The sequence below is a fragment of the Amycolatopsis sp. NPDC059027 genome, assembly GCF_042739735.1.
In the GTDB taxonomy this organism is placed as follows: domain Bacteria; phylum Actinomycetota; class Actinomycetes; order Mycobacteriales; family Pseudonocardiaceae; genus Amycolatopsis.
In genome coordinates this window covers 80,648-133,961 of sequence record NZ_JBHYIK010000017.1, presented here as the reverse complement: position 1 = coordinate 133,961, position 53,314 = coordinate 80,648, and the positions used below count along the sequence as shown (strand labels likewise).

Annotated in this window: 55 protein-coding genes and 1 pseudogene (1 of these 56 only partly in view); 33 read left to right on the top strand and 23 right to left on the bottom strand. The window is 70.3% G+C overall.

Features of this window, described 5'->3' with window-relative positions; all coding sequences use genetic code 11:
• Positions 1 to 54: 54 nt before the first annotated feature.
• The 6 genes from ACFWY9_RS14610 (at position 55) to tatC (ending at position 5,043) form a co-directional block, all read left to right on the top strand.
• On the top strand, positions 55 to 1,098 hold the full coding sequence (locus ACFWY9_RS14610; RefSeq protein ID WP_378323186.1) for a WD40/YVTN/BNR-like repeat-containing protein: 1,044 nt from the start codon (positions 55 to 57) through the stop codon (positions 1,096 to 1,098).
• 320 nt (positions 1,099 to 1,418) lie between these two features.
• Positions 1,419 to 2,408, top strand: coding sequence for a helix-turn-helix transcriptional regulator (locus ACFWY9_RS14605; protein WP_378323187.1), 990 nt, complete (start codon positions 1,419 to 1,421; stop codon positions 2,406 to 2,408).
• Entirely contained in the window at positions 2,405 to 3,385 is a 981-nt protein-coding gene (locus ACFWY9_RS14600; protein ID WP_378323188.1) for a helix-turn-helix transcriptional regulator, read from the top strand. Before ACFWY9_RS14605 ends, ACFWY9_RS14600 begins: the two co-directional genes overlap by 4 nt.
• Before the next feature lie 10 nt (positions 3,386 to 3,395).
• Positions 3,396 to 3,608 carry a bacteriophage holin gene (locus tag ACFWY9_RS14595; RefSeq protein ID WP_378323189.1) on the top strand — a complete coding sequence of 71 codons (213 nt, stop codon included), beginning with the start codon at positions 3,396 to 3,398 and terminating at the stop codon, positions 3,606 to 3,608.
• 31 nt (positions 3,609 to 3,639) lie between these two features.
• Entirely contained in the window at positions 3,640 to 3,972 is a 333-nt protein-coding gene (tatA, locus tag ACFWY9_RS14590; protein WP_378323191.1) for a Sec-independent protein translocase subunit TatA, read from the top strand.
• Positions 3,973 to 4,059: 87 nt separating this feature from the next.
• A complete protein-coding gene (tatC, locus tag ACFWY9_RS14585) occupies positions 4,060 to 5,043 on the top strand; it encodes a twin-arginine translocase subunit TatC (RefSeq protein ID WP_378323192.1) in 984 nt (327 codons plus the stop codon).
• A gap of 9 nt (positions 5,044 to 5,052) precedes the next feature.
• Here the strand turns inward: tatC and ACFWY9_RS14580 are convergent, their stop codons facing one another.
• Entirely contained in the window at positions 5,053 to 5,649 is a 597-nt protein-coding gene (locus tag ACFWY9_RS14580; protein WP_378323194.1) for a hypothetical protein, read from the bottom strand.
• Between the two features lie 121 nt (positions 5,650 to 5,770).
• On the opposite strand from ACFWY9_RS14580, the gene ACFWY9_RS14575 reads away from it, so the two are divergent.
• The 5 genes from ACFWY9_RS14575 (at position 5,771) to ACFWY9_RS14555 (ending at position 12,401) form a co-directional block, all read left to right on the top strand.
• Entirely contained in the window at positions 5,771 to 8,536 is a 2,766-nt protein-coding gene (locus tag ACFWY9_RS14575) for a DEAD/DEAH box helicase (RefSeq protein WP_378323195.1), read from the top strand.
• 160 nt (positions 8,537 to 8,696) lie between these two features.
• Positions 8,697 to 9,479 (top strand): DUF4333 domain-containing protein, encoded by a 783-nt coding sequence (locus ACFWY9_RS14570; RefSeq protein WP_378339052.1) that lies wholly within the window; start codon positions 8,697 to 8,699, stop codon positions 9,477 to 9,479.
• 34 nt (positions 9,480 to 9,513) lie between these two features.
• On the top strand, positions 9,514 to 10,716 hold the full coding sequence (locus tag ACFWY9_RS14565) for a GNAT family N-acetyltransferase (protein ID WP_378339051.1): 1,203 nt from the start codon (positions 9,514 to 9,516) through the stop codon (positions 10,714 to 10,716).
• A 36-nt stretch (positions 10,717 to 10,752) separates the two neighbouring features.
• Positions 10,753 to 11,142, top strand: a complete 390-nt coding sequence (locus tag ACFWY9_RS14560; protein WP_378323198.1) for a DUF4333 domain-containing protein — start codon at positions 10,753 to 10,755, stop codon at positions 11,140 to 11,142.
• Positions 11,143 to 11,183: 41 nt separating this feature from the next.
• Positions 11,184 to 12,401, top strand: coding sequence for a GNAT family N-acetyltransferase (locus ACFWY9_RS14555; protein ID WP_378323199.1), 1,218 nt, complete (start codon positions 11,184 to 11,186; stop codon positions 12,399 to 12,401).
• A 14-nt stretch (positions 12,402 to 12,415) separates the two neighbouring features.
• Here the strand turns inward: ACFWY9_RS14555 and ACFWY9_RS14550 are convergent, their stop codons facing one another.
• The gene (locus ACFWY9_RS14550) at positions 12,416 to 13,360 is read right to left on the bottom strand and encodes a 5'-3' exonuclease H3TH domain-containing protein (RefSeq protein WP_378323200.1); all 945 of its coding nucleotides are present in this window, start codon (positions 13,358 to 13,360) and stop codon (positions 12,416 to 12,418) included.
• A gap of 82 nt (positions 13,361 to 13,442) precedes the next feature.
• On the opposite strand from ACFWY9_RS14550, the gene ACFWY9_RS14545 reads away from it, so the two are divergent.
• From ACFWY9_RS14545 to ACFWY9_RS14525, 5 genes are all read left to right on the top strand, one after another.
• On the top strand, positions 13,443 to 14,357 hold the full coding sequence (locus tag ACFWY9_RS14545) for an aminoglycoside phosphotransferase family protein (RefSeq protein WP_378323201.1): 915 nt from the start codon (positions 13,443 to 13,445) through the stop codon (positions 14,355 to 14,357).
• Between the two features lie 74 nt (positions 14,358 to 14,431).
• Positions 14,432 to 15,574 carry a M24 family metallopeptidase gene (locus tag ACFWY9_RS14540; protein WP_378323202.1) on the top strand — a complete coding sequence of 381 codons (1,143 nt, stop codon included), beginning with the start codon at positions 14,432 to 14,434 and terminating at the stop codon, positions 15,572 to 15,574.
• A 43-nt stretch (positions 15,575 to 15,617) separates the two neighbouring features.
• Entirely contained in the window at positions 15,618 to 16,076 is a 459-nt protein-coding gene (locus ACFWY9_RS14535; RefSeq protein ID WP_345392447.1) for an Lrp/AsnC family transcriptional regulator, read from the top strand.
• Between the two features lie 54 nt (positions 16,077 to 16,130).
• A complete protein-coding gene (locus tag ACFWY9_RS14530; RefSeq protein WP_378323203.1) occupies positions 16,131 to 16,358 on the top strand; it encodes a hypothetical protein in 228 nt (75 codons plus the stop codon).
• The gene (locus ACFWY9_RS14525; protein WP_378323204.1) at positions 16,345 to 16,644 is read left to right on the top strand and encodes a hypothetical protein; all 300 of its coding nucleotides are present in this window, start codon (positions 16,345 to 16,347) and stop codon (positions 16,642 to 16,644) included. Before ACFWY9_RS14530 ends, ACFWY9_RS14525 begins: the two co-directional genes overlap by 14 nt.
• A 9-nt stretch (positions 16,645 to 16,653) precedes the next feature.
• On the opposite strand, the gene ACFWY9_RS14520 is transcribed toward ACFWY9_RS14525, so the two are convergent.
• Together ACFWY9_RS14520 and ACFWY9_RS14515 are read right to left on the bottom strand one after the other, a co-directional pair.
• Entirely contained in the window at positions 16,654 to 17,733 is a 1,080-nt protein-coding gene (locus ACFWY9_RS14520; RefSeq protein ID WP_378323205.1) for a GDSL-type esterase/lipase family protein, read from the bottom strand.
• A 60-nt stretch (positions 17,734 to 17,793) separates the two neighbouring features.
• Entirely contained in the window at positions 17,794 to 18,753 is a 960-nt protein-coding gene (locus tag ACFWY9_RS14515; RefSeq protein ID WP_378323206.1) for a pyridoxal-phosphate dependent enzyme, read from the bottom strand.
• Between the two features lie 72 nt (positions 18,754 to 18,825).
• Between ACFWY9_RS14515 and ACFWY9_RS14510 the strand changes: the two genes are divergently transcribed.
• Both ACFWY9_RS14510 and sigJ read left to right on the top strand, forming a co-directional pair.
• Positions 18,826 to 19,665 carry an oxidoreductase gene (locus tag ACFWY9_RS14510; RefSeq protein ID WP_378323207.1) on the top strand — a complete coding sequence of 280 codons (840 nt, stop codon included), beginning with the start codon at positions 18,826 to 18,828 and terminating at the stop codon, positions 19,663 to 19,665.
• Positions 19,666 to 19,791: 126 nt separating this feature from the next.
• Positions 19,792 to 20,676, top strand: a complete 885-nt coding sequence (gene sigJ, locus ACFWY9_RS14505) for an RNA polymerase sigma factor SigJ (protein ID WP_378323209.1) — start codon at positions 19,792 to 19,794, stop codon at positions 20,674 to 20,676.
• A gap of 4 nt (positions 20,677 to 20,680) precedes the next feature.
• Here the strand turns inward: sigJ and ACFWY9_RS14500 are convergent, their stop codons facing one another.
• From ACFWY9_RS14500 to ACFWY9_RS14490, 3 genes are read right to left on the bottom strand one after another with little or no spacing between them, the layout of a single operon-like run.
• On the bottom strand, positions 20,681 to 21,370 hold the full coding sequence (locus ACFWY9_RS14500; RefSeq protein WP_378323210.1) for an ABC transporter ATP-binding protein: 690 nt from the start codon (positions 21,368 to 21,370) through the stop codon (positions 20,681 to 20,683).
• Positions 21,367 to 22,080, bottom strand: a complete 714-nt coding sequence (locus ACFWY9_RS14495; RefSeq protein WP_378323211.1) for an ABC transporter ATP-binding protein — start codon at positions 22,078 to 22,080, stop codon at positions 21,367 to 21,369. The genes ACFWY9_RS14500 and ACFWY9_RS14495 overlap by 4 nt, the downstream gene beginning before the upstream one ends.
• Complete coding sequence (locus tag ACFWY9_RS14490) at positions 22,070 to 24,685, bottom strand: ABC transporter permease (protein ID WP_378323212.1); 2,616 nt, start codon at positions 24,683 to 24,685, stop codon at positions 22,070 to 22,072. Before ACFWY9_RS14490 ends, ACFWY9_RS14495 begins: the two co-directional genes overlap by 11 nt.
• Before the next feature lie 263 nt (positions 24,686 to 24,948).
• On the opposite strand from ACFWY9_RS14490, the gene ACFWY9_RS14485 reads away from it, so the two are divergent.
• From ACFWY9_RS14485 to ACFWY9_RS14475, 3 genes are all read left to right on the top strand, one after another.
• Positions 24,949 to 26,694, top strand: coding sequence for a glycosyl hydrolase family 18 protein (locus ACFWY9_RS14485; protein WP_378323213.1), 1,746 nt, complete (start codon positions 24,949 to 24,951; stop codon positions 26,692 to 26,694).
• An 84-nt stretch (positions 26,695 to 26,778) separates the two neighbouring features.
• Positions 26,779 to 27,327, top strand: coding sequence for a carboxymuconolactone decarboxylase family protein (locus ACFWY9_RS14480; protein WP_378323215.1), 549 nt, complete (start codon positions 26,779 to 26,781; stop codon positions 27,325 to 27,327).
• 56 nt (positions 27,328 to 27,383) lie between these two features.
• Positions 27,384 to 28,220 (top strand): dienelactone hydrolase family protein, encoded by an 837-nt coding sequence (locus ACFWY9_RS14475; RefSeq protein WP_378323216.1) that lies wholly within the window; start codon positions 27,384 to 27,386, stop codon positions 28,218 to 28,220.
• 55 nt (positions 28,221 to 28,275) lie between these two features.
• Here the strand turns inward: ACFWY9_RS14475 and ACFWY9_RS14470 are convergent, their stop codons facing one another.
• The 4 genes from ACFWY9_RS14470 to ACFWY9_RS14455 all read right to left on the bottom strand — a co-directional run bounded on the left by ACFWY9_RS14470 (position 28,276) and on the right by ACFWY9_RS14455 (position 31,457).
• The gene (locus ACFWY9_RS14470) at positions 28,276 to 29,907 is read right to left on the bottom strand and encodes a tannase/feruloyl esterase family alpha/beta hydrolase (RefSeq protein WP_378323217.1); all 1,632 of its coding nucleotides are present in this window, start codon (positions 29,905 to 29,907) and stop codon (positions 28,276 to 28,278) included.
• Positions 29,908 to 30,091: 184 nt separating this feature from the next.
• Positions 30,092 to 30,529 carry a cupin gene (locus tag ACFWY9_RS14465; RefSeq protein ID WP_378323218.1) on the bottom strand — a complete coding sequence of 146 codons (438 nt, stop codon included), beginning with the start codon at positions 30,527 to 30,529 and terminating at the stop codon, positions 30,092 to 30,094.
• Positions 30,530 to 30,573: 44 nt separating this feature from the next.
• The gene (locus ACFWY9_RS14460) at positions 30,574 to 31,026 is read right to left on the bottom strand and encodes a nuclear transport factor 2 family protein (RefSeq protein WP_378323219.1); all 453 of its coding nucleotides are present in this window, start codon (positions 31,024 to 31,026) and stop codon (positions 30,574 to 30,576) included.
• Positions 31,026 to 31,457, bottom strand: a complete 432-nt coding sequence (locus ACFWY9_RS14455; protein WP_378323220.1) for an organic hydroperoxide resistance protein — start codon at positions 31,455 to 31,457, stop codon at positions 31,026 to 31,028. Before ACFWY9_RS14455 ends, ACFWY9_RS14460 begins: the two co-directional genes overlap by 1 nt.
• Before the next feature lie 26 nt (positions 31,458 to 31,483).
• On the opposite strand from ACFWY9_RS14455, the gene ACFWY9_RS14450 reads away from it, so the two are divergent.
• Entirely contained in the window at positions 31,484 to 31,921 is a 438-nt protein-coding gene (locus ACFWY9_RS14450) for a LysE family translocator (RefSeq protein WP_378339053.1), read from the top strand.
• Between the two features lie 75 nt (positions 31,922 to 31,996).
• On the opposite strand, the gene ACFWY9_RS14445 is transcribed toward ACFWY9_RS14450, so the two are convergent.
• The 4 genes from ACFWY9_RS14445 to ACFWY9_RS14430 form a co-directional block, all read right to left on the bottom strand.
• Positions 31,997 to 32,578 (bottom strand): dihydrofolate reductase family protein, encoded by a 582-nt coding sequence (locus tag ACFWY9_RS14445; RefSeq protein ID WP_378323221.1) that lies wholly within the window; start codon positions 32,576 to 32,578, stop codon positions 31,997 to 31,999.
• 65 nt (positions 32,579 to 32,643) lie between these two features.
• Complete coding sequence (locus tag ACFWY9_RS14440) at positions 32,644 to 33,465, bottom strand: AraC family transcriptional regulator (protein ID WP_378323432.1); 822 nt, start codon at positions 33,463 to 33,465, stop codon at positions 32,644 to 32,646.
• Positions 33,466 to 33,577: 112 nt separating this feature from the next.
• Entirely contained in the window at positions 33,578 to 34,153 is a 576-nt protein-coding gene (locus ACFWY9_RS14435; protein ID WP_378323223.1) for a hypothetical protein, read from the bottom strand.
• Between the two features lie 263 nt (positions 34,154 to 34,416).
• Positions 34,417 to 35,799, bottom strand: coding sequence for a KamA family radical SAM protein (locus ACFWY9_RS14430; protein ID WP_378323224.1), 1,383 nt, complete (start codon positions 35,797 to 35,799; stop codon positions 34,417 to 34,419).
• Between the two features lie 141 nt (positions 35,800 to 35,940).
• Here ACFWY9_RS14430 and ACFWY9_RS14425 point away from each other — a divergent pair, with 141 nt between their 5' ends.
• The 4 genes from ACFWY9_RS14425 to ACFWY9_RS14410 are packed head-to-tail and all read left to right on the top strand — an operon-like array spanning position 35,941 to position 40,776.
• Complete coding sequence (locus ACFWY9_RS14425) at positions 35,941 to 37,545, top strand: amidohydrolase (RefSeq protein ID WP_378323225.1); 1,605 nt, start codon at positions 35,941 to 35,943, stop codon at positions 37,543 to 37,545.
• Between the two features lie 11 nt (positions 37,546 to 37,556).
• Positions 37,557 to 39,221 carry an apolipoprotein N-acyltransferase gene (lnt, locus tag ACFWY9_RS14420; RefSeq protein WP_378323226.1) on the top strand — a complete coding sequence of 555 codons (1,665 nt, stop codon included), beginning with the start codon at positions 37,557 to 37,559 and terminating at the stop codon, positions 39,219 to 39,221.
• 24 nt (positions 39,222 to 39,245) lie between these two features.
• Positions 39,246 to 40,013 (top strand): polyprenol monophosphomannose synthase, encoded by a 768-nt coding sequence (locus ACFWY9_RS14415; RefSeq protein WP_378323227.1) that lies wholly within the window; start codon positions 39,246 to 39,248, stop codon positions 40,011 to 40,013.
• A 16-nt stretch (positions 40,014 to 40,029) separates the two neighbouring features.
• The gene (locus ACFWY9_RS14410) at positions 40,030 to 40,776 is read left to right on the top strand and encodes a class I SAM-dependent methyltransferase (protein WP_378323228.1); all 747 of its coding nucleotides are present in this window, start codon (positions 40,030 to 40,032) and stop codon (positions 40,774 to 40,776) included.
• Between the two features lie 34 nt (positions 40,777 to 40,810).
• Here ACFWY9_RS14410 and ACFWY9_RS14405 read toward each other — a convergent pair whose 3' ends face one another.
• Together ACFWY9_RS14405 and ACFWY9_RS14400 are read right to left on the bottom strand one after the other, a co-directional pair.
• Positions 40,811 to 41,704 (bottom strand): NADP-dependent oxidoreductase, encoded by an 894-nt coding sequence (locus ACFWY9_RS14405; RefSeq protein WP_378323229.1) that lies wholly within the window; start codon positions 41,702 to 41,704, stop codon positions 40,811 to 40,813.
• A gap of 66 nt (positions 41,705 to 41,770) precedes the next feature.
• Positions 41,771 to 42,868 carry an FAD-dependent monooxygenase gene (locus ACFWY9_RS14400; RefSeq protein WP_378323230.1) on the bottom strand — a complete coding sequence of 366 codons (1,098 nt, stop codon included), beginning with the start codon at positions 42,866 to 42,868 and terminating at the stop codon, positions 41,771 to 41,773.
• A gap of 80 nt (positions 42,869 to 42,948) precedes the next feature.
• Between ACFWY9_RS14400 and ACFWY9_RS14395 the strand changes: the two are divergent.
• From ACFWY9_RS14395 to ACFWY9_RS14385, 3 genes and pseudogenes are all read left to right on the top strand, one after another.
• Positions 42,949 to 43,173 (top strand): annotated as a pseudogene (locus ACFWY9_RS14395) (TetR/AcrR family transcriptional regulator); the annotation flags it as partial.
• Positions 43,174 to 43,249: 76 nt separating this feature from the next.
• Positions 43,250 to 43,600 (top strand): VOC family protein, encoded by a 351-nt coding sequence (locus ACFWY9_RS14390; RefSeq protein ID WP_378323231.1) that lies wholly within the window; start codon positions 43,250 to 43,252, stop codon positions 43,598 to 43,600.
• Positions 43,601 to 43,799: 199 nt separating this feature from the next.
• Positions 43,800 to 44,069, top strand: a complete 270-nt coding sequence (locus tag ACFWY9_RS14385) for a hypothetical protein (protein ID WP_378323232.1) — start codon at positions 43,800 to 43,802, stop codon at positions 44,067 to 44,069.
• Positions 44,070 to 44,082: 13 nt separating this feature from the next.
• Here ACFWY9_RS14385 and ACFWY9_RS14380 read toward each other — a convergent pair whose 3' ends face one another.
• The 4 genes from ACFWY9_RS14380 to ACFWY9_RS14365 all read right to left on the bottom strand — a co-directional run bounded on the left by ACFWY9_RS14380 (position 44,083) and on the right by ACFWY9_RS14365 (position 48,576).
• Positions 44,083 to 45,402, bottom strand: a complete 1,320-nt coding sequence (locus ACFWY9_RS14380) for a helix-turn-helix domain-containing protein (protein WP_378323233.1) — start codon at positions 45,400 to 45,402, stop codon at positions 44,083 to 44,085.
• A 385-nt stretch (positions 45,403 to 45,787) separates the two neighbouring features.
• On the bottom strand, positions 45,788 to 46,132 hold the full coding sequence (locus tag ACFWY9_RS14375; RefSeq protein WP_345392636.1) for an RNA polymerase-binding protein RbpA: 345 nt from the start codon (positions 46,130 to 46,132) through the stop codon (positions 45,788 to 45,790).
• Positions 46,133 to 46,358: 226 nt separating this feature from the next.
• A complete protein-coding gene (locus ACFWY9_RS14370; protein ID WP_378323433.1) occupies positions 46,359 to 47,030 on the bottom strand; it encodes a thymidine kinase in 672 nt (223 codons plus the stop codon).
• 145 nt (positions 47,031 to 47,175) lie between these two features.
• Positions 47,176 to 48,576, bottom strand: a complete 1,401-nt coding sequence (locus ACFWY9_RS14365; protein ID WP_378323234.1) for an MFS transporter — start codon at positions 48,574 to 48,576, stop codon at positions 47,176 to 47,178.
• Positions 48,577 to 48,821: 245 nt separating this feature from the next.
• Between ACFWY9_RS14365 and ACFWY9_RS14360 the strand changes: the two genes are divergently transcribed.
• Positions 48,822 to 49,535, top strand: coding sequence for a transglycosylase family protein (locus ACFWY9_RS14360; protein WP_378323235.1), 714 nt, complete (start codon positions 48,822 to 48,824; stop codon positions 49,533 to 49,535).
• 15 nt (positions 49,536 to 49,550) lie between these two features.
• On the opposite strand, the gene ACFWY9_RS14355 is transcribed toward ACFWY9_RS14360, so the two are convergent.
• Positions 49,551 to 50,336: a glycerophosphodiester phosphodiesterase gene (locus tag ACFWY9_RS14355; RefSeq protein WP_378323236.1), complete on the bottom strand. Its 786-nt coding sequence runs from the start codon at positions 50,334 to 50,336 to the stop codon at positions 49,551 to 49,553.
• 66 nt (positions 50,337 to 50,402) lie between these two features.
• Between ACFWY9_RS14355 and ACFWY9_RS14350 the strand changes: the two genes are divergently transcribed.
• Complete coding sequence (locus ACFWY9_RS14350; RefSeq protein WP_378323237.1) at positions 50,403 to 50,783, top strand: hypothetical protein; 381 nt, start codon at positions 50,403 to 50,405, stop codon at positions 50,781 to 50,783.
• Here the strand turns inward: ACFWY9_RS14350 and ACFWY9_RS14345 are convergent.
• A complete protein-coding gene (locus ACFWY9_RS14345; protein WP_378323238.1) occupies positions 50,780 to 51,775 on the bottom strand; it encodes a tyrosine-type recombinase/integrase in 996 nt (331 codons plus the stop codon). The genes ACFWY9_RS14350 and ACFWY9_RS14345 overlap by 4 nt on opposite strands.
• A 46-nt stretch (positions 51,776 to 51,821) precedes the next feature.
• Here ACFWY9_RS14345 and ACFWY9_RS14340 point away from each other — a divergent pair, with 46 nt between their 5' ends.
• Both ACFWY9_RS14340 and rox read left to right on the top strand, forming a co-directional pair.
• Complete coding sequence (locus ACFWY9_RS14340; RefSeq protein ID WP_378339050.1) at positions 51,822 to 52,178, top strand: EF-Tu/IF-2/RF-3 family GTPase; 357 nt, start codon at positions 51,822 to 51,824, stop codon at positions 52,176 to 52,178.
• A 760-nt stretch (positions 52,179 to 52,938) separates the two neighbouring features.
• A protein-coding gene (rox, locus tag ACFWY9_RS14335) for a rifampin monooxygenase (RefSeq protein WP_378323240.1) crosses the window boundary here: on the top strand, positions 52,939 to 53,314 show its beginning. The gene runs 1,115 nt beyond the window's last position; the window shows 376 of its 1,491 coding nt (coding positions 1-376); its start codon is at positions 52,939 to 52,941; its stop codon lies off the right edge, out of view.

The following is a 53,314-nucleotide window of genomic DNA, read 5'->3' as shown; positions in this document are numbered from 1 at the left end:
CCTTACGGGCGTCTCGTGCCCGTAAGGTGGCCTTAACGGCTTTCTGGAGGGCGTATGCGGGTCGTTCGGGCGTGGGCGGTCTTGCTGGGCGCGGTGCTGCCGTTGGTGGCTCCAGCGGCGGCTGAGGCGGCGCCGTCGCTGCCGTCCTGGACGGTGACGCCGACGGGCGTGACGGCCCAGCTGCGCGGGCTGGCCGCGGTGAGCGGCGAGGTGGCCTGGGCGAGCGGCAGCAAGGGCACGGTCCTGCGGACGACCGACGCGGGCCGGACCTGGCAGCAGGTCGCGCCGCCGGATACCGCGGCGCTGGACTTCCGCGACATCGAGGCGTTCGACGCCGGCCACGCGGTGACGTTGTCGATCGGTCCCGGTGAGTCGTCGAGGATCTACCGCACCGAAGACGGCGGTGCGCACTGGCGCCTCACGTTCCGCAATCCCGATCCGAAGGCGTTCTACGACTGTCTGGCGTTCTTCGACCATCGGCGTGGCCTGGCGATGAGCGATCCGGTCGACGGTGCCTTCCGGCTGCAGGCCACCGACGACGGCGGCCGCAGCTGGCACCAGGTGCCCGCCGAAGGCCTGCCGCCCGCGTTGCCCGGAGAAGCGGGTTTCGCCGCGAGTGGGCAGTGCGTCAGCACCGCAGGCCCGCGGGACGCGTGGCTCGCGACCGGCGGGGGAGCGCGGGCCAGGGTCCTGCACTCCCGGGACGGCGGTCTCCATTGGCAGGCCGCGGAGACGCCGTTGCCGAGCAGCCGGTCCGCGGGTGTGTTCGCGGTGGCCTTCCGGGATCGGCGTCACGGCGTCGCGATCGGTGGTGACTACGCGCAGCCGGACGCCCCTGGACCCGCTGTGGCGCTGAGCCGGGACGGCGGACGTGGCTGGCGGACACCGCCGGAGGCACCGAAGGGCTACCGCTCGGGGCTGGCCTGGCGCGGCGGTGCGGTGCTCGCGGTGGGCCCCGGCGGGAGTGACCTCAGCGTCGACGGCGGGCGGCATTGGCGGTCGTTCGACACCGGCAGTTTCGACTCGGTCGGCTGCACACCCCGCGGGGACTGCTGGGCCAGCGGGGTGAACGGCCGCGTGGCCCGGCTGACCCGCTAGTGCGTGCCGGCGCGTCGCGTGCCGATACCACTGCCAGGAATTGAGGCGAGTGGCCGCAGGGTCGGGGCTTGTGTCCACAGAGGACTCTGCGCACTCCAGGTTCGGGGCGGAATCATCGGGCGTGGGCGAATGTTCCGCCGGATGTTCGTCGCGCTCGGTGACGGACCACTGCGTCGCAGCGACCGTTCGCGGCGAGTAGCCGGAGCGAGCACCGGCGAGGGGGCGCGGTGCGACCTGGGGAAAGGCAGCACGCGGCCGTCACGACGCGCGTTTGCCGGACCTCCCGATCGGGGCGAACGGCGCGAGCTAGAGTCTGTCGGGTGTCCACCGCACGCGCCGAACGGCTGGTCAACCTGGTACTGGCCCTCCTGTCCACCCGGCAGTACCTCACTGCCGAGCGGATTCGCGGGATCGTGCCCGGATACGCCGACGCGTCCAGCGACGAGGCGTTCTTCCGGATGTTCGAGCGGGACAAGACCGAGCTGCGCGAGCTCGGCATCCCGCTGGAGACCGGGCGGAACTCGGCGTTCGACGCGATCGAGGGCTACCGGATCGCGCGCCGCGACTACGAACTCGGCGAGATCGACCTCGCCCCGGACGAGGCGGCGGCGGTCGGCCTCGCGGTGCGGCTGTGGGATTCGCCGGAACTGACCGGGCAGGCACAGGGCGCGCTGGTCAAGCTGCGCGCGGCCGGTGTCGAGGTCGACGACTCCGCGCCGACGGTCGTCGAGCCGAGGGTGCGTGCCGAGGCGGCGTTCGGGCCGTTGCTCGCGGCGGTGCAGAACGGGCAGGTGGTCCGGTTCGAGTACCGCCGTTCGGGTTCGGCCGACCGCATGATGCGCACGCTGGAGCCGTGGGGCGTGGTGTCCTGGCGGGCCCGCTGGTACGTCGTCGGGTACGACCGCGACCGCGCTGCCACCCGCTGCTTCCGGCTTTCGCGGGTCACCGGGCAGGTGAAGCCCGTCGGCGCGCCCGGGGTCGTGCAGCGGCCGGAGGGCGTCAACCTGCTGAAGCTGGTGTCGGTGACCGGGGACTCCGAACCGTCGCCGGTGACGAACGCCCGCGTGTGGGTCGCGGACGGACGGGCGGCCGGGGTGCGCAGGCGCGGCCGCGTCGTCGGCCGTGAGGTGGTCGCGGGCGAGGAAGGGGACGTGGTCGAGATCGGCCTGTACTTCCCCGAATCGGCCGCGGAGTGGCTCACCGCGCACGGGCCCGACGTGCTCGTGCTCGAACCGGACGTGCTCGCCAAGACCGTCCAGGACCGGCTCGAGGCCGTCGTGCACCGCGCGGAGCAGGAGATTGTTCGATGAGCGGGTCCACCGAGCGGATGCCGCGGTTGCTGGCACTGGTCCCGTACCTGCTGGCCAGGCCGGGGATCCGGATCGACGAGGCGGCGCAGGACTTCGACGTCTCGCCGAGGCAGCTGCGGAAGGATCTCGAGCTGCTCTGGATGTGCGGGCTGCCCGGCTACGGTCCCGGCGATCTGATCGACCTGTCCTTCGAGGGTGACACGATCGTCGTGACCCACGACGCCGGGATGAACCGTCCGCTGCGGCTGACCGGCGGCGAGGCGACCGCGATGCTCGTCGCGTTGCGAGCGCTGGCCGACACGCCCGGGGTGGTCGACGCGGACGCGGTCCGCCGGGCCATCGCGAAGATCGAGGCGGCCGCCGGACAGGCCCAGCCCGCGGGCGTCGTGGTCGGCGGTGGCGTACGCGAGGGCAGGAAGACCGCCCGCACCCGCGAGCAGGTCGCCGGCGCGCTGCGGGACGGGCGGGCGCTGCGGATCCGCTACTACACCGCGTCGAAGGACCAGATCACCGAGCGCACGGTCGACCCGATGCGGCTGCTCATCGTGCAGGCCGTCGGCTACCTCGAGGCGTGGTGCCGCCGCGCCGAGGACGTCCGGCTGTTCCGGCTCGACCGGATCGACGAGCTGACCGTGCTCGACGAGCCCGCCACCCCGCCCGCGCACGCCCGGCCGACGGATCTTTCCGACGGCGTGTTCACGCCACGTCCCGATCAGCGGGAGGCGGAGCTGGTGCTCGCTCCGGATGCACGCTGGGTAGCCGAGTACTACCCGTGCGAGGAACTGGACGAGCTCGACGGCGGCCGGTTGCGGGTCCGGATGCGTTACGCCGACGAGTCGTGGATGGTGCGTCTCGTCCTGGGACTCGGCGGAGACGCCCAGGTGGAGAGCCCGCGCGCACTCGCGGAGGCGGTTCGACAGCGAGCCGCCGACGCGGTAGCGCGCACCCGTCACCTTCCGTCAACCTACGCCCACTAAGCTGATCCACGTGGCCTTCGTCCTCATCGCCGTGCTCGTCGTGGCCGGTTTTCTGCTGCTCGCGCTGGTGCTCGTCCGGGTCAGGCGAGCCTTGCGCACCTACCGGCGGACGGTGAGCATGGTGAGTACGAACACGCAGGACCGGGCCGGTCTGCTCCGGGCCAGGACCGCGGCCGTGCGGGTGGCGATCAACCAGCGCCGCCCCGCGCCGAAAACGCAGTAACATTCGACCCAGACGCAGATAGGAGGCCATCTTGTTCGCCAACGGTTTTCAAGGCTGGCATTTGCTCATTCTGGTGCTGATCGTCGTGATCCTGTTCGGGGCCAAGCGGCTTCCCGACGCGGCTCGCTCCATCGGCAAGTCCATGAAGATCTTCAAGGCCGAGACGAAGGACATGTCGGGCGGCGACAAGGCTGCCGAGGCCGAGGACGTCGAGACCAAGCAGATCCCGCCTGCCACCACCGCGACGACGACGGCCTCGTCGGCCCAGGACCAGCAGGTCGCCGATCTGCAGCGCCAGCTCGACGAGCTGAAGAAGCAGCAGGCGGCCAAGCCCGCCGAGCAGGCGCAGAAGAACGCCAGCTGAGCGGTCGGCAACACCTGGTCCCCGGTTCACGGAGCGCGCTGAGCAGCAGCGCGCTCGGCGTGGACTCCGACGAGAACGGAACGTCCAGTGGCGGATCCCGCGTCCGGTAACGGCGACAGCCGGAGCGCCAAACGGCGCAAGCGGTCCCGGCGGGCCAACCCCGACGGGACGATGACGCTCATCGAGCACATCTACGAGTTCCGGCGTCGTCTCGGCTTCGCCCTGCTCGCGCTCGTGGCCGGTGGCCTCCTCGGCTTCTTCTGGTTCCAGACCAAGGTCGGGCCGATCCCGTCGCTCGGCGAGATCATGAACGCGCCGTACTGCGCGATCCCGGCGGACCGGCGCTTCGGCGGCGACCACGGCGGCTGCAAGCTGCTGCAGACGGTGCCGTTCGAAGCCTTCATGATCCAGCTGAAGGTCGGGCTCGCCGCCGGTGCCGTGCTGACGTCCCCGGCGTGGCTCTACCAGATCTGGGCGTTCATCGCGCCGGGCCTCTACTCGAAGGAGCGCAAGTACGCGCTCACCTTCGTCGCGTTCGCCTCGGCGCTGTTCGTCGCCGGTGCGGTCCTGGCCTATCTGCTCATCCCGCACGCGCTCGAACTGCTGATGAACTTCGGTGGCGACCAGTTCATCACCGCCCTCACCGGTGACAAGTACATCTCGTTCATGCTGTCCCTGCTGGTGATCTTCGGGGTCAGCTTCGAGCTCCCGCTGCTCGTGGTGATGCTCAACCGCGTCGGCGTCGTCAAGTATCAGCAGCTCAGGAAGTGGCGCCGCGGGATCATCTTCATCCTGTTCGTGTTCGCCGCCTTCGCCACCCCTGGCTCGGACCCGTTCTCGATGATCGGCCTCGCCGGCGCGCTGACGATCCTGTTCGAGATCTCCATCCAGATCGCCCGCGTCCACGACCGCAAGCTGGACAAGGTCCGCGAGGACGAGGGCTGGGACAAGCTCGCCGACGACGAGGCCGCGCCCTTCGACTACACGCCGAGCACCATCGACGACGCACCGGCCACCCCGCCGAGCGCATCGTCCCCTGGCGGCCGTCCCAACACCGACGACGTCACCTGATCCGGCGACTCAGCCGTAGTACCGCCCGGAACGCGCGATGATCCCGCGGAACGCCGCGGTGGACAGTAGTTGCCCCGCCGGGACGTCGGACGGCGTCCCGTGCGGGAAGAACACCCCGCCGCAGCGATGGCAGAACCACGCGGTCCGCCAGACCGCACGGGCGGCGGGGATGCCGCGCCGCACCCGGGCGTTGTGCCGTACCCGGCGGACGAACAACCAGACGAACAGTGCCACGAGCGCGAAGGCACCCGCCGGGAACATGATCGCGACGAACCACTGGCCGACCCGGTCGGCGGTGGACGCGGCGGGCCCGGTGAACAGGCTCCGCACCGCGAACACCAGCCCGATCGACGGGAGCAGCAGCACCAGCGCGACCGACAGGAAACAGCCACCACCGCGCGTCACCGGGAACGGGTCCAGCGCACGGGCGGTGGCGGTCACGGCGACGCCCCGGTGCACGGAACGGGAGTAGATCACCTGCCCGTCCCCGGCAGGCATCCCGATCAGCGGGCCGGTGCCCTGGTAGGTGGAGTGCCCTGCCTCGTAGACCGCCGGCACGTGCTGCACCTGGTCCACCTGCGTACACCCCGGACACGTGACCGTCATGCCGTCCCTCCTCGCCACCCATGACCGCGATGGGACGGCCGCACCGGCCCGCGGGTTCCGCCGCGGGCGCGGATGGTCACACCGCGTGCGGGTTGTCGGTGGCGTGTGGAACCCTGACGGGGTGGCCAGTAGCCCTTCACACTCCCCGGCCGAGGCCTTCGCGGTCTCCCGGCGCCGCGGCAAGTACCCGCAGCTGACCCGCTTCGCGGGCGAAGTGTCCTTCGAGTTCGACGATTTCCAGATCCGCGGGTGCGAGGCGCTGGAGGACGGGCACGGGGTGCTCGTGTGCGCGCCCACCGGCGCGGGGAAGACCGTGGTCGGCGAGTTCGCCGTGCACCTGGCGCTCGCCGAGGGCCGGAAGTGCTTCTACACCACGCCCATCAAGGCGCTGTCGAACCAGAAGTTCGGCGACCTGGTCGACCGCTATGGTTCCGACGCCGTCGGCCTGCTCACCGGCGACACCTCGATCAACGGCAACGCCCAGGTGGTCGTCATGACCACCGAGGTTCTGCGGAACATGCTCTACGCCGGGTCGTCCACGATCACCGACCTCGGGTACGTCGTGATGGACGAGGTGCACTATCTCGCCGACCGGTTCCGCGGCGCGGTCTGGGAGGAGGTCATCCTCCACCTGCCCGAGTACGTCCGCGTCGTCGGCCTGTCGGCCACCGTCAGCAACGCCGAGGAGTTCGGCGAGTGGCTGGTCGAGGTCCGCGGTGACACCACCGTCGTGGTCGACGAGCACCGGCCCGTCCCGCTCTGGCAGCACATGCTGGTCGGCAACCGGATGATGGACCTGTTCGCCGGCGAGGAGGAACACAAACCGGGCGGCGAACTGCGCATCAACCCGACCCTGCTGCGCCGCACCGAGGAGGTCGGGCGCCTGCACGTGCCCGCCGGGTTCCGCGGCCGCCGCCGCGGCCAGCCACCCCGGGTGAGCCGCTACCGGCCGCCGTCGCGGGTCGACATCGTCGAGCGGCTCGACGCGGCCGGGCTGCTGCCCGCGATCGACTTCATCTTCTCCCGCGCCGGCTGTGACGCCGCCGTGGGCCAGTGCGTCCGTTCCGGCCTGCGGCTCAACGGGCCGGACGAGGTCGAAGAGGTCCGCCGGATCGTCGCCGAGCGCACCGCCGACCTGCCCGAGGGCGACCTCGGCGTACTCGGCTACTGGGAGTGGCGCGAGGCGCTGGAACGCGGCATCGCGGGCCACCACGCGGGCCTGCTCCCGGCCTTCAAGGAGACCGTGGAGGAGCTGTTCGTCCGCGGCCTGGTGAAGGTCGTGTTCGCCACCGAAACCCTCGCGCTCGGCATCAACATGCCCGCTCGCACCGTCGTGCTGGAACGGCTCGTCAAGTACAACGGCGAGGCCCACGTCGACCTCACCCCCGGCGAGTACACGCAGCTGACCGGACGGGCGGGCCGCCGGGGGATCGACATCGAGGGCCACGCGGTCGTGCTGTGGCAGCCCGGCGTCGACCCGAAGCAGGTCGCCGGGCTCGCCTCCACCCGGACGTACCCGCTGCGCTCGTCCTTCCGCCCCGGCTACAACATGGCGGTCAACCTGGTCGCGCAGGTCGGCGCCGAACAGGCCCGCGAGCTGCTCGAGCAGTCGTTCGCGCAGTTCCAGGCCGACCGGTCGGTGGTCGGCACGGCGCGGCGGATCGAGCGCAACAAGGAAGCGCTCCAGGGCTACACCGACGCCGTCACCGGTGACTTCGACCAGATGCTCGAGTACGTCGACCTGCGGGCGAAGATCTCCGCGCGGGAGAAGGCGTTGTCCCGCCAGAACACCGCGAGCAGGCGCGCGGGAACCCTGGAGTCACTGGAAAAACTGCGCAAGGGCGACGTGATCGCCGTCCCTGCCGGACGCCGCGCCGGGCTCGCCGTGGTCGTCGACCCCGGCCTCGACCCGATCCGCGAACCGCGGCCGGTCGTGGTGACCGAGGACCGCTGGTCCGGACCACTGTCGGTGGCCGACTTCTCCGGCCCGGTCGAACCACTCGGCCGGATCCGGCTGCCCAAGCACATCGAGCTGCGCTCGCCCAAGACCCGCCGGGACATCGCCGCGAGCCTGCGCAACGCCGGAATCTCCTTGCCCGGCAGGCAGAAACGGCGCTCCGGGTCCCATGAGGACGGTGAACTCGCTGCCCTGCGCCGCGCGCTGCGCGCCCATCCGTGCCACGGACTGGCCGAACGCGAGGCGAACCTGCGCTGGGTGGAACGCCACCAGCGGCTGGCGGCGGAAACCCAGCAACTGGAACGCAAAGTCGCCGCGACGACGCACTCCCTGGCCCGCGCGTTCGACCGGATCCTCGCGCTGCTCGGCGAACGCGGCTACCTCGCCGAGAAGGGCAGGGGCGAGGACCGCGTGACCGAACACGGCAGGCGGCTCGCCCGGCTCTACAGCGAGTCGGATCTGCTGGCCGCCGAATGCATCCGGCACGGCGTCTGGAAAAACCTCGGGCCCGCCGAACTCGCCGCTGTGGTCTCCACCCTGGTGTTCGAGGCACGGCGTGACACCGCGGGCGAGCCGCGGCTGCCCGGCGGCGCGGTTCCGCAGGCCTGGCAGGAGACCACCAAGATCTGGGTGGACCTCACCGAGGACGAACGGCGCCACCGGCTGGACCGCACACGCGAGCCCGACGCGGGCTTCGCCTGGCCGGTGTACCGGTGGGCTCGCGGGGAGTCGCTGGAAAAGGTCCTGACCGCCGCCGAGGCGAACGGGCAGGAACTGTCCGCGGGCGATTTCGTGCGCTGGTCCCGGCAGGTCATCGACCTGCTCGACCAGATCAGGGACGTACTCGGCAAGGCGGATCCGGTCGGCGCCGCGGCCGCGGAGGCGGTCCGCGCACTGCGCCGCGGCGTGGTGGCGGCGGGCGCGGCGTGAAGACGGCCGTTGTGCGGGCCCGCCCGGTACGACACCGTAAGGGGCGACACGTGTGCTGGGCCCCGTCCTGTGGTTGGATCGCGCACGACACTGTGTGCGTACGGCTCAGCGGACCGTGTCGGGCAGCAGATGGACGCAGGCGAACTGGCGGAGGCGAACGATGAGCACGCCGTATGGCGGCAACGACCCGCAGCAGCAACCCCCATGGGGTCAGCAGCCGCAGTACGGGCAACAGCCGGGGGGCGCTTATCCGCCGAGCGGGCCGCAGGAGCAACCGGGGCAGGGCCAGCAGCAACCGCAGTGGGGCCAGCCCGCCCAGCAGCAGCCCTACGACCCCTCGCAGCAGCAGTGGGCCCAGCAGCAGCCGGGACAGGCGCAGCAGTACGGGCAACAGCCCGGCTACGCCCAGCCCCAGCAACCCCAGTACGGCCAGCAGCCCCCGCAGTACGGGCAGCCGCAGCAGTACGGCCAGCAACCGGGCGGCGCGTACCCGCCGAGCGGACCGCAGGCGCAGCCGCAGTACGGCCAACCGGCGCAACCCGGTCAGCCGGGCCAGTTCGACTACGGCCAGTTCGCGCCCGCCGGGGCCACGGCCGCCGAGGGGGACAAGCAGCCCGGGTCGAAGAAGGGCCTGCTGATCGGCGCGGGCGCGCTCGTCGTGGTGGTCGCCGTCGTGGCCGTCCTCGGGTTCGTGGCGCCCGGTTTCTTCAAGACCAAGGTGTTCGACAACACCAAGATGCAGACCGACGTGCAGAGCCTGCTCACCACCACCTACAAGATCGACGGCGTCACCGCGGTCTCCTGCCCTGCGGAGCAGGAGGTAAAGGACGGCGCGAAATTCACCTGCACCGCCACGATCGCGGGCAAGCAGCAGCAGGTGCCGATCACGGTGAAGGGCACCGGCGGCAACTACGAGGTCGCCCCGCCCACCGGCGGACAGTGAGCCATACGGGCGTGCTCTCGGCCATGATCACGGCATGAGCGACTTCGACGTCCGCCCGCTCCGGCCCGAGGAACACCGCGCCGCGTCGGATCTCTTCCGCGCGACGCTGCACCGGCCGCCGGCGACCGACGCCGAATGGGCGGCGATGGGCGAGGCGCTGGTGTCCACGCACGGTCTGGGTGCCTTCGATCCCGCGCTCATCGGCATGTGCCGGTCCTTCGACGACGAAGCGACGGTGCCCGGTGGCGCGTGGGTGCCGATGGCGGCGGTCGCCACGGTGGGGGTGCGCGCGGACCGGACCCGTCGGGGCGTGCTGAGCGCGATGATGGCCGAGCAGCTCGGCGACTTCGCGCGGCGAGATGTCCCGGTGGCGATGCTGCACGCGTCGGAAGCCACCATCTACGGCCGGTTCGGTTACGGCGTCTCGACGCGAGGCCGGGACTACGTGATCGATCGGCACCGGGCCCGGCTGCGATCGGATATCCCGGTGAGCGGCGAGATATCGCTGCTCGATCTGGAGACGTCGCTGACGAGCTGGGAACGGCTCTACCGAGGTCTGGACCACCCCAGGCCCGGCATGCTGGCCCGTTCGGCCACGTCCTGGGCGATCTCCGGGAATTTCCACCGGAAGTTCACCGCACCGGTGACCACCGCCGTGCACCACGGTCCCGACGGCGTCGATGGGTTCGCTGTCTACACGGTCAGCCGGACCGGGCGGGACGAGGCCGCCACCATGGACCTGACCATGCTGTACTCCGCGACCCCGCAGGCGTTCGCGGGACTGTGGCGGTATCTGCTCTCCGTGGACCTGGTCGACCGGATCCGGACGGAGGCGCGCCCGCTCGACGAGCCGATCGACCTTCTGCTCACCGATCCACGACAGGTCACCACCACCTGCCTCGCGGACGAGAGCTGGCTGCGGCTCGTCGACGTCCCGGCCGCGCTCGCCGCGCGCGAGTACCGCGGCGACGACCCGGTCGTGCTGGAGGTGACGGATCCGTTGCTGCCCACCAATTCCGGGCGCTATCGGATCTCCGCGGACGGGGCCGCGCGCACCGCGGACCCGGCGGCGCTGCGGCTCGACGTCGGCACGCTCGCGATGGCCTACCTCGGGACCTGGCGTCCGTCCACTTTGGCTTCCGCGGGCCGGATCGAGGCCCGCGATCCGGCCGCGCTCGAGGCGGCGGACGCGCTGTTCAGCACGCGGGCCACTGCCTGGTGCGGTACGTTTTTCTGACAGTGGAAGAACGCCTCAGAGGTGGGGAATCCAGGCATGCGCGCGAGGCTCGTGGTCGGGTTGTGCTGCGCGGGCGCGCTCGCGCTCGCCGGGTGCACCGGTGAGCAGAGACCGGCCGCGCCCCCGCCGTCGTCGGCCAGCGCCCCCACCACACCGCCGAGCTCATCGGACACCGACTCCGGCACGCCTACGCCGTCCCCACCAGGCCGGGTGTTCGACGCCGCGGCGATGGACTCGGCCGTGCGGAAGATCCTCACCGAGAACTACAAGATCAAGAACGTCGGCGAGGTCAGCTGCCCGCCGGGGCGGCCGGTGACCGACGGCGACCGGTTCACCTGCGCGGTCCAGCTCGGCGGCACGGTGAAGAAGGTCCCGATCACGGTGACCGGCGGCGACGGCCAGTACCGGGTGGACGCCCCGGAATAAACCGGATGCCGGGTGCGGACCGGATTGGCATTATCGGTTCCATGACCGATTTCGAGGTACGCCCCGTCGCCGAGGACGAACGCCGGGACAGCCTGGCCGTGCTCATGCAGTCGCTGCACGACAAGCCGCTGACCGACGAGGGCTGGGCGGAGATCGACTCGGCTTGGCGGGCCGAAGGATCGTTCGCAGCCTTCGACGGGGACGCCCCGATCGGACTCGCCCACTCGTTCGAGAACGTCCTCGCCATTCCCGGCGGCCGCACGATCGAGGTCGGCGCGGTCGACGGCATCGGTGTCCGCGCGGACTGGACCCGCCGCGGCGTGCACACCGCCTTGCAGCAGGCCCAGCTCCGTTACTTCGCCGAGCAGGGCAAGGCCATCGCCTGCCTGCACGCGAGCGAGACCACGATCTACGGCCGGTTCGGCTACGGCGTCGCGACTCTCAACCGCACGTTCCGGATCGAGCATCCGGCCGCGCGCCTGCGCGACGGCGTGTCTGCGGGTGGCCACGTCCGCTTCATCAGCCCGGAGGAGGCGGTGAAGCAGGGGCCGGAGCTGTATCGCAGGAGCGGTCTGACCCGGCCGGGCATGGTCGCGCGGCCGGACAGCTGGTGGCCGCTGATGTTCAACGAGGACGCCGGTCCGAAGGGCAAGCGGCGTACCGCCGTCCACAATGGACCCGACGGTGCGGACGGTTTCGTCGTGTACGAGACGATCGATCAGGGAACGCTCGAAGATCCGGAGAAGGGCGCGCTGCTGCGGGTCACGGATCTGCACGCCGCCACCCCCGAGGCCGAAACCGCGTTGTGGGGATTCCTGCTGTCGGTCGATCTCGTCTCCGCCATCCACGTCCGGGACCGGCCGGTCGACGACCCGATTCCGTTGCTGCTGACCGATCCGCGGCACGCCAGGACGCTCGCCATCGAGGACGACCTGTGGGTGCGCGTGGTCGACGTCGAGGCCGCGCTCGCGGCGCGCGCGTACGGCGACGCCGAGCCGGTGGTCGTCGAGGTGACCGACAACCAGCTGGCGGACAACAACGGCCGGTACGAGGTCGGGCCCGGCGATGTCCGGCGCACCGACAAGGCCGCCGGGCTCCGGCTCGGCGTCGACGTGCTCGGCATGCTGTACCTGGGGGAGTGGCGGCCGACCGATCTCGCCAGGGCGGGGCGGATCGAGGTGCTCGACGGGAAAGCGCTCACCCGCGCGGACGCGCTGTTCCCCACCGCGGTGCATCCGTGGTGCGGCACGCACTTCTGAGCAGGGCCGGGTGCTCAGGGCCGGGGCAGCGCCGCGAGCAGACGTTCCACCGAACGGCCGAGATTCCACCGCTCGGCCAGTTCGAGCACCCGGTCCGGATCGGCGGGCGCGTTCGGCACCACATCCGGCCGGGACTGCTCGACCGGCGCGTCGACCGCGACCCGCACGACGGTCGGGGCGACCGCGAGGTACTCGCCCGCGTCGGTGAGCTTGAGCCGCATCTTCAGCGGCAGCCGCGCGTCGCCCGATCCGGCGGCCTCGACGAGTTCCTCCAGCGACCCGAACTGCGTGATGAGCTTCGCCGCGGTCTTCTCCCCGATCCCGGCGACTCCGGGCAGCCCGTCGGACGGGTCGCCCCGCAACGCCGCCATGTCCGCATACGCCGGCCCCGCCTGCGCGGAGGGCACGCCGTACTTCTCGGCGATCTCGGCAGGGCCGAGCACCTCCGCCTTCGCCCAGCCCTTGCCGACGTAGACCACGGCCGTCGGCGTCGGCTCGGTGCGGACCAGCTGGAACAGGTCCCGGTCGCCGGTGATGACCTCGACCGCCGACTCCTTCTCCCGCGTCGCGAGGGCACCGATGACGTCGTCGGCCTCGTAACCCGCAGCCTCGGCGGTGGCGAAGCCGAACGCCTCCAGTACGTCGAGGATGATCGGCACCTGCGGGGTGAGGGTGTCCGGCACCTCCTCGGTGTCGGGCCCGCCGTGCCCGGGCACCGCCACCCGGTGCGCCTTGTAGCTCGGCAGCAGATCGGTGCGGAACTTCGGCCGCCAGTCGGCGTCCAGGCAGGCGACCAGCCGTGACGGGCGGCGGTCGGTGAGGATCCTGGCCAGCGTGTCGGTGAAACCGCGCACCGCGTTGACCGGTGTCCCGTCGGGGGCGGTCATCGAATCGGGCAGCGCGAAGTACGAGCGGAAGTAGAGGCTCGCGGAATCGAGGAGGGCGAGTGGTCCGGTCACCCGCACAGCCTGCCACGTCCGCCGGCTCCGAGCGGGGTACGGCGCACCGGGCACGTCGGCTCTCCGGGCTATCTTGCTCCGCATGACGCACACCGGGACCGAGATCACCGCCGAGCTGGTGCGGGATCTGCTGCACGACCAGCACCCCGATCTGGCCGATCGCCCGGTGCGGCTCGGCGCGCGCGGCTGGGACAACCAGCTGTGGCGGCTCGGTGCCGACCTCGCCGTCCGGTTGCCCTGGGCGACGTCCTCCGCGGACGTGTTGCTGCGCAAGGAACACACCTGGCTGCCCGTCCTCGCCCCGCGTCTTCCGCTTCCGGTTCCCGTTCCGCAGCGCCTCGGCGAGCCGTCCGCGCGGTTTCCGCGTTCCTGGATCGTCACCACCTGGGTGCCGGGCGAGCCCGCCGACCGCGCTCCCGTGACGCGCGCCGCGAAGGCGGCCACCGCACTGGCCGCCTTCCTGACGGCGCTTCACCAGCCCGCCCCGGAAGAGGCGCCAGTGGGCCGGGGCCGGGGCGGTCCGCTGGCCGACCACGACGCGGGTTTCGCCGAGCAACTCGCCGCAGCCACCGAGCTGGGACTCATCCGTGATCCGGACGCCGTTCGCGCGGTGTGGGAAGACGCCGTCGCCGCGCCCGGCTGGTCCGGCCCGGCAGTCTGGCTCCACGGCGACCTGCATCCGGCCAACATCCTCACCGCGGACGGCACCATCTGCGGCGTGATCGACTTCGGCGACCTGTTCGCGGGGGATCCCGCCTACGACCTCTCGGCCGCCTGGCTCCTGCTGCCGGACGAAGCCGCCGAACGCTTCCACGCCGCCTATCGACCGTCACCGGACGCCGCGACCCTGCGCCGCGCCCGCGGCTGGGCGATGGCCCGCGCCCTCGGCGGCATCCTCATCGGCGACGCCGGTGACCACGGCCGCCCGGGCGGCAAACCCACCTGGGGCCCGCCCGCCCACGCCGCGCTGCGACGCCTCATCGCGACCCACCGCTGAGCGTTCACCGGTTCGGTGTCCCGACACGGCCCGGGTGAGCGGGGACGGGGTCCGCAAGGACTAGGCTCGGTCCCATGTCGCGCCGTTCCCTCCACACTCCAGCCCCCGATGCCGCCAGCCTGCGTGCCCGTCTCGACCGCGCCCGTGCCGCCGCGGCGGCCGCCGACACCGACGCGCTGCTGATCGCGCCCGGCTCCGACCTGCGGTACCTGATCGGGCAGGCCGGCGGCTCGTTCGAGCGGCTCACCACGCTCGTGGTGCCCGCCGAGGGCACCCCGGCGCTGGTCGTGCCGAAGCTGGAGGCCCCCGGCTACGCCGACGTCCCGACCGATGACCTCGGTGTCGAGGTGCTGACCTGGGTGGACGGCGACGACGCGTACAAGCTCGTCGCCGACCGGCTCGGCAAGCCCGGCCGCGTCGCGGTCAGCGACTTCACCCCGGCCCTGCACGTGCTCGGGCTGCGTGCCGCGCTCGGCGACGCCGAGCAGACGCTCGCCGGGCCGGTCGTGCGGGAACTGCGGATGCGCAAGGACGCCGCCGAGGTCGCGGCCCTGCGCGCCGCGGGCGCGGCCATCGACCGCGTGCACGCCAGGGTCCACGAATGGCTGCGCCCCGGCCGGACCGAGGCCGAGGTCGGTGCCGACATCAACGCCGCGATCGTGGAGGAGGGCCACACACACGCCGACTTCGTGATCGTCGGCTCCGGGCCCAACGGCGCCAGCCCGCACCACGACGTCTCCGGCCGCGTCATCGAGCGCGGGGACGTCGTGGTGGTCGACATCGGCGGGCCGATCGCCGAGGGCTACAACTCCGACTCGACTCGCACCTACGCGGTCGGCACCCCGCGTGACGCCGACGTCGCCGAGACCTACGCCGTGCTGGAGCGCGCCCAGCGGGCCGCGGTCGAGGCGGTCCGGCCCGGTGTCACCGCCGAGCAGGTCGACGCCGCCGCCCGCGACATCATCGCCGCCGCCGGATTCGGCGAGTACTTCATCCACCGCACCGGCCACGGCATCGGGCTGGACGTGCACGAGGAGCCCTACATCATCGAGGGCAACGCGCTCCCGCTGGAACCGGGCATGGCCTTCAGCGTCGAGCCGGGCATCTACCAGGCGGGCCGATGGGGCGCGCGGATCGAGGACATCGTCGTGGTCACCGACGACGGCGTCGAGGCGCTCAACACCCGGCCGCACGAGCTGCTCGTGCTCGACGCATGAGCGTCGTTCGCGAGCGAACGATCTCGCGGAGCGAGGCGATCGCATGAGTGGATCGGGCCCTTTGGAGCCGCTCGACCAGGCGATCGTGCAGGAGCTGGCCGCCGACGGGAGGCGCAGCTTCACGGATCTGGCCGAGCGGGTCGGGTTGTCGGTCTCGGCGGTGCACCAGCGGGTGCGGCGCCTCGAACAGCGGGGCGTCATCCTCGGCTACACCGCGCGCCTGGACGGCGAGCAGATCGGCCTTCCGCTGACCGCGCTGATCTCGCTGACGCCGAACGATCCGGCCGCGCCGGACGACTACCCGCAGCGGATCCAGCACATCACCGAGATCGAGTCGTGCTACTCGGTGGCGGGCGACGAGTCCTACATCCTGCTGGTGCGGGTCGCCTCGCCGCTGGGCCTGGAGGATCTGCTCCGCCGGATCCGGGAGGCCGCGAAGGTGTCGACCCGGACCACGGTGGTGCTGTCCACGCCGTTCGAGGGCCGGTCTCCGACGCTCTGACCTGCGTGAACCAGAAATCCGCTGGACCGGAAGAACGCTGGTACGATAAAAGGTATGGCAACACGTAAGGTGACTCTCTCACTGGACAGCGGCGCCCTCGAATTCGCCGAGCGCGCCGCGAAGGCACACGGGATCTCGGTCTCGTCCTGGTTGTCGAAGGCGGCCAGGCGCGAGGCGGTCCGTACCGGGTACACCCCGCAGAAGGCCCCGGCGCAGCCCGCCGCGGAGCTGGACGAGGCCGAGCGCAGCGCGGCGGAAAAGGATCTGCGTGCGCAGGGGTGAAGTCTGGACGTACCACCCTCCGACCGATCCTTCCCGGCAGCGCACGGTGGTGCTGCTGTCCTCGGACGGGGTGAACGAGTCCGAGCGGCCGTGGCTGCTCGGCACCGAACTGCTCGACCACGATCCGCAGGACATCCTCGGCGTCGCGATCGACGCGCGTTACTGGGTGTCCACGCTCAACCTGACCCGGCTCTACCGCCCGTGGTTCGACGAGCGCATCGCCGAGATCGACCTGGAAGTGCAGGAGCGCATCGACATCGCGCTGCGTGCCGCGCTCGATCTCTGAACGCCGGGCTTAGCGGGCGACGACCTCCGGCGCGGGATGCAGATGGCCGTCCGGCCCGGCCAGGCAGGTCGCGTTGCCGTCCCGCAGTGCGAGGAACTCGTTGAGGCAGTTCGCGACCTCGGCGTGCCCGTTCGCGTTGGGGTGGAAGGATTCCTGGAGCGCGTGCTGGGCTCGGTCGGCCTGCCCGAGATCGCTCAGCTTCAAGGTCAGCCGCGTGAACCACTCGCGGCTCTGATCCGCGCCGCCGCTGCACGCCTCGTGCCCGGCGCCCGCCTTCGCGAGGTCGAGGAACCGCGCACCGGTCTGCTGCGCCGCCTGTTTCAGCCCGCGCGAGAGCATCGTGACCCCGTCCCGCGCGATCCACTGCAGATCGTCGGGACGGAACGGGCAGCCGTTGAGGTTGCGCAGTTCCTCCGGGATACCGGGACCCACCGGGGTGGCGTAGGACTGCAACACCAGCTGGTAGTCCGCCGGGACATACCCCGCCCTCGCCAGCACCGCCTTGACATCGTCGACGGCCTTGACCACCTTCGGCACCATCGCGTCCACTTTGGACTGCCAGCCCTGTTGCATCGCGACGCTGCACGAGGGCAGGTCGGGGGAGAACCAGGCCTTGAAGCATTCGGTGACCTGCGCGGAGAACTTCGGGTCGTCGTTGGCGCCGACGGCGATCACCACGACCGGCACCCGGTGGTCCTTGACCAGCGTCGCGAGCTGCTGCGCCTGCGAGCCCTCCGTCCACTGCTTGACGTCGCCGAGCGCGACCTGCTCGGCGGGCGCACCGGAACACGCGAGATTGACGCGCTCCAGAAGCCCGGGGAACTTGACCTTCTGGATGAACGCGTTCGGCGAGCGATGGCACCAGTTGCCGTTCGGGCCGTTCGTCTCCGCCGTGTACATCCCGGCGCCCTCGCCGGACACGGTGCTGTCGCCGAGCGCGACGGCGGTCAGCGGGCCGTTTCCGGGCGGGCTGGGCCGCGGGAACGGCTGCCCGTTGCGGCTTTCCGCGCCGAAGAAGACGAACAACCCCGCCAGCACCGCCACGGCGGCGAGCACGAGGGCTCCCCACCACCACCGAAAACGTCGCATCGCCGCCAGTCTACGGATTCCCGGGCCCGGCCCGGTGCTCGTGCCAGTGTCTCGGTGGTCTCAGTCCCGCGCGATCAGCTCGGCGAACCGCTCCGGGCTGACGTTGCCGCCGGAGAGGATCACCCCGACCTGCCCCGGTGCCGGGACGCGGCCGCTGAGCAGGGCCGCGATGCCGGTGGCGCCGCTGGGTTCGAGGACGATCTTCAGCCGTTCGAACGCGAAGCGCATCGCCTCGCGGACCTCGTCGTCGGTCACCAGCGCGACGTCGTCGACGACCTCCCGGTTGATCGAGAACGTCAGCTCGCCCGGGGTCTCCGCGGCCTGGCCGTCGGCGATGGTGCGGGGGACGTCGATCTTGACCCGCTCGCCCGCCTCCAGGGACCGCTTCGTGTCGTCGCCGGCGGCGGGTTCGACACCCACCACCCGGATCCCGGGACGCAGCGCCTTCGCGGCGGTGCCACTGCCCGCGATGAGGCCACCGCCGCCCACCGGGACCACGAGCGTGTCCAGCGCGCCGGCCTCTTCGAGCAGTTCCAGTGCCGAGGTGCCCTGCCCGGCGATCACGTGCGGGTGCTCGTAGGGCGGGATGAGCGTGAGGCCGCGTTCGGCCGCGAGCGCGGCACCCAGCGCGACCCGGTCGCCGGTATAGCGGTCGTAGGTGACGATCTCCGCGCCGTACCCGGCCGTGGCGTCCACTTTGGACTGGGGCGTGTCCTCGGGCATCAGGACCACCGCACTGCTGCCCAGTTCCGCGGCCGCGAGAGCGACGGCCTGGGCGTGGTTGCCCGACGAGTACGCCACGACACCCTTGTTCAGCTGCTCGGGCGCGAGCCGGGAAACAGCGTTGTAGGCGCCGCGGAACTTGAAGGCACCGATCCGCTGGAGGTTCTCGCACTTGAGGAACACCTCGGCCCCGACGCGTTCGTCCAGCGTGCGCGAGCGCAGCACCGGCGTGTGGTGCGCCACACCGGACAGGCGGGTGGCCGCATCGCGGACGTCGTCGAGGGTGACCGCGGGCATGATGCTCCTTGAGAACGAGGTGAGTGATCGTTCTCCAGCATGGGGGATCGGACGTACTGGAGGGAAACGTTTATGACGAACGGAACGGCCGGCCGCGTCTGGCTGATCACCGGCTGCTCGGCCGGTTTCGGCAGGGAACTCGTCCTCGCCGCGCTGGCGGCGGGCGACCGGGTGGTGGCGACCGCGCGGCGCCCGGAGACGCTGGCGGATCTGGAGGAACGCGGACAGGGCCGGGTCCGCGCCGTGGCGCTCGACGTCACCGATCCCGCGCAGGTTTCGGCCGCGGTCGAAACCGCGTACGAGGCGTTCGGCCGCATCGACGTCGTGGTCAACAACGCCGGGCACGGTGCGGTCGGCGCGGTCGAGGAACTGACCATGGACGAGCTGCGCTCGGTCATGGAGGTGATGTTCTTCGGCGCGGTCGAGGTCACCAAGGCGGTGCTGCCGCGGCTGCGGGAGCAGGGCAGCGGCACGATCGTGCAGATCAGCTCGATGGGCGGCCAGGTCACCATGCCGGGGTTCGGCGCGTACTGCGCGGCGAAGTTCGCGCTGGAGGGGCTTTCCGACGCGCTCGCCGCCGAGGTCGCGCCGTTCGGGGTGCGGGTGCTGATCGTCGAACCGGGCGCGTTCCGGACCGAGTTCGGCGGTGGCCGGATGCAGCGGTCCCGGGAGATCGACGCCTATCACCTGTCCGCGGGGCCGACGCGGGCGGCAGTGGACACAATGGACGGTGCACAGCCGGGCGACCCGGCCAAGGCGGCCGCCGCGATCGTGCGCGCGGTGGACAGCGAGAACCCGCCGCTGCGGCTGGCACTGGGTGCGGACGCGGTGGACGGGATCCGTGCCCAGCACCAGTCACTGGCCGACGACCTGACCGCGTGGGAGGACGTCAGCCGCTCGACCGCGCTCTGACTGTCCGTGGGGGCCTCCCCAGGGGACTCCGGGTCTCTCGGGGAGGCCCCCACGGACCGCGGCGGTCACAGTGGGCGGGTTCGGTTCGTCAGAGCACTGACGGATGTCGATGGAGGAAAGCGACCGATGGACGAGAACGAGTTCCTTGCCGAGCGGTTCGAGGCACACCACTCACACCTGCGCGCGGTCGCCTACCGCATGCTGGGCTCGCTGAGCGAGGCCGACGACGCGGTGCAGGAGGCGTGGTTCCGGCTGAGCCGCGCGGACACCGCCGAGGTCGAGAACTTCGGGGGCTGGCTGACCACCGTGGTCGGCCGGGTGTGCCTGGACATGCTGCGCTCGCGCAAGTCGAGGCGGGAGGAACCGCTCGGCGTCCACGTTCCGGAGCCGCTGGTGAGCCGCGCCGACGGCCTCGACCCGGAGCAGGAGGTCCTGCTCGCCGACTCGGTGGGCCTGGCGCTGCTGGTGGTGCTGGAGATGCTGGCCCCGGCCGAACGGCTCGCGTTCGTCCTGCACGACATGTTCGGCGTGCCCTTCGACGAGGTGGCGGGCATCGTGGGCCGGTCGCCGGCGGCGACGCGTCAGCTCGCCAGCCGCGCTCGCCGTCGCGTCCAGTCCACCGCGCCGATGCCCGACGCCGATCTGGATCGGCAGCGAGAGGTACTCGACGCATTTCTCGCCGCTTCGCGCGGAGGCGACTTCGACGCGCTCGTGGCGGTTCTCGATCCGGATGTGGTGCTCCGCGCCGACATGGGTGTCACCGCCGAAGGCCTGTCCGCGGTCGTGCGGGGCGCGGAGAACGTCGCCAAGCGCGCCCTGATGTTCGCACGGTTCTCGCACCTCGCTCGGCCCGCGCTCGTCAACGGCGCCGTCGGGCTCGTCACGAGCCGCGAAGGCGAGCCGGTCGGGGTCATGGGCGTCACCGTCCGGAACGGCCGGATCGTCGAGATCGACATCCTCGCAGACCCGGCGCGCCTGGCCGGTCTGGACCTGACGGTGCTGGAGGACTGAAGGCTCAGTCGAGCAATGCGGTCAGGACGCCGTCGAGGAGCCGGACGCGGCGGTCGGCGATGCGGTGCACCTCGTCGTCGTGGGTCGCGACGACGACCGCCGCGCCCTCCTCGGCGCACCGGCGCAGCAGCCGCAGGACACGCGGTGTGCTGCCCGCGTCGAGGTGCGCGGTCGGCTCGTCGGTGAGCAGCACCCGCGGCCGCCCGCTGACCGCGCGGGCGAGCGCGACCCGTTGCTGCTGGCCGAAGGAGACCTCCAGCGGGTAGCGGTCGCCGAGGTCGCCGATGCCGAGTTCGTCGAGCAGCTCGGCCACCCTGGCGGTGATCGCGCCGTCGCCGGGCCGGGGCACGTCGGAACGCAGCCGCAGGGGTAAGGCGACGTTCTCGGCGATGGTGAGTTCGTTCGCCAGCCCGAGCGCCTGCGGCAGCACCGCGCAGGTGTGCCAGGGTGGCGCGCCGGTGATCGGGACGCCGTCGAGCAGGACGCGGCCCGAGTCGGGGGAGTCGAACCCGCACAGCAACGCCAGCAGCGCGCTCTTGCCGGAACCGGAGCGGCCCGACACGGTGACCAGCTCACCCGCGTCGACGTGGAGTTCGAGCCCGCGCAACACCTCGACGTCCCCGCTCGGGTGAGCGAAACTTCGCCGCAGTGCGACCGCGCGCACCAGCGAGTCGTCGGCGGCTTCGGCGGTCATCGCGTCCCTCCGGGTTCCCCGCCGTCCGCGGTGGTGGTTTCGACACCTTCGAGTTTTCCCTTGTGCAGCCGGGCGATCCGGTCGCCGAGGGAGATGAGCCGTTCGTCGTGGGAGGCCACGAGCACCGCGAAGTCCTGGTCGACGAGGAACCGCAGCGTGTCGAGCACGAGATCGGCGGAGGCCTCGTCGAGCTGGGACGTCGGTTCGTCGGCCAGGATCACCGACGACTGCCGGGCCAGCGCGCACCCGAACGCGAGCCGCTGCTGCTGCCCGCCCGACAGCGCCGAGATCCGCCAGCGCCCGGTCCCGTCGAGCCCGAGCTGGCGCAGGATCTCGTCCGGGCGGCATTCGGTGCGGGCGGATTCGGCGGCGGCCCGCAGGTTGTCGGCGACGTTGAGATAGGAGAAGAGGTTGTCCGGCGGGTTCTGGAAGATCAGCCCGAGGTGGTCTCGCCGCAGGGCCCGGCGTTCGGAATGCCGCAGCTTCCCGGTGTCGGCGCCCTGGAACGTCAGCGTGCCGCGGGCGGGCCGCTCCAGCAGGCCCAGCACCCGGAGCAGGGTCGACTTCCCGGAACCGGACGGCCCGGCGAGCACGGTCAGTCCCCGCGCGGGGATGTCGATGCCGATCTCGTCGACACCGGTGACCACCCCGGCGGGCGTCGGGTAGTCGACGCCGATGCCGCGCAGCTGGAAAATCGGTTTACTGGGCACGAATCAGCTCCGCGGTCCGTGCGGTGCGGACCGACCGCACCGCGAGCCAGCCTGCCAGCGCCACCACGAGGGCGCCCACGCCGCAGACGATCAGCACGAACGGTGCCAGGTCGGGCAGTTCCGAACGGGGCGCGAGGAACGTCGCGGGGTCGAACCGCGACACCGAAAGGCCCGCGACGGAGACCCCGCACACCACTCCGACGACGACCGCCAGCCCGCTGAGCGCGCCCAGTTCCATGAGGTGACTGGCCAGCAGTGCCCTCGGCCGCATGCCCATCCGCAGCACCAGCGCCCCGGCGAGCGCGTTCTGCCGCCGTCTGACCTCGACCGCGACGAGCAGCGCGAGCACCGCGACCACGCCGAGGACGGTACCCAGCAGTGCGACGAAGGAGAACGTCCACGACACGACGTAGAAGGGCAGCGCGTCGAGCGCGGCTTCGCGGCTGATCCGGTTGGGCTGGGTGAGCCCGATTTTGGTCAGTGCGGCGGAAACCACGCTCATCGGCGCGCTGGAAAGCACACTCCACTTGGGAACGGAGTACAGCTGCGAGCCGGTGAGCGCCGCCCGGGAAATCACGTAGCCCGGGTTGGTGCCGATGATCGGGAACATCGGGACGTCGCCGATCGGGGCCGCGTCGGCGAGCCCGTACGGCAGCGCGGCGGTCTGGGCGCGGGTGTGCCCGACACGGATCGCGGGGATGCCCTGTCCGCCCACCGGGCCGAGCTTGTCCAGCAGGGCCTTGGCGTCGGCGGACAGTGCTTCGGCCGCGGCCGCGTGGCGGAAGGTGGCCGGATCCACCACCAGCACCACACTGCCGGTGCCGGTCAGCTCCCCGACGATCGTGCTGGTGCCGCGGAGTTCGGCGGGCATCGGGATGCTGCCCATGCCGAGCGTGCTTTCGGTGTCGATGCGGGTTTCGGCGCCGACGAACACCGCCGACTTCGTCCGCAGCGCGTCCTCCTGACCGCGGGCGATCCCGGTCCCGGTGGCGAGGGTGCCGATGGCCAGTGTGCCGATCACGAGCACCCCGGTGACCGGGGCCCGCGCGCTGGCGAGTCTGCGGATCGCCAGCTGCAGCGCCGGACGTGACCACAGCCGCGCCCGGTGGGAGGCGTGCAGCGCCAGCCAGGCGATGCGCGCGGCGAGCAGGCCGACGGTGAGCACGACGAACACCGGGTAGGTCAGTGCGAGCGGGTCGACCTGGGGGAGCGGGTTGCCCAGCTTGGACGCGTCGCCGTAGTCGACGAGCCGGTTCCAGCCCAGTACCGCCAGCCCCGCGGTCGCCAGTTCCCACGGGACGAACATCAGCAGCCGTGCGGCGCCGCGGCCACGCCGGACCCGGCCGAGTTCGAACTCGCGGTGCGCGCGGATCGCGACCACGCCGGCGAGCAGGATCAGGGCCAGCCCGAGCACGCCCCCGGCGACCAGGCCCGCCGAAAGTTCCGAGCCGCTGTCGGGTTCGCCTGGTGGTCCGTACACGCTCAGCAGGAGGCGGGCCAGGAACGCGCCGGCGGCGCCGCCGAGCAGGATCGGCAGCCCGAGTTCGGCGACCGCGAGCATGCCGAGCGCGGCCGGGCCGCTGCCCCGCGCCGAAAGCAGGCGGAGCTGCGGCTGGCGCCGTTGATACCACTGCAGGGCCACCGTGCCGATCCCGGCGCAGCCGACGAGGACGCTGATCGCGGCCAGCGGCAGAATCGAGACGAGGACGTTGTCGCGGGCTTCGTGGCTGATCTCGGTGGAACGCTGGAACGGCGTCGACCCGATGACAACGTTGGCAAGACCTTGTGTGGCAAGGTCGGCGCGGACGTCCTCGACGAGTGCCTTCGACCGCGCCAGCAGGTCGTCGGCGGCGCTCACGGTGGTGGGAGGCGGCTCGTAGAACGAGATGTGGAGATTGCTCAGTCCGGGCAGCCCGACGGCGCGCACCGTGTCGTCGAAGGTCTTCCGGTCGGTGGCGAACATGACCGAGTCGAGCGGATCGTTCGCCAGCCGGTTCACGACCGCGGAACGCTGCTGGGAACACCACCACCGGGGCGGCGGATCGAGCAGATCCGCGTAGAGCCCGGTGACCGGCGGCAGGGCGGTTCCGTGAAAGCTGGGCCGGGTGCCGACACCGATGTGCTGGGCTCCCGCGACGACCTCGCCGAGCCACACGCCCGGCGTCCGCGACCCCCGCAGCATCGTCAGGTGGTCCAGACCGGCCTGCTCGCGGTAGCCGAGCACCACCTTGTAGTAGGGAACGCCGTTGAATTCGGTGTTGAACAGGACCGGCGTGTACATCCCGGTGGCGGGTGCGGTGAATCCCCGGGCGGCGGCGTGGCGGCGGACCGTGTCGAGGACCGCCGGGACGGCGCTCACCGGGACGCCGTTCTTGGCGAACACCGGGCCGTACTCGTCCGGACAGACCGTGCCGGTCTGATAGGCGACCGTGGCGCCGCCCGCGGCCGCCGCCTGCAGCACGGCCGCGGTGCCGAGGAAACAGGCGAGCAGCGCGGTCACCGCGGCGACGATGAGCGTCAACGGACTCGACAACGCCGTCCGTGGCGCGGCGCGCCAAGGCTTGGTGACTCTCAGTCGGCCGAATTGCCCCCAGCTCACCCGCATGGCTGCCGACGCTACCGGGAGATCCGCCTGGTGAGAACGCCATTATCGATTTTGTTGCATACGCTCAGTATCGGATTCCGGACCCGGCGGTACCGCTTCACCCGAATGCCGTGGTGAGGACCAGTGTGCCGCAGTGGTCCAGACCTTGACTTGATCAATGGTCTAGTCCAATCCTGGAGAACGCTTCCCGCCGTGCCTCGCCGCGGTACGGCTCCCCACAGCAATCCCGAGACAGCGATGTCCCGACTGCACTGGAGTGCAGAATGTCCCGACACAGACGCCTTCGCGCCCTGTTCACCTCCCTCGCCTCCGCGGTGCTCGCGGCCGGTGTCCTGCTCACCGGATCCGGCACCGCGCACGCCGCCACCCCGTTGCCCGCGCACGTGTTCGCCCCGTACTTCGAGGCATGGACCGGCGAAAGCCCCGCGAACCTGGCCCAGCAGTCCGGCGCCAAGCACCTGACGATGGCTTTCCTGCAGGCCGCCACCAAGGGCTCGTGCACCGTCTACTGGAACGGCGACACCGGGATGCCGGTCTCGCAGGCCACCTTCGGTGCCGACATCGCCACGATCCGGTCCCGCGGCGGCGACGTCATCCCGTCCTTCGGCGGCTACACGGCCACGCACAACGGCACCGAGATCGCCGACAGCTGCACCGACGTGGACCAGATCGCCGCCGCGTACGAGCAGGTCATCACGACCTACGACGTGCCGCGCCTCGACTTCGACATCGAGGACAACTCGCTGACCAACGCCGCCGGGATCGACCGGCGCAACAAGGCGATGAAGAAGGTCGAGGACTGGGCCGCCTCCACCGGTCGCTCGATCCAGTTCTCCTACACGCTGCCCACCACGACCTCGGGGCTGGCCGAAAACGGGCTCGCCGTGCTGCGCAACGCGGTCTCCAACGGCGCGCGGGTCGACGTGGTGAACATGATGACCTTCGACTACTACGACAACGCCACGCACAACATGGCCGAGGACACCAAGACCTCGGCGAACGGCCTGGTCTCCCAGCTGGGCGCGCTCTATCCGGGCAAGACGGAGCCGCAGCGCTGGGCGATGGTCGGGATCACCGAGATGATCGGCGTCGACGACTTCGGTCCCGGCGAGACGTTCACGACGGCCGACGCCACCACGGTCTACAACTGGGCGGTTTCGAAGGGCATCAACGAGCTGTCGTTCTGGGCGTTGCAGCGCGACAACGGCAACTGCCCCGGCGGATCCGCCGCGGACAACTGCTCGGGCATCGAGCAGCCGCTGTACTACTTCAGCAAGACGTTCGCACCCTTCACCGGCGGAAATCCGGTCCCCGGCAACGACTTCTCGGTGACTTCCAGCCCGGGAACCGGCTCGGTCGACCCCGGCGGCTCCCTCACCGCGTCGATCGCGACCGCCGTCACCGGCGGGAAGCCGCAGCAGGTCAGCCTCGCGGTCACCGGCGCGCCCTCGGGAGCCACGGTGACGATCAGCCCGTCCACGGTGACCGCGGGGGAAAGCGCGAAGCTGTCGATAGCCACGACCGCGGCTACTGCCTCAGGCAGCTACCTCCTGACGATCACCGGCACCGCCGCCTCCGGCAGTCACACCGCGACCTACACCCTGACCATCAACGGCGACACCCCGTCGGGCCCTGTCCTCAACGCCGGGTTCGAATCCGGCGCGCTGAGCCCGTGGACCGCCGTGGCGGGCGATTCGGTCGTGTCCTCGCCGGTGCACTCCGGTTCGCACGCCCTGCAGGCGGCGGCCACCGGTTCGTCCACCGGGGAGGCGAGCCAGAACCTCACCCTGGCGCCGAACCACGCGTACACGCTCAAGGCCTGGGTGCAGGGCAGTTTCGCCTATCTCGGTGTCCGCGGCGGCGCGACCGCCAGCTCGTGGACCTCGGCCACCGGCTGGACCCAGCTGTCGGTGCCGTTCACGACCGGCGCGTCCGGCGCGGTGACGGTGTACGTGCACGGCTGGTACGGCCAGGGCAACGTCTACGCGGACGACTTCACCATCACCTGAGCGCGGCATTCTGGAGGATGGCCCGCGGTGTGGTGATCCGGGAAGACTGAGCACGGCCGGATCACCACACCGCGAGGAGAACCCATGCCGCACATCCCCGTCGACGAGAACCTGCCCGGAATCGTCGGACTGCTCGCGTTCCGCCCCGAAACGGCCGCGCCGCTCAACCAGCTCGCCGAGGTGCTGCTGCGCGGGCCGAGCAGCCTGACGGTCGGGGACCGGGAGCTGATCGCCGCCGTCGTCTCCCGTGCCAACGAGTGTCAGTTCTGCTCCCGCAGTCACGCCGCGGTGGCCGCCGAAGCACTCGACGGCGGGATGCCCGTGGTGGACGCGGCGTGCCAGAACGTCGACCACGCCCCGGTGTCGCCGAAGATCCGCGCCTTGCTGAAGATCGCGCTCGCGACGCGGGAGAGCGGGCGCGCGGTGACCGGCGAACTGGTCGCGGCCGCGCGCGGCGAAGGGGCGACGGACATGGAAGTCCACGACACGGTCCTGATCGCCGCGGCGTTCTGCCTGTACAACCGCTACGTCGACGGGCTCGGCGCGGCCACCCCGGACAACGCCGAGCTGTACCGGCAAATGGGTATCCGGCTACTGGAGAACGGCTACCTCGGGACCGGCACCCGCCCCTGAACAAGGGACTCCGGTCAGTACCGTGGGCGGCAGCCCGTTGACCGGAAGGCGGCTCGATGACCGACCACGACCTCAGTGGCTTCTCGCGGGAGGACTTCACCCACGACGGCGTGACGCACGCCGTCCACCGGCGCGGGACCGGGCCCGCCGTGATCGTGATGTCCGAAGTCCCCGGCATCACGCCGAAGGTCGCCGAGTTCGCCGAGCGGGTCGCCGCGATCGGCTGCACCGTGGTCATGCCGGACCTGTTCGGGCGAGCCGGGCGGGACCCGAACCCGGCCGCCCACGGCTACGCGGCGATGCTCGCCTACGGGGTCGAGACGATGGCCAAAGTGTGTGTCAGCAAGGAATTCACCCTGCTGGCGACCGGCCGCTCCTCCCGGGTGGTGACCTGGCTGCGGGCGCTGGCCGCCCGCGAACACGAACGTTGTGGCGGGCCCGGCGTCGGCGCCGTCGGGATGTGCCTGACCGGCGGATTCGCGCTGGCGATGGCGGTCGACGACCGGTTGCTCGCGCCGGTGCTTTCGCAGCCGTCGCTGCCGTTGGCGATCGGCCGCCGGCGCGCGGGCACGATCGACATCTCGGCCGCGGACCTCGCCGTGGTGAAGGACCGTTGTGCCCGCGAGGGGCTGCAGGTGCTCGGAATGCGTTTCCGCGGCGACAAGTTCGTACCCGAGGCACGATTCGGGTTCCTGCGCCGGGAACTGGGCGACGCGTTCGTAGCCGTCGAGCTGGACGACGAGGACGCCAACCCGGAAGGTGTGCTCCCGCCGCACTCCGTACTCACCGAGCACCTCGTCGACAGCCCCGGCACCCCGACCCGGATCGCGCTCGATCAAGTGCTGGACCTGTTCCGCACCAAGCTGCTCGGACCGGTCGACGAGCACGCGTGACCAACGCCCGTGGCCGTCCGTGCCGGGAACACGGACGGCCACGGGAGGACGAGGCTCAGTGCCCGGTGCAGCGGTAGCTCGACGCCGCCGCGGGGTCACCGTGCCCGGTATAGCGTGAGACCTGCGGGTACGGGCAGAGGTTTCGCGTCGCGGAGCCGTCGGTGGTGGCCGCCGCGAGGGTGGCCGGTGCCTTGCCGTGCTCGACCCAGTCCACCAGCGTCCCCAGCGGATCGGTCGGCCGCGGCCCGGCGCCACCGCCACAGTGTTCGACGCCAGGGGCGAGGAACAGGCGGTAGAAGTCGTTCACGCGGTCGGCGCCGCCCATCCGCCGCTCCACCTGCCGCCGGTACTGCAGGGTGCCGCCCGGCGGGATCAGCTGGTCGGCGGTGCCGACGTAGGTGAGTAGCTTGCCCCCGGCCCGGCGGAACGCGGACAGGTCGGGGTCCGCGGTGCCGATCGTGCTGTCGTACTCCCTCGCCGACTGGCGGAACAGCTCGGTGAACTGGTCGTAGGTGATCGTCGCGGTGTCGAACTCCGGCTGCTTCTTCAGGAAGCTCTGCACCCATTTGACGGCGACGGGAAACCCGGGCGCGGACAGGGTGCCGTCCGGTGCGGCCTGGGTACCGGCCAGCCAGGTGAAGTCCGCGCCCTTCGGCAGGCCCGCCCACAGCTTCCGGCCGTGGCCATCGGCCGGTCCCGCCCAGATCTTGCGCACGACGTCAGCGTCCGCGGCCGTCACAGTGATTTCCTTGCCCTCACAGGGAATTCGGGAGCCCACGAGGGAGCGGGGATCGTAACCGCACTCGTCGGGGCGGTCGATGACGCCGTTGGTGACTCCGTCGTTCGGGTCGCAGGCCTTGATCGCGGCCTTTCGGAAGGCGTCGAGCACACAGTTGGCGACGAAGTGGTGGTCGTTGTTCATCACGACCTTCGGCCACAGGGTCGCGACCGCGAACCGCGTCCAGTCGACCGCCGGAGCGTTGGCCAGGACGCCGTCGAAGTCGCTCGCGTAGTTCTGGGCCTCGGCGTAGCCCTGACGTCCGCCGGTCGAGCAGCCGTTCCAGTACGCGTACGAGACGGCCCGGTGGTAGAACTTCCGGGTCACGTCCTTGCCGATCACGGCCGATTCGTGCACCGAACGGGTCGCGAAGTTCGTCAGCAACGGCTGGTCGACCGTGCCATCCGCCTTGAGTGCCCAGCGGGTGTCGAGCGGGTCGGAGGACACCCCGGCGTCGGTGGTCACGCCCGCGTAGCCGTCCTTGACCGCCTGGACCAGGGGCGCGCCGAAGTCCCCGGCGGCGTAAGCGCTTCCACCGACCGCCTGCAGCCGGCCCGTCCAGCCGGTTTCCGGCAGGGTGACCGCGATCCTGACGTGGTCGTTCGCTCCGGAATGACCGAGGATGACCGTGATCTCGCAGTACGCCGGGACGTCGGTGACCGACGTGGCAGGGCTCAGCGGGGTGGCCGGGAACGAGACGGTGCCGCCATGGTGACGGACCGCTCGCACCGTCTCGATCCTCGCCCCGGCCGGAGCGGTGACCGGGAGCGCCGTACAGCTGGACGTCGTCGCTTCGGCCGCCCGGACCACGGACTCCGTGGCGGTGGGCTGCGGTGTCGCGCTCGTCGTGAGCGGGACCAGCACGGCGAGCGGCACCGCGGCCGTCAGCAGTTTCGTTACGAGGCTCATCAGCTTCCTCTTCGGGATGTCCGCACGGGAACCCGGCTTTCGGTGGTAGGTGTCGGCAGGCCGTCGTACTCGACGAAGTAGCTCGCCAAGCCAGTGATGAAAACGGCGTAGTGGCGGGTTTTTCCCTCGTCCGGAATGGACCGTGACGTCCGGTCACCGGGGGACGAATGCTCTTCCACGGCGGTCACTCGAACGAACAGCCGGGATTCGGGACGTCCACGGCCAGTGGTTGCCCGACGGGGTTCCGGTAGAGCACTTCGAGCACGACCGGGGTCTCCCCGAGGTTACGTCCGATGTGGACGTAACCGGGCCCGCTCTGTTCGGCGATGACCGCTCCGGCGTGATAGACACCGTCGCTCGCACAGGTGGAGTCGTGGTGACTCAGCACGCCCTGCTTGACGACGCCGCGCACCGGGCCTGGGTGGAAATGCCAGCCCGTACTGCCGCCCGGCGCCAGCGTGATCTCCTTCAGTACGTACTCGGTGCCGTCGGCCACACGGTCGAAGATCGTGACCGCGGTGACGCCTCTGCCGGGTGTCGCGTGCGCGGCCCCTGGCAGCACGGCGAGGGACAGGCCCGCGGCCGCTGTCGCGGCGACCACGAAGCGACAAGCCTTGTGCATCGGATGGGTCCTTTCGGTGAACCGTCCTTTCCGGACGGTCGGAGCTAGCGTGGCGCGGCGGCCGAGCGCAGATGGCGGCTGACGTCGCCGACGAGGGTGATGCGGACGTTCCGCTCGACGAACCGCCATCGCCCGTCGTCGCGGGCGAACCGGTCGTGGTACCGGCCGCCGGCGACGGGTTGGAAGGGCAGCTCGGGCAGTGCCTGGAACACGGTGACGTAGGAACGTGCGGTCGCTGTGCCCGCCTCTTCGTCGACCTCGATCGCGAGATTGGTGGTGACGTGGTGGGTCTTCGGCGTGCCGTCGGCGTAGACGATCAGCGTGTCGCGGAACATCTTTTCGATCGCTTCGCGTCCGCTCACCGGCTCACCGCTGCCGGTGAAGGTGGCGTCGGCCAGCAGGACGCCGAGCCCCGCGAAATCGCCGTCGTCCACGAGTTCGGCGTACCGGGCGATCAGGTTCTCGATGGCTCGGCAGCTCGGCCCTGGACCGGCCATCACGCGACGGTGGCGTCGAGGGTGACCTCGATATTGCCCCGGGTCGCCTTCGAGTACGGGCACACCTGGTGCGCGCCGTGAGTCAGTTCGTCGGCGGTGGCCTGGTCGATGCCCGAGGCCTCGAGGTGCAGCACCGCGCTGAGCTTGAATTCTCCCGCGTCGGTGTCGTGGTGCAGCGTGACCTCCGCGACGACAGCCAGGTCCTGCAGCTTGACCTTCTTCACGCTCGCCACCCGGCGCACGGCGCCGACGAAGCAGGACGCCCAGCCCGCGGCGAACAGCTGCTCCGGGTTCGTGCCCCCACCCGCGCCGCCGAGCGCCTTGGGCACGGCGAGCCCGATGTCGAGCACCCCGTCGTCGGAGGTGGCGCGGCCCCCGTTGCGGCCCTCGGCGGTGGAAGTGGCGACAGCGGTATAGGTGACTTCAGACATGGGCTTTCCTTCTCGTTCCCGGTTTCCTGCGTGCCGGACACACGCTAGGAACCAGGGGAAAGCCGCGGCGACCGTCGGATGACGTCACCCGGGTACGTCATCGTCCTGTCCAGCCTGGGGCGCTGCCGGCGGACCGGCCCGGGAAGCTGTTCACGATGGGCCTGGTCACCAACCTGCTCAACCCCAAGATCGCCATCATGTACGTCTCGCTGCTGCCCCAGTTCGTGGTCCCGGCGCAGGGCAGCGTCGCGGCGCAGAGCTTGACGCTCGGCCTGGTCCAGATCACCATCGCGATCACCGTGAACGGCCTGATCGCGATGTCCGCGGGCTCGATCGCCCGGTTCCTCGGCGACCGGCCCGGCTGGCTGAAGGCCCAGCGCTACGTGATGGGCATGGTGCTCGGCGTGCTGGCGGTGCGGATCGCCGCGGACCGGTCCCGCGCGGTCGTCACCGCCACACCATGATGGGCCCCAAGGCCTGGTGGCAACCGGGGAGTGCCTTACGCCGGGGTGTCTGGCCGACGTGCCCGCCCAGGTCGGTCAACGGCGCACCCGATGGCGCAGGTGAAGCACCCGGTTGCCCTGAATCACCACGTCGGGATCCTCCAGCAGGTGCTGCGCGTGGACCGATCCGAAGTAGCGCTTGCCGGACCCGAACACGACGGGTACGACGTCCATGCGCACCTCGTCGACAAGGCCCGCGGCGAGCACCTGGCCACCGACGTCGCCGGCGGCGACCTCGACCAGCCGGTCGCCCGCGAGTTCCTGCGCCTTGACCACGGCTGCCTCGATGCCGTCGACGAAGTGAAACGGCGCCTCGGGGTCCCAGCCCTCAGGCTCCGGCCGGTGCGTCACGACGACCACGTGGTCGATCCCGCTCGGAGGCTTCCCGTCCCAGCCGTCCGTGATGTCGAAGACGTGGCGGCCGGCGATGGTCACCCCGATCTGGTCCCAGTACGGCCGGGTGTAGTCGTAGGACCTCCGCGATACCTTGAGCGCTCCGCTCTCGTCCAAGGGGACGTCACCGCTGGACAACCAGTCGAACAGCGGTCCGGGCTGGTCGTTCTCGTCCGCGATGAAGCCGTCCACCGACACCGAGCCGTACATGACCACCTTGCCCACGGGGCTCTCCTCTGCTTCGGGGCCCCCCAAATTAACGTGTCGTGAGCTGTCGCTCTTGTAAGAAATCAATCGGCGGGCAGCGGCCAGCCTGCCAGCACGTGGCCGGGATGTTCGCGCAGGAACCGCCGCCGGATTTCGAGGTACCGGGTCGGCGTGAGCCCGGTGAACTCCCGGAACTCGTGGCCGAAGTGGGCCTGGTCGAAGTAGCCGGCCCCACTGGCGAGGTCGCTCCAGTCGATCGGTCCGGCGGGGTCGATCGCGAACACGGTGGCGGTGAGGCGGTAGGTGCGGGCCAGCCGCTTCGGCGTGACGCCGATGAGCTGCTTGAACCGCTGTGCCAGATGGGTGCTGCTGACACCGGCTGCCACGCTCAGGTCGCCGATCGCCATCGCCCCGCTGGTCGCCGCGAGGACGCTGCTCGTGTGGCGGACCAGCCCCAGGCCGGCGGTCTCGCCCAGCCGTCGCATCAGCTCTTCCTCGAGCAGCGTCAGCATCTCGTGCGGTCCGTCCGCCGTGGCCAGCCGGTCTCGCAGCTCGGCAACGGCGGGCCGGCCCCAGACCTGCTCCACCGTCACCGGCCGGTCGCACATTTCGGCCGCGGGCATCGGCAGGAACGGCGCCGCCCCCCACGGCTTGAAGTGCACGCCGACGGAGCGAGTCCGGGGTGGGTAGCCGAACTCCACCGCGCGGGTGGGCATGGTGACCACGCAGCCGTCGGCGTACTCGGCCGTCGCGATGCCGGTGCCGGCGCGGATGCGGAACGGCGCCCCGAGGTTGACAATGAGCAACGCCGCGGGCATCGGCGGCAGCGTCAGCCGGGCGTACGGTGGGGTGCCCTCCAGGTAGTAGATGTCGTCGATCAGCCCGTCCAGCGGCGGTCGCGGCACTCTGGACACGTACTCCACGCCCACAGCATCGCCGACGCCCCGCCGGTGTCACGCGCCGGGCTCGAGTCAGCTGGTTGATAGGCGTGGTGGAGGCCGCTGCGGTGCAGCTTCGTCAGTTGGTCTGCGTGTTGGTCAGGTGCACGCCGATGTAACCGATGTAGACACACGGCGTGCTTGGGTGACCGTCGTAGACGTACATTCTGGGGCTGCGCATACCGATCCTCGCGAGCTTGAAATGCGAGGTCATCGCGATCCGTCCGGACGGATCGACGTCCTCCGGCACCGGGAACACCCGGTCCTCCCCGTACGCGTTCATGGTGGCCCTGGTTTCCGAGCGGCCCCACTTTTTCTTGCCGATCGCGCGGTAGCCGGAAGGCGGGTTCGTGAGGTACTGGTCGAGTCCGCCGTTCCAGTCACCGGATTTCCGCGCGGTGACATAGTCTTTGAGACACAGCACGGATTCCCACGCGGTCCGCAGGGCGGCGTTATTGGTGTCGATCTGGTTGAGCTTGGCGACTTCCGCCGGGTCTCCGGTCAGGTCACGTACTCGGCAGGACCTCGGCGGCGATGTCCTCCGTGGATTGATTGCGATCCGTTTGATCGGATGGCGTCCGGACGACGGCACGGCGATCGCTGTGGCGAGCCGCCCGCGATTGCATACACGCGCCACCCGGACGGCTGTGTTCACTCCGATTCGCTGTCGGATTCGCTGTCGGATAACTGCCGCCAGTGGACCGGGTTGGCACTGGTGGACTGGCGGCAAACGCTGTGACACTTCGACAGGTGCCTGACCAGCGGTATATCCGCTGGTCAGGCACCGCTTTGCGGTCTTCTTCCACCGCGCGGTTCGCCCGTGGCATGGCAGGGATCCCGTGACGGTTAGCCGCAGCTCGCGGATCCCTCGCCCGGCCGCGGGCAAGCGGTCGGGATCATGTGCTCGGGTCAGCGGGACTACTGGTCGGTCCACCACTTTTGCCCGGCCGCCGGCAGCGTCTGGATCGGGTCGTAGTAGGGGTAACGACGTCGCAAGGCCTCCGGGTCCTCGTGTTCGATGCCGGTCCGGTAGTTCTTGGTCCAGTAGGAAATGCCCAGCTCGCGGTCGTACTCGGCGAGCTGATGGACCCAGCGCTTTCCGACGTAAGGCACGTCGCAGACGATCCGCGGGGTGGCGTAGCCGGGGAGGTAGCCCATGATCGCGTGCTGCAGTTCCTGAGCCTCCCAGACCGCGACGCGCCAGTGCTCCGCGTTCGGGATCATGTCGCACATGTAGAAGTAGTACGGCAGGATGTTCGCCTCGCCCTGCAAGGCGAAGCACAGGTCGAGCAGTTCGGCGGGTGTCGCGTTGACCCCGCGCATCAGCACGCCCTGGTTGCGCACGTCCCGCACCCCGACGTCGAGCGCGGTGCGTGAGGCCTCGGCCACCAGCGGGGTCACCGACTGGGCGTGGTTGACGTGCGTGTGGATGGCGAGGTTGACGCCGCGCCGCCGCGCGGTTACCGCGACTCGCTGCAGGCCCTCGACGACCTTCGGCTGGATCCAGTGCTGCGGCAGCGCGGCCAGTGCCTTGGTCGCGAGCCGGATGTCCCGCACGGTCTCGATGTCCAGCAGCCGCATCAGGAACGACTCCAGCTGCGGCCACGGCACGTTGGCCACGTCGCCGCCGGACACGACCACGTCCCGCACGCCGGGGGTCTTCTTGAGGTAGTCGATCATCGCGTCCTGGCGGTCGACCGGTTTGAGCGCGAGCTTGTGCTTTTCGATCTGCTCGGTGGAGTTGCCGACCAGGTCCATCCGGGTGCAGTGTCCGCAGTACTGCGGACAGGTGGAGATCATCTCGGCGAGCACCTTGGTCGGGTAGCGGTGGGTCAGCCCCTCCACGACCCACATCTCCGCCTCGTGCAGCGAGTCCCGCTCGGAATGCGGGTGGCTCGGCCACGTCGTGTCACGGTCGCTGCGGACCGGCATCATGTACCGCCGGATCGGGTCGGCGTAGAAGGCCTCGGTCACCTCCGCCGGGTCGGTCCCCGCGGCCGGCGCCATCGTGTTGATCATCTGCGGCGGCAGCAACATCGACATCGTGGCCATCTCGCGCTGGTCTTCGAGCAGATCCTCGTAGAAGCGCTCGTCCAGCAGGTCACCCATCAGGGCGCGCAGCTGCTTGACGTTGCGGACGCAGTGCACGCGCTGCCACTGCGCGTCACGCCATTGGGCCTCGGTGACGTCCCGCCAACCGGGGAAGCGTCGCCAATCGGGTTCCACCAGCTCGGCGCGGGCGTACTCGTAGGGCTGGTCAAAGGCGGCGGCTGGCGTCACAGGTTCCTGGATCGCAGTCACTTGTACTCCTAGTCGTCGGGAACGCGTAAAAATATCCTGTCATAACGTTCTCACACCGTAAATATTCTCGCAGATCTCGGAGTGTCACACCTGGTGATCCCCGCTGCGGAGCGGTCCACCCGACCGGGCACACTCGGGGACGTGACGAACGACAGGACGACGCTTCTGCTCGGCGGGCGCGTCTACTCCCCGGCCTCCCCGGACGCCACCGCGATGGCGGTCACCGGCGGCACGATCGTGTGGATCGGCCAGGACGCCCCGGCCCGCGCACTGCATCCGGACGCCGAGGTGATCGACCTCGGCGGCGCGTTCGTCGCACCCGCCTTCGTCGACGCCCACGTGCACGCCACCTCGGCCGGGCTGCACCTGGCCGGCCTCGACCTCACCACCATCCGCGACGCGGGCGAGATGCTCGCCGCCGTCCGCGCCGCAGCGATCCCGGGCCGGGTGCTGCTGGCGCACGGCTGGGACGAGTCCACTTGGACCAGCCCGCGGCTGCCGAGCCGCGCGGAACTCGACGAAGTCGCCGGCGACGTCGCGGTCTACCTGAGCCGGGTCGACGTCCACTCCGCGCTGGTGTCCAGCGCACTGCTCGCGCTGGCTCCCGAGGCCCGTGAAGCCGACGGCTGGTCGGCCGACGGCCCGCTGACCCGCGCCGCCCACCACCACGTCCGCCATGCCGCGCGTGCCGCGATCGGCCCGGCCCAGCGGGAGCAGGCCCAGCGCGCGTTCCTCGCCGACGCGGCCGCACGGGGCGTCGTCAGCGTCCACGAATGCGGCGGGCCGGACATCTCCGGCCGCGAGGACTTCGCCACGCTGCTCGCGCTCGCCACCGAACCCCGGCTGCCCGAGGTCGTTGGTTACTGGGGCGAGACCGACGTCGAAGCCGCCCGCGCACTCGGCGCCCGCGGCGCGGCGGGAGACCTGTTCGTCGACGGCGCGCTCGGTTCCCGCACCGCCGCGCTGCGCGCCCCCTACCACGACCGGCCCGCGGAATCCGGCGCGCTCTACCTGGACGCCCAAGCCATCGGCGACCATCTGGCCGCCTGCACCGAAGCCGGGCTGCAGGCCGGCTTCCACGTCATCGGCGACGCCGCGGTGACCGAGGTGATCGAGGGCTTCCGGCTGGCGGAGAAGCAGGTCGGCCAGCGCGCTCTCGCCGCGCGTCACCACCGCCTGGAACACCTCGAGATGGTCGACGCCGGTCAGGCCCGCGCGCTGGCGGGCTGGGGTGTCGTCGCGTCGACGCAGCCGCTGTTCGACGCCACGTGGGGCGGTGACCACGGCATGTACGCGGAACGTCTCGGCGAACGCGCGACCGGGCTGAACCCGTTCGCCGCGCTCGCCGCCGAAGGCGTCCTGCTCGCCTTCGGCTCCGACGCCCCGGTGACCCCGCTCGACCCGTGGGCCGCGGTCCGCGCTGCCGTCTACCACCACACCCCGGGTTCGGGACTGTCACCGCGGGCCGCGTTCACCGCGCACACCCGGGCCGGGCACCGCGCAGCGGGCGTCAACGACGGAGTCACCGGCAGCCTCGTCGCGGGGGCGCCTGCGCACTACGCCGTGTGGGACGCGACGGACCTCGTCGTCGCCACCCCGGACAGCCGCGTCCAGCGCTGGACCACCGATCCGCGCGCCGGGGTGCCGCCGCTGCCGAGGCTCGACGAGGACGCGTCGCTGCCCCGGTGCCTGCGTACCGTGCGCGGGGGAGAGGTCATCTACGACGACTTCACCTCCACCACGTAGAGTTACCTCCCGTGGTAGCGACCGCTGCGGACACCGAGCCCGAGGTGCCCGCCGAACCCGTCCGGCGACGCCGGATCTCGCGCGCCTGGCTGCTGCGCCTCGCCGCCGCGGCGGCCTCGGGTTTCGTGTTCTACCTGAGCTTCGCACCGCGTCCGCTGTGGTGGCTGGCGCCGCTCGCGTTCGCCGGATTCGGCCTCGTCCTGCACGGACGCCGGTTCCGCGGCGGGTTCGGCTACGGCTTCGTCTTCGGGCTCGCGTTCTTCCTGCCGCTGCTGACCTGGCTGCTCGACTTCCTCGGCCCGGACTTCGGACCGTGGCCGTGGCTCGGCCTCTGCCTGGCGCTGTCCGTCTACTTCGGACTCGCGGGCTGGCTCGTCACCGTGGTGTCCCGGCTGCCGCTCGCTCCACTGTGGTCCGCGCTGGTGTTCGTCGCGCTGGAAACCCCGCGCACCTGGTTCCCGCTCGGCGGATTCCCGTGGGGCCGGGTCGCGTTCAGCCAGCCCGAGGGTGTCTTCCTGCCGCTGGCCTCGATCGGCGGCGCCCCGCTCGTCGGACTCGCCGTCTGCCTCACCGGTTTCTCCCTCGCCGCTCTCCTGGTTCGCCTCAAGTCTCTGAAGTCCACCTTGAGGGCGTTGAAGTCCCTGAAGGTGGCCTTCAGAGACCGTCGAGCCATCGGGACGGCCGTGCTGACGGTGGTCCCGATCGTGGCCGGGCTGGCGCTGTGGCCCACGATCGGGACCAGCGCGCAGGACGGCGAGCGCACCGTCGCCGCCGTCCAGGGCAACGCTCCCGACATCGGGCTCGCCCTCCAGGGGCAACGAACCCTGTTGCGGGACAATCACCTCGCCGAGAGCGAGCGGCTGCTCGACGACATCAACCACAAGCGAGTGCCGCGGCCTGATCTGGTGATCTGGCCTGAGAGCGCGACCACCGTGGTCGGGCCGGACCCACAGCTCGACCAGTTGGTCGCGAGCTTCGGCGTTCCCGCGCTCGTCGGCGCGCTGTATCGCCTGCCCGATGGGCACTCACAGAACTCGGTGATCGCGTGGGATCCCAAGAACGGGCCAGGCCAGCGCTACTCGAAGCAGCAGCTCGTTCCGTTCGGCGAATACGTTCCAGCGCGCAAGATCGCCGAGGTGGTCACACCGTTCATCGACGCGGAGACCGTCGACATGGTCCCGGGCACCGGCGCGAACCCCGCGCTGAGCGTCGCGCAGACCAAGGTCGGGGTGTTCGTCTGCTACGAGACCGCGTTCGACTACCCGGCCAGGGAATCCGTGGCCGCAGGTGCCGAGTTGCTGGTCGTGCCGACGAACAACGCCTGGTACGGGCCGGGGGAGATGAGTTACCAGCAGCTGGCGATGTCGCGGCTGCGGGCGGTCGAACACAGCCGCGCGGTGGTGGTCTCGGCGGTCAGCGGGGTCAGCGCGATCATCGCCCCTGACGGGTCGGTGACCAGTTCGACCGGGCTTTTCACGGCAGAATCGCTGGTCGGGCGCGTCCCGTTACGGACGCAGACTACGCTGTCGGATCGACTCGGTGCGTGGACGGAGTACGGACTGCTGGCACTGGCGATCGCCGGGGTCGCCGGCGGGTTCGTGCTCCGCTTTCGTGTTCGAGGTGCACAGCGCGCCCGGCGCGCGCAGCGCACGGGTACAGGGGAAGCGGCGGGCTGATCCCGCGGATTCGGAGGAAGACGGATGGCGCAGGCGCCGCGGGGGGCCCAGGGAATCGAACCGGTGCTGGTGGTGATCCCGACGTACAACGAACGGGAGAACCTCAGGCCGATCGTCGAACGCCTGAACAAGGCGCTCCCTGACGTCCACGCGCTGATCGTCGACGACGGCAGCCCCGACGGCACCGGCGATCTCGCCGACGAGCTGGCGAAGGCCGACGAGCGGGTGCACGTCATGCACCGGACGGAGAAGGCGGGCCTCGGCGCCGCCTACATCGCCGGGTTCCGGTGGGGGCTGGCCCGCGACTACGTCACCATCGTGGAGATGGACGCCGACGGCTCGCACGCGCCGGAGGACCTGCCGCGGCTGCTGGACGCGCTGGGGGACACGGACCTGTCGATCGGCTCGCGGTACGTGCCCGGCGGCAGCGTCGTGAACTGGCCCAAGCGGCGGGAAATCCTGTCGCGGGGCGCGAACCTCTACTCGCGGATCGCGCTGGGCGTGCGGGTCAACGACATCACCGCCGGGTTCCGCGCCTACCGCCGCCAGGTGCTCGAGAAGCTGGCGCTCGACGAGGTCGCCTCACACGGCTACTGCTTCCAGATCGACCTGACACTGCGCACGGTCGAAGCCGGGTTCGAGATCGTCGAGGTGCCGATCACGTTCACCGAGCGCGAGATCGGCGAGTCGAAGATGAGCGGCTCGATCATCCAGGAAGCGTTCCTCCGCGTCGGAACGTGGGGCCTGAAGCGGCGGTGGAAACAGGTGCGCCGCCTGCTCAAGCTCGGCTGAGGCGATCGCGCGCCGGATGCCTGACGCGATCTTCGCCGATCCTCGCCTCGCGCTCGTCTACGACGCTTTCGACGGAGACCGCGACGACCTGGCGGCGTACCTAGACATAGCCGGCGAGCTGGGCGCTACCAGGGTGCTCGACGTCGGCTGCGGCACGGGCTGCCTGGCGATCCTGCTCGCCGCGAGCGGCCGGAGCGTCGTCGGCGTCGATCCCGCGGAGGCGTCGCTCGCCGTCGCGAAGGCCAAGGACGGCGCCGCCGGAGTCACCTGGTCGCACGGGGATGCCACGACAACCGGCGCCGTCGACGCCGACCTCGCCGTGATGACGGGAAACGTGGCCCAGGTCTTCCTCACCGATGACGACTGGATGCGCACGCTTCGAGGTGTTCGCGATGCGTTGCGTCCGCAGGGTCACCTCGTGTTCGAGACCCGGCGGCCCGAGCGTCGTGCCTGGGAGGACTGGGCCGCCGACCCGGCTCGGCTCACGCTCGACGTACCGGGGATCGGCCCGGTGGAGCAGCGTCGTGAGGTCACCGACGTGAGCCTGCCGCTGGTGTCTTTCCGCTACACGTACCGGTTTCTGTCGGACGGCGCGGTCGTCACCTCGGACTCGACCCTCCGGTTTCGTGGCCGGGACGAGGTGGCGGCGAGCCTGGCCGCGCAGGGGTATCGCGTACTGGACGTGCGTGACGCTCCCGACCGCCCGGGACGTGAATTCGTCTTCGTCGCCGAACGGTCGCCCGGCCACTGGCGAAACCCTTGATCAGCCGGGCGACCCGGGTACGTCGGTCGCCGGCTCAGATAACCATGACCCGGCGCCCGCGCGTGTGCCCGGCCTGGCTGTCGGCATGCGCCACCGCGGCGTCGGCGAGCGGGTAGGACTTCTCGACCGGGATGTGGAGCTTTCCCCGCGCGATAAGGTCGACGGCCTTGGCCAGCGCGTCCGGCACGCTCGCGGCCACGCCGGAGAACCGGACACCGAGCTCCGGCGCGCCGAGATCGGCGATGGAGACCACCTTCCGCGGATCCCCGGTCAGCTCGACGAGCTCGCGAATCACGCCCGAGCCTGCCAGGTCGAGGGCCGCGTCGACCTGACCCAGCTGCCGCACCCGTTCGACCCAGCCCTCGCCGTAGGTCGTGGCGAGGGCGCCGAGACCGCGAAGGTAGTCCTGGTTCGCGGCACCGGCCGTGCCGATCACCGTGATGCCGCGCTCGCGGGCGATCTGCAGGACCGCCGATCCGACGCCCCCGGACGCGCCGCTGACCAGCAGCGTCTGTCCGGATTGGACACCGGTCTCGCGGATGATGCGCAGCGCGGTCTCCACCACCGAGGGATATCCGGCCGCCTCCTCGAATGTCAGTCCCTCGGGCATGCGGGCCCAGGCCGACAACACGGCGAATTCGGCGTAGGTACTGGATCCTTCGCCGAACACGTGGTCACCGATCTCGATCCCTTCGACGCCCTCGCCGACTTCGTCCACCACCCCGGCGGCGTCGAGCCCGACACCGGAGGGCAGTTCGGTCGGGTGCGCACCGAGGACCTGGCCTTCCCGGACTCGCCAGTCGACGGGGTTCACCCCTGCCGCCCGGACCGCGATGCGTACCCGACCTGGGCCCGCGTGCGGCTCCTCGGCGTCCAGGAGCTGCAGGACTTCGGGGCCGCCGAACTCGGCGAAGATGACTTTCTTCATGCTGTTCTCCTCAACAAGCTCACGGATGAGCGTGTGTTGTCGCTGGTCGACGTGGTGTGGCCGGCTTCAGGTGGCGGGTGCGGTGGTGAGCATCCAGTGGCTGAAGGCGGCGTAGCGCTCGGCTGACTCGGCGGCGCCGTCGGCGTTTTCGACCGCCGCGGAATGCTCGTGCACTTTCTCGAACCGGGCGCGGCGAGCGCTCTCATAGCGGGCGAGGGCCTTTGCGATGTCGGACCCGTCGGCCAATTCGGCGCGCAGCACGCCGGCGTCCTCGATGCCGAGGGTGCCGCCCGCCGCGATGTGCGGGGACAGGCCGTGCGCGGCATCGCCGATCAGCGCGACCCGGTCCGTGGTCCAGCGTGACAACTCGGGGACGCGCATGATCTGGTTCTCGAGGATCGACTCCTCCGGGGTGGCGGCGATCATCTCCAGCAGCTCGTCGTGCCAGCCGGACCCGGCCACGTGGCGGGCTCGCCGCAGGGCCCGTTCCCGTTTGCTGCCAACGAGTTCACCAGCGTCGAACTGGGCGATCCACCACATGGTCCGGTCGTGCGAGACGCGGGTATATCCACCGCGGGTCCGTGCGGGGCCGATGGTGACCATCGTGCCCTCGGGCCGCTCGTCGCCGACGGGCAGCACCGCCCGCCAGGCGTAGTTGCCGGCGTGCTCGACCGCCGCGCTGCCGGGCACCAGGGCGGCGCGTACGTCGGAGTACACCCCGTCCGCGCCGATCAGCAGATCCGCCCGCAGCGGCGCACCGTCGGCGAGATGCACCTCCACGTGTGTGCCGTGTTCGGTGAACCCGGTGACATGTGTTGCCAGCCGGATCCGGTCGCGGCCGACGGTGTCGGCGAGCAGGGTGTTCAGTTCCGGCCGCGGCACCATCAGGAACAGGTAGGTGGCCGCGTCGTAGCCGGTCGCGCGTATAGGGCGCCCGGCCGGGTCGTAGAACCACGCGTCGACGGGCTTGCCCATGCGGCGCACGTCGTCGCCGATGCCGAGGGTGTCGAACTCCCGCAGCGCGTTGGGCCACAGGCCGATACCGGCCCCGGCGGCTCGTACCTGCGGCGCGTGTTCCAGGACGGTGACCTCGTGCCCGATCAGCCGCAGGGAGGCCGCGGTGGTCAGTCCGACCAAACCCGCCCCGACGATCACCGTGTGCATTGTTCGTTCCCTTCGTTCTGCATACGGCCGAACGTAGCACTAGCGGTTAGGGTTTACCAACAGGTAGGTTTTTGTGTCTGATAGTGTCAACGCATGACCGCTTCGCCTCCAAAGAGGCCCTGGTGTTCGAACAGGACGAAGACTTCGAGCAAGGCCTCACCCGGGCGGTCACCGGACGGGCGCCGCACGAGCCGCTCATCCCCGCGCTGCGCCGCCAGATCCACGCGACACCCGCCCTGCAGGAATACGAGGGTTCGATGAGGCTGCGTCGCGCCGAGTCGCTTGCCGCGGCCATCGCCGACGATATGGTCGAGGCGGCCTGGGAAGCCGCCTGAGGCCGGAGCGGTCGTCAGGCCGCGTGCGGTGGGCTAGGTTCGAGCCATGCTCACTGGCCTGCACGCGATCGTGTTCAGCCCGGCCGCGGAAAAAGTACGCGCGTTCTTCGGAGACACTCTCGGCCTCGACTCGGTCGACGCCGGCGGCGGCTGGCCGATCTTCGCGATGCCGCCCGCCGAGCTGGCGGTGCACCCGGCAGGCGAAGGCGAGGCGCACCACGAGCTGTTCCTGATGTGCGATGACATCGCCCGGACTCTGGACGAACTGCGTCACAAGGGCGTCGAGATCGTCGACGAGGTCCGCGACGCCGGCTGGGGACAGCTCGCCACGATCCGCCTCCCCGACGGCAGCACTCTGCCGATCTACGAACCGCGGCACCCGTCGCCACGCGCTTGACGCGGGGAGCAATCCCTTACGCGAGTGAGGGAACGGCTCAGCCCTTCAAGTCTACGAAAAGTGAGCAATTCGTCACCGTGAGGTGATGTTGCTGTGCCGTTGACTGATCGCGCCGAATCGCTCTGGCGTGTCCCACGGCGCACCCCGTCAACTGGTGTCGCGCGAGCGAAAGGCGCCGCGCGGACCGGGAGGTACGGGAATGTTCGGCAGGGTAGTGGCGGCAACGGTGCTCGCGGCGGGCGCGCTGGTGGCCACGGCATCGGGTGCGTCGGCCAGTCCAGTGAGCACGGTGAACACCCAGGGTTTCGGCGCGTGCATGGACTACGCGGTGGGCCAGCACGACATCGAACCATGGCTCGCGCACGACGCCTGCGACGCCGACTCCTTCGAGGAATGTTACTGGATCTTCCGCAAGCAGTACGTGCCCGCGGTGATCGCGGGGACGGCCTGCCGGATCGCGGACAACTAGATGGGCACCCGGGTCACCCGAGTACGTGACTGCGGACGGCGAGATGACGCAGGCCGGGCAGCGCCGGCTGGTTGCGGTGGTGCATCAGGTCGCTGATCAGGCCTCGGGCGGCCGAGCGCGTGTGCACCTCGCCCGGCGCCCGGCGCTCCGCCGCGAGCAGGGTCCGGTACGCCTGCTCGGGCTTGTCCCACTGCGCGAACGCGAGCGCGACGTCGACGAGGAAGCGGCCGTGCCGCTCGGCACTCGGGAAGTCCGCGGGCCGGGCGGCACGCGCGTACTGGAGGGCGGTCCCGGCGTCGCCGAGCAGGTAGGCGGCTGACACCCGGTGGCTGATGATGTTCGCGTTGAGAACCTGCTGACGGGCCGGGTACCCGCTCAGGCGAGTGGCCGTCGCGGCGGCTTCGTCCAGCAGGCTCATGGCGCGGTCACGATCCCCGGCGCGCGCGGCGGCGTACCCGGCGGAGCACATCAGAACGCCATGTAGCGACAGGTGTTCCGGGGTGGTCGTGTCGAGCTGCTCGGCCGCGGACAGGACGAGGGCCTGCGCCCGCTCGTGATGCCCCGCCCTCCGGAACACCGAGCCCATCAGGCGCTGCGCCTCGGCGAGCGTGAGCGGGTCACCGGCCTGCAGCGCGACCCGCAGCGCGCGATCGGCGCTGATCCACTCGAGACCGCTGGCCCGCAGCTTGAGCAGGGCACGGGTGACGAGGTTGTACACCTGCGCCAGCGCGATCCGGCTCGCGGCCGCGGCAGCCTCGGCGGCGGCTTCGGCGTTGCTGACCAGCTGTGGCAGCTGCGTGCCCAGCGACAGGTAACGGCTCGCGTGGAAGTCGTCCTTCGCCGTGGTGAGCGCGGCCGGCAGGGGGAGCGGGAGTGGAGTGAGCGCCGACTGGGCAGGGCCGACCAGCACGTTCTCCAGACGGGCGTAGAGCATCGCGGCCGGGTCGGGCTCGGGCTGCGCGGCGGCGGATGGGGTGGCAAGGGAGGTACTGGCCAGTCCGGCGGCGACCAGAAACGCGCGACGTCGCACTTGAACGTCCTCCTCTCCCGGCTGGGCTTGGCGCCCGACAGCTCCGGTGGTGGGTGGGTGTCGGGCGGGCACACGGTCGGGCGGGGCAGGGTTCAGCCCGAAGGCCTCGGGCGGCAGATCGAGGACGTCGGCGAACCGTCGCAACACGGCGACGTCGCGCAGCGGACGACGCCCGCTTTCGAAACGTGAGATGGTGCTGGCCGCGCAGCCGAACCGCTGACCCAGCTCGCTCTGGCTCCACCCGGCTTCATGGCGGGCACAGCGCACCACGGCCGCGTGATCCCCACAGCGGATCGCCGACATCAAGGCAGGCGAAAGCTGACCCGGCATCACGAACCCCGCTTCGTGCGCTCATCAAAAGACCCAGGGTATCCGAACGACGACCAAAAGTGAGAATGTTTGCCGAACTGGAACACCGGTCTGCGGATCTGGCACAAGCACTGGCCGGAGGGCGTGCACGGTTCTTACCTTCGAGAGTACCGGGCCCGGCGCGAAGGAGGCCTCGCCTTCAACCGGACCGGCCGGCCGACAGGGGCACCCCGCAAACAATGTCCTCGAAGTCCCTGCCGGCCGGGTCCAAGCGCATCCCCGGACGTACCCGGCGGCCCCGAGGATGGCGAAAGGCCCCCGTGGGGGGAGGTCACGGGGGCCTTTCAATCTGTGGTGGGAGCAGCTACAAGCCGAATCCTCAGGCGGAGCGGGTCCGACGTCCCTTGAGTTCGGCGAGACGTTCGTTCAGCAGCTCCTCGAGCTCAGGGATCGAGCGCCGCTCAAGGAGCATGTCCCAGTGGGTACGCGGTGGCTTGACCTTCTTTTGCTCAGGCTGCCCGCCGTCGACGATCTCGGACTCGCTGCCGTGCAGCCTGCACTCCCACACCGTCGGGATCTCGGCGTCGTCGGAGAACGGCACCTCGAACTCGTGGTTCTTCGGGCAGGCGTAGCGCACGGTGCGCCGCGGGGCGAGATCGTGATTGCGGTCGGTCTCGTAGCTGACCGCTCCCAGCCGGCTTCCACGGAGAACACGGTCGGCCATGATGGGGGTCCTTTCCAGTCAGCTCCGGGTGGAGCCAGGGTGGTGCTCACCCTATGCAACGACCGAGGCGCCCGGAGGATTCCCGGTACACCATGTCGTTGCTCACGATGAGCTGTGTCACCCGACGGCAACAGCTTCCTCTAGTAGGAGCGGTTTCGCGCTCTGGCGTGACGTGAATACGGCCTCTTAGTGCGGATATCCCCCGGATGGGCTACTCACGCTCTGCTCAAGTCAACCGTAACTGGCCGTGTTGAGCCGCCGTGGGCCCCAGATCACCCTGTCGGTAGTGGCGACGGCACAGTACCTGATAACGCACAGTATCCGGATCGGCCTCGAAACGTACTGATGCTGAAGATTCAACTACGGATTGTTCGGTATCGGCCACGACAACAGTGTCCCCCTCACGGACTACCTCCCCGTTCTGGACCCGCGCGTTGAACCGCCCCGGCAGCCCACACCAGCACAGCACCTCGACCTGCACCGGCTGCAGCTCGTCCGCCAGTTCGAACAGCCGAGCGGCCCCGGGGAACAGCCTGCTCCGGAAGTCCGTCGCGATCCCGAAGCAGTAGACATCGAGCTGGACGTCGTCGGCGAGCTCGGCCAGCTGGTCGACCTGGGCGGGGGAGAGGAACTGGGCCTCGTCCACGATCACGTAGTCCACGTGCTGCCCGCGCGCCCACTCCTGCCGCACCAGCTCACGCACGTCCGTGGCCGTCCCGACCTCCACCGCCCGCCGCGTGATCCCGATCCGGCTGGTGATCTGCGGCTCGCCGGACCGGTCGTGCCGCACCAGGACCAGGCCACGGCGCCCCTGCCGGGCATGGTTGTGGTCGATCTGCAAAGCCAGCGTCGACTTCCCGCAATCCATCGGGCCGTAGCAGAACTTCAGCCTGCCCACCGGAGGAGCTCCCCGCCGCGACCCTGCCGCGGGAACCGAGGACAACGCGTCCGTCGGATCACCGTCCACTCCGCTACCGGCGGAAACCGGGCCGTCACGCCCGCTGTCTTTCACGAAAGTCACGACGGTCGAGCCTATCGGTGCCTCACAGCACCCGCGGCGGACGGTTGCCCGCCGCCACGATCGCGCGGCGCACCGGAACCCGCCACACCAGCACCAGCCCCAGCACGAAGAACACCACCAGCGCCACGATCGCCAGCCGGAACGACCCGGTCGCCTGCCCGACACCGGCGAACACCAGCGGCCCCAGCCACGACGTCCCCCGCTCACCCACGACGTAGAGCGAGTAGTACTGCGCGTCCTTCCCCGCCGGGATCATCTGCGCGAACAGCGACCTCGACAACGCGTTCGTCCCGCCCAGCACCAGCCCGATCCCGATCGCCACCGCGTAGAACTGCACCGGCCGCCCCGGCTGCACGAAGAACGCCCCGCCGAGCACCACCACCCAGAACGCCAGGCTGATCAGGATCGTCCGCTTCGCACCCAGCCGCCGCGCCACCAGCCCGTGCAGCACCCCGCCCCCATACGCGACGAACTGGATCACCAGCACCGTCATGATCAGCACCTCGTCGCCGAACTTCAGCTCGTCCTTCCCGTACTGCGCCGACACCGTGACGACCGTGTTGATCCCGTCGGTGAACACCAGATAGCTGCCGAGAAACGCCAGCGTCAGCGGATACGCCTTCGCCTCGGCGAGCGTCCGCCGCAACTCCGCGAACCCCGCACCCACCACCGACCGCCCCGGCTCCGACACCACCGGCACATGCGTCCGGGGGAGCGCCCGCAACGTCGGCAAGGTGAACAGCGCCCACCACAGCCCCGAGGTCAGGAAACACACCCGGACCGCGGTCGGCTGATCCACCCCGAACGCGTCCCGGCCCAGGTAGAACCCCAGCTGCAACGCCAGCGCCAGGCCACCGCCGAGATACCCGAACGCCCAGCCCTTCGCCGAGACGTCGTCCCGCTCGTCCGGCCCGGCGATGTCGACCAGGAACGAGTAGTACACGACCAGCGAACCGCCGTAGCCGATGTTGCCCACCACGAACAACGCCGCACCCAGCTGCCAGTTCGACCCCGCCGTGAAGAACATCAGCGCCGCCGCCGTGGCACCGAGGAACGCGAACCCGCCCAGGATGCGCCGTTTGTGCCTGCTCCGGTCGGCCACCGCGCCCGCGATCGGCAGCACCAGCACCTGCACCACCGTCGCCACCGACAGCAGATACCCCCACACCGAACCGGCCGGGAACTGCACCCCGAACACCGTCACGTCACAGTGCTGGAGCTTGTTCTCGACCCCCGCCACGTCCGTGCAGGGCCTGTCCCCGTTAAGGGTGATATTCGACTTCGCGTCGGCCGCCGCCACCGAACTCAAGTACAGCGCGCCGAACACCGTCGTCACCGACGAATAGAACGGCGAATTCGCCCAGTCGTAGAAATACCAGCCCCACCGTTCCCGCTTGCTCGCACGGGTCTCGGTCAGCGCCATCCAGGGCTCCTCCGCTCAGGAACATCGAGGTCAGCGGGGACAGTACTGGCGCGCCCTCAGCCGAGACCCCGTTGTAGGGAAACCGTGTCCGGTTTGTCGTCATCACCCGATCGACGCACCCCGTCGAACGCCCATTTCCCGAATTCGCGGCGTGTCGCGGAGCCGATTTCCACCTGTGTCATGTGATGCTGGAGAGCGTAGTGTGACTCTTGTGGCGAAAGGGTCACAGTTCTACTGTGCAGCGCATGATCAAGGACCGCCTGCGCACCGCCTACCGAGCCGTGGTGAGAATCGTTCTCCCCGCCGTAGCCGTACTGGGCCTGCAGATCACCGTCGCCACCACCGCCTCGGCCGACCCCTCCGCCGCCGCATGGGCCAAGCTCCGCATGTGCGAGTCCAGCGGCCGCTACGCCGTCAACACCGGAAACGGCTACTTCGGCGCCTACCAGTTCGACCTACCCACCTGGCGAAGCGTCGGCGGCCAGGGCAGACCCGACCAGGCCAGCGGCCGCGAACAGGACTACCGCGCGCTCTACCTCTACCGGATGCGCGGCTGGCAGCCCTGGGAATGCGCCGGCAAGCTCGGCCTGCGCGAGGACGGCGACGCCCGCAGCAAACGCGTCCCCACCTACGAGGAATCCGCCTACATCGGCGGTGGCCCCGCACCGATCAAACCCACCCCGCCCGCCCCCGCCCCGGCGCCGCCCACACCACCCAACGGCGGCCCGAAACCCGCCTGGCCCGGCCTCGTCTACGCCTACGGCGACTGCGCACCCGCCCTGCGCACCTTCCAGCTCCGCATGAACGCCCACGGCTACAAGTTCCAGGGCACCGGCTGCTACTACGACAAGACCAAACAGGCCGTACTCGACCTCCAGCGCGCCAACGGCATCAAGGACTCCGGCCGCCTCGGCCCGAAGACCTGGAAAGCCGCATGGGAAGGCAAGGCACCCCGATAGGGAAGACGTGACCGATCAGCCGGCCTGCCGCCACGCATCCCGCTCGACGAGCACCTCACGCAGCAGATCCGGCCGATCGGTCACGATCCCGTGCACCCCCAGATCCAGCAACGCCCGCATCTGGACCGGATCGTCGATCGTCCACGTGTGCACCTCGGCACCCGCCCGGACCGCCGCTCGCACGAACGCCCGATCCACCACCGTCAACGGCCCCTGCCGCACCGGCACCTGCGCCATCGCTCCCCGCGCCAACCGCGCGATCGGGAACATCGGCGCCCACCCGTTCGCCCACAGCGCCAGCACCGACCGCGGCCCCATCGACGTCACCAGCCGCGGCCCCGCCAACCGCCGCAGCCGCGCCAGCCGAGCGTCCGAGAACGCCGCGGCCGCCACCCTGTCATAGGCACCGGTCCGCTCCAGCACCCGCACGAACGGCTCCACCGCCTGATTCGCCTTGACGTCGATGTTGAACCGCGCCTCCGGCAACTCCTCGAGCACATCCTCCAACCGCGACAACGGCACCTGCCCACCGACCTTCACCGTCCGCAGCTGCGCCCAGGTCCGCTGCGCGATCGCCCCCGAACCATCGGTCGTCCGATCCAGCGACGCGTCGTGATGCACGACCACCACACCATCCGACGTCGCGTGCACATCGGTCTCCAGATACCGGTACCCCTCCGCCACCGCCCGCCGGAACGCGGGCAGCGAATTCTCCAGCCCCGCCAGCTCATCGAGATGCCAGCCGCGATGGGCGAACGCACGGGGGAACGGATCGGCGAGGTACGGAAACGGTGACGACACCCCTCCAGTGTGCACTTCGGCCATGACCCGAGCGTGAGCGGACGATGGCCGGATAGGGTCGGCCGGGTGAGGGAAGTGGCCGAAGACGCCCACCAGGCGGACGAACTGGCGCTACCGCGCCGCACCAGCGCACCGAAACACTGCGGCTGGTGCGGCAGACGCCTGCCGGCGGCAGGCAACGTCGGCAGGCGGCGCCGCTACTGCGGCCAGTCCTGCCGTCAGCGCGCCTACGAACGCCGCACCGCGCTCCAGCGCAGCGGACTCCCCGAAGACGCCGTCGTCCTGTCCGACACCGAGATCGCCACCCTCCAGGACCGGCTCTTCCAGCTCCGCTGCGCCGCCGAAGACATCGTCACCGCCGCCGACGACGGAGCCGAACCCACGGAACTCCGCAAACTCGCCGACGAACTCGCCCGCGCCGCCCGCGACCTCGAACAACTTCGTTAACCATCCGCCTCCGGCACCAGCCGATCCAACGCCACGTACGTCCGGTTGCTCGCGGCCGCCGCACGCTGCTCACGCCCCGTCGCCTCGATGTAGTTCTGACTCGTGGACAGACTCGCGTGCCCCAGCAACCGCATGATCTCCGACGCCGTCGCCCCGTCCTCGGCCAGCCGCGTCGCGAACGTGTGCCGCAAAGCGTGCAGGTTCGCCCCTACCGGCACCCGATCGTGCAGCCCGGCCCACCGATAGCACGACTTCACCAGGTACTCCAGCGCCCCACGCCCGATCGGCTCACCGGCCCGATCCCGCAGCAACGCCGACGAAGGCCCGAACCGCGCGTGCGGGAACCGGCGGCGACACGACTCCAGATAACTCTCCACCAGCCGCGCCATGATCGGCTGCACCGGAATCGACCGGTCACGGCTGCCCTTACCCCGCACGTGCAACCGCAGCTCACCGGCCCGGCCCACGAGCGAACGCACGGTCAGCGTCCGCATCTCCGCCGCCCGCAACCCGGCCACCAGGCCCAGCGCGATCACCAGCACGTCCCGCTCCGGCCACGGGTCCCGCGCCTTCCGCGACCCCTCCGCCACCGAAGCCAGCAGCCGCTCCGGCGTCTCCTCACCCCGCAACGGCTTGGGGGACAGGGGAGGAGTCTTCGGCCGCGCGACCGCGCCCATCGGATTCCCGCCCAGCAGTCCGTCGGACACGCAGAACGTCAGGAACTGGTTCCAGGTGGACCAGGCCCGCAGCACGGAACTCTTCGCGTGGTTGTCCGCGAACGCGCCGAACACCGCCCGCAGCACCTGCACGGTCAGATCGGCCACCTCCAGCTCGTCGGCGGGACAGCCCAGCTCGGCCACCAGCAACGCGGTGATCCCCGCGAGATCGCGGCGGTACGCCGCGGTCGTGTGAGGAGAGTCCTTGCGGGGCCGACGTGCCGCGAAAAAGGCTTGCTGTGCCTCGGAAACCCTCATGTGGATCTTGTACCGCACAGCACCGACAATCCGGCGCCGAGGCCGCCTGTGCGAGGATGACGCCATGGGCCTGTTCTCACGACGTCGCGAACCCGAGTCCCCGGCGGAGCCGTTTCAGTTCGCCGTGGAGAAGGTGTTCGTCGTGCCGGTACGCGGCGTGGTCTGCACCGGGACGGTCACCAGCGGCACCGTGCGCGTCGGTCAGCCGGCCAAGATCACTCTCGACGAGGAGTCACGTTCAGTGACCGTTTCGCGGATCGAGGCATACGGCAAGAAGCGGTCGTCCGCGGCGGCAGGGGAGCAGGCCGGATTGTTCCTTGGCGGTCTGACCATAGCCGATGTGCCGACCGTGCCCGGACAGGACGGCTCCATCAAGGATGGCGACGGCCTGGCTGGGGCCCAAGTGGTTTCCGTGTTCTGATCACGGAAAGTGAGAGTTCTTCTCGCGATCGTATGCGGTTTCATGCATAATAGCAATTATGCATGAAATGTCGGTATTGACCGGTTGGTCCGGCTCGGGGGAAATCTCGGGTCGGGTGGGTCGTTTCGACGCGTTGTCGGTGGGCTTTGACGCGTCACCGGTTCCTGGCGGGCGTTCGGTTCGTCGAGCTGGGCCCTCGAAGAGATCGTTGGCCCGAGGGCGATTCTTCGCCGGAGACCCGGTCCGTCTTCAGATTCAGCCGAACCGAACACCCTGGCCCACAACGTCACAGTGACGTTTTGAGGCGATGTCCTAGGACGCCTCAACGTCGACCTGTCGGGCCTGATCCTCGGACTTCCGGCTGCCGTGCTCTGGGTGGCTTTGTCAGCGAGGGATGTGGCGGCCGAACATCCATGGACAGCGCTGCGGCCACCTGATCGACGTGTGCGCAACCGCGTCACACATGTGGACTTACCTGTCTGGACAGCCCCTCTCGACGTCCTGATCAGCGCTGCCCCAAGTGCCGATAATGTACATTATGTCAAGTAGTCGGCCTGGGCCCACCCCGACCGCGGTAAAAGGATTGGACGGGCTGACGCTTGGGCTTGTAACTTGCAGCCGACCGTGACACCGCCCGAGGAGGTGAGACCCATGAACGCAGGATCGATGTGGGTGCTCCCCGTCCCGTCACGGCCGGGCGATTGACGTAGGTGTCGCCGGGAGCGCCTCGCCACCAAGGCACTCTCGAAAGGCACCACCTATGCACTCTTCGCAGCTCACCGCCGAGCCGTCGTCAAACGATACGGCCGAGCCTCCCCTGTTCGACTTCGACGTGATCATTGCCGGGTGCGGGCCGACCGGCGCGATGCTGGCCGCCGAACTGCGGCTGCACGATGTTCGGGTACTCGTTCTGGAGAAAGAGACCGAGCCCGTGTCGTACGTCCGCATAGTCGGTCTGCATATTCGCAGTATCGAGCTGATGGCGATGCGCGGGTTGCTGGACAGCATTCTCGAACACGGACGACAGCGTCCGGCAGGCGGCTTCTTCGCCGCCATCCCCAAACCCGCGCCCGAGGGTCTGGATTCCGCGCACGCCTATCTGGTGGGTATTCCGCAGCCGGTCATAGTCCGCCTGC

What these genes read in the sequence shown, in the direction of transcription:
- ACFWY9_RS14470 (WP_378323217.1), bottom strand. Translation starts at nt 29,907, where the DNA reads ATGAGCCTCGTAACGAAACTGCTGACGGCCGCGGTGCCGCTCGCCGTG.
- ACFWY9_RS14520 (WP_378323205.1), bottom strand. Translation starts at nt 17,733, where the DNA reads ATGCGACGTTTTCGGTGGTGGTGGGGAGCCCTCGTGCTCGCCGCCGTG.
- ACFWY9_RS14485 (WP_378323213.1), top strand. Translation starts at nt 24,949, where the DNA reads ATGTCCCGACACAGACGCCTTCGCGCCCTGTTCACCTCCCTCGCCTCC.
- ACFWY9_RS14385 (WP_378323232.1), top strand. Translation starts at nt 43,800, where the DNA reads ATGTTCGGCAGGGTAGTGGCGGCAACGGTGCTCGCGGCGGGCGCGCTG.
- ACFWY9_RS14340 (WP_378339050.1), top strand. Translation starts at nt 51,822, where the DNA reads ATGGGCCTGTTCTCACGACGTCGCGAACCCGAGTCCCCGGCGGAGCCG.
- ACFWY9_RS14600 (WP_378323188.1), top strand. Translation starts at nt 2,405, where the DNA reads ATGAGCGGGTCCACCGAGCGGATGCCGCGGTTGCTGGCACTGGTCCCG.
- ACFWY9_RS14570 (WP_378339052.1), top strand. Translation starts at nt 8,697, where the DNA reads ATGAGCACGCCGTATGGCGGCAACGACCCGCAGCAGCAACCCCCATGG.
- ACFWY9_RS14490 (WP_378323212.1), bottom strand. Translation starts at nt 24,685, where the DNA reads ATGCGGGTGAGCTGGGGGCAATTCGGCCGACTGAGAGTCACCAAGCCT.
- sigJ (WP_378323209.1), top strand. Translation starts at nt 19,792, where the DNA reads ATGGACGAGAACGAGTTCCTTGCCGAGCGGTTCGAGGCACACCACTCA.
- ACFWY9_RS14480 (WP_378323215.1), top strand. Translation starts at nt 26,779, where the DNA reads ATGCCGCACATCCCCGTCGACGAGAACCTGCCCGGAATCGTCGGACTG.
- ACFWY9_RS14375 (WP_345392636.1), bottom strand. Translation starts at nt 46,132, where the DNA reads ATGGCCGACCGTGTTCTCCGTGGAAGCCGGCTGGGAGCGGTCAGCTAC.
- ACFWY9_RS14500 (WP_378323210.1), bottom strand. Translation starts at nt 21,370, where the DNA reads ATGACCGCCGAAGCCGCCGACGACTCGCTGGTGCGCGCGGTCGCACTG.
- ACFWY9_RS14610 (WP_378323186.1), top strand. Translation starts at nt 55, where the DNA reads ATGCGGGTCGTTCGGGCGTGGGCGGTCTTGCTGGGCGCGGTGCTGCCG.
- ACFWY9_RS14465 (WP_378323218.1), bottom strand. Translation starts at nt 30,529, where the DNA reads ATGCACAAGGCTTGTCGCTTCGTGGTCGCCGCGACAGCGGCCGCGGGC.
- ACFWY9_RS14400 (WP_378323230.1), bottom strand. Translation starts at nt 42,868, where the DNA reads ATGCACACGGTGATCGTCGGGGCGGGTTTGGTCGGACTGACCACCGCG.
- ACFWY9_RS14415 (WP_378323227.1), top strand. Translation starts at nt 39,246, where the DNA reads ATGGCGCAGGCGCCGCGGGGGGCCCAGGGAATCGAACCGGTGCTGGTG.
- ACFWY9_RS14515 (WP_378323206.1), bottom strand. Translation starts at nt 18,753, where the DNA reads ATGCCCGCGGTCACCCTCGACGACGTCCGCGATGCGGCCACCCGCCTG.
- ACFWY9_RS14475 (WP_378323216.1), top strand. Translation starts at nt 27,384, where the DNA reads ATGACCGACCACGACCTCAGTGGCTTCTCGCGGGAGGACTTCACCCAC.
- ACFWY9_RS14530 (WP_378323203.1), top strand. Translation starts at nt 16,131, where the DNA reads ATGGCAACACGTAAGGTGACTCTCTCACTGGACAGCGGCGCCCTCGAA.
- ACFWY9_RS14390 (WP_378323231.1), top strand. Translation starts at nt 43,250, where the DNA reads ATGCTCACTGGCCTGCACGCGATCGTGTTCAGCCCGGCCGCGGAAAAA.
- ACFWY9_RS14540 (WP_378323202.1), top strand. Translation starts at nt 14,432, where the DNA reads ATGTCGCGCCGTTCCCTCCACACTCCAGCCCCCGATGCCGCCAGCCTG.
- ACFWY9_RS14410 (WP_378323228.1), top strand. Translation starts at nt 40,030, where the DNA reads ATGCCTGACGCGATCTTCGCCGATCCTCGCCTCGCGCTCGTCTACGAC.
- ACFWY9_RS14545 (WP_378323201.1), top strand. Translation starts at nt 13,443, where the DNA reads ATGACGCACACCGGGACCGAGATCACCGCCGAGCTGGTGCGGGATCTG.
- ACFWY9_RS14535 (WP_345392447.1), top strand. Translation starts at nt 15,618, where the DNA reads ATGAGTGGATCGGGCCCTTTGGAGCCGCTCGACCAGGCGATCGTGCAG.
- ACFWY9_RS14460 (WP_378323219.1), bottom strand. Translation starts at nt 31,026, where the DNA reads ATGGCCGGTCCAGGGCCGAGCTGCCGAGCCATCGAGAACCTGATCGCC.
- ACFWY9_RS14580 (WP_378323194.1), bottom strand. Translation starts at nt 5,649, where the DNA reads ATGACGGTCACGTGTCCGGGGTGTACGCAGGTGGACCAGGTGCAGCAC.
- ACFWY9_RS14560 (WP_378323198.1), top strand. Translation starts at nt 10,753, where the DNA reads ATGCGCGCGAGGCTCGTGGTCGGGTTGTGCTGCGCGGGCGCGCTCGCG.
- ACFWY9_RS14405 (WP_378323229.1), bottom strand. Translation starts at nt 41,704, where the DNA reads ATGAAGAAAGTCATCTTCGCCGAGTTCGGCGGCCCCGAAGTCCTGCAG.
- ACFWY9_RS14565 (WP_378339051.1), top strand. Translation starts at nt 9,514, where the DNA reads ATGAGCGACTTCGACGTCCGCCCGCTCCGGCCCGAGGAACACCGCGCC.
- ACFWY9_RS14455 (WP_378323220.1), bottom strand. Translation starts at nt 31,457, where the DNA reads ATGTCTGAAGTCACCTATACCGCTGTCGCCACTTCCACCGCCGAGGGC.
- ACFWY9_RS14380 (WP_378323233.1), bottom strand. Translation starts at nt 45,402, where the DNA reads ATGTCGGCGATCCGCTGTGGGGATCACGCGGCCGTGGTGCGCTGTGCC.
- ACFWY9_RS14360 (WP_378323235.1), top strand. Translation starts at nt 48,822, where the DNA reads ATGATCAAGGACCGCCTGCGCACCGCCTACCGAGCCGTGGTGAGAATC.
- ACFWY9_RS14365 (WP_378323234.1), bottom strand. Translation starts at nt 48,576, where the DNA reads ATGGCGCTGACCGAGACCCGTGCGAGCAAGCGGGAACGGTGGGGCTGG.
- ACFWY9_RS14510 (WP_378323207.1), top strand. Translation starts at nt 18,826, where the DNA reads ATGACGAACGGAACGGCCGGCCGCGTCTGGCTGATCACCGGCTGCTCG.
- ACFWY9_RS14555 (WP_378323199.1), top strand. Translation starts at nt 11,184, where the DNA reads ATGACCGATTTCGAGGTACGCCCCGTCGCCGAGGACGAACGCCGGGAC.